The following is a 57671-nucleotide window of genomic DNA, read 5'->3' on the forward strand; positions in this document are numbered from 1 at the left end:
CGGCTACGACATCGCCGACGTGCACACGGCGGTGCTCTCCCACCTGCACCAGGACCACATCGGGGGGCTGCGCGAGCTCTCCCATGCCGAGATCGTGGTCAGCGGTGAGGAATGGCGGTCCTTCAAAAAGCCCCTGCCGGAGCCGCGCGGGTTCCTGCCGTCCCACATCGACCTCCCCGGGCTGCGCTGGCGATATGTCGACCCCGGCCCCATCGACGACCCCGGGCTCGCGCCCTTCACGACCGGCCACGACCTGTTCGGCGACGGCAGCCTTGTCCTGCTGCCCACCCCCGGCCACACTCCCGGGTCGATGTCGCTGCTGGTCCGGGGCGCCGGACATCCGCCGCTGCTCATGGTCGGCGACGTGACGTACGACGATCACCGGCTGAGGGAGGGTCTGGTCCCGGGGGTCGGGGAGAGGCGGCAGCTGGACGACACCACCAAGGCGATCAACACACTGCGGGAGCGGAACCCGGGGCTGGTGATACTGCCGGCGCACGATCCCGGAGCGGCCGCACGCCTGGCCGCCGTGAGCGGGGCCTTCACCGGGAAACGGGAGGTGCGTTCGTATGCGACGGGCTGAAGAACTCCGGTACCTGATCCTGGCCGCCCAGCGAGAAGGCAACCGGCTGCTCGGCCAAGCCCTGCGGCCGCTCGGCATCACCTCCTCCCAGGCCGAAGTGATCCGCATCCTGCAGGATCGCGGGTCGCTCACCCTCAACGGTCTCGGTGACCTGCTGGTCTGCGAGAGCGGCAACAGCCCCAGCCGTCTGGTCGATCGGCTCGCGTCCGCGGGCCTCGTCAACCGCCAGGTGTCGGCACACGACCGCCGCCACATCGAGCTGTCCCTCACGGAGGAGGGGCTGCGCCTCGCCCGGCTGATCATCGAGATCGAAGAGGACCTCTACCGGTCCATCGATGCCGCGGCCGAAGGCCATGACCTCGATGAGATCACCGGATTTCTCCGGACCTTCGTCGCCGACCTGCCGGCCGGCCAGGCGCTGGCCCGTCGCGTCGCCACCGAACAGGAAGCTTCCCCATGACCATCCAGAGAGCGAACTGGCTCCCGAAGAGCCCGATTCCCGAACGGCCCGGCTTCCGACAGGCCTGGCTTCTGACCGGTCCGGCTCCCGAACGGCCCGGCTTCTGACCGGCCCGATCCCCGACCAGTCCGATTTCCGACCAGTCCGGCTCCCGAACGGCCCGGTCCCCGAACGGCCCGGCTCCCGAACGGCCCGGTCTCCGATCGGTTCGGCTTCTGAGCGAGCCGGCTTCTGAGCGAACCGCCATCCCGCGCCCGGCACGTGGGCGAGGGTCCGACCCGTCGTTTCCTGTCCCGTCGGCTCCGGTGTCCTACGGCCGGCGGGACAGGTGTCATGTGCCCTAGCCGTCCGCAGCGCGGACGATTCGGTAGCCGAGTTCGGCAAGTCGCCGAGTCATGTAGTCGGCATACCACTGCGGCCACTCCTCGTCGCGCCGGCCGCCGAGATCTTCCTTCTCGTGGATGTCGTGCGCTGTAGCTGCCTGGTTGAGAAGATCGAGAATGATCTCGGTCGTGTTGATGGGCTCCATTTGCCTCTCCTCACTGTGTTGTGTTCAGCGGCCGGGGGCGCGGGTGACGATCTCCTGAAGGGTCCACTCATTGCCGTCTGGGTCGGCGAACGAGGCGAAGGAGCCATAGTCGGCACGGTCAGGGTGCGGCCCGGAAACACGGTTCTCCGTACCGGCGTGGTGGAAGACGCCGTCGGCGTCGTGCCAGACCTCGCTGACGTCGGCGCCGCGGGCGAGCAGTTCGGCGCGGGCGGCCTCGATGTCGGTGACGATCAGGTGCAGACCCTGCGCCGATCCGGGAGCGGCGGCGGAGACGCCGTTCCCGAAGATGATCGACGCCTCCGACCCGGGCGGGGTGACCTGCACGACGCGGAAGCTGTCGCCGACCGGGAAGTCGGCGTCCAGGCGGAAACCGAGCTGCTCGTAGAAGGCCTTGGCGCGGTCGACGTCGGAGACGGGAATGACCAGAACTTCGAGCTTCAGATCCACGATGCGGTTCTCCTTGATGCGGTGGCCGAGGAACGTGGTCAGAGGTGAACCTTGGTAGAGCTATCGTCTCAGCCGACGATGCGCGAGGGGCTCTCGGGCGCGAGGAGTCCACGGAAGCCGTAGCCACCCGACGACGGAAACCCCGCCGCATCCAGAAGGCGCGGCGGGGTTTCCGGGACTCGCTTGACGGGAGTCCCGCCGCATCCAGGGGGCACGGCGGGGTTCCCCGGATTCACTTGATCTCGTAGGCCCTGATGACGGTCTCGGTGAAGGCGTTGCCACCGGTGTCGGCGGCCTTGACGCGCAACGAGGCGAACCTGCCGCGCGTGCCGGCCGGATGCCGGGTCTCGGCGGACCAGTCACCCTTGCCCGACGGATGCACCAGCGTGGACAGCCAGGTACGGCCGTCGTCGTAGGAGATCTCCACGGTGAGCGTGGTCACCTTCAGGTCGGGTGAGCCGTCCTGGCGCTGGAGGTGCAGCGGGATGCGCATGTGGCCCACGGCGGCGCGGTTGCGGTCGTCCAGCTCCGGGTCGATCTTGACGGCCATCAGGGGCAGCGCCTGCTGCTTGCCCGACACGGGCGTCTTCGACCTGAATCGCCACTCGGCGCTGACCTTGGTGGAAACCTTGGTCATGACCGGGTCGCGGTCGGCGGTCATGGTGAGCCGGTACTGGCTCTCCTTCTTGTCGGCGGGCACCTCGACGTTGCCGGGCAGGTAGTCGGCGGCGTAGATCTCCTTGCCGTCGCGGTAAAGCTTGGCCTGCGAGTTGAGGTAGCTGCCGACGGAGAAGCGTTCGGACGTGCTGTCCTCGAACAGCCCGGAGGCGAACTGCAGCAGGTTCTCCTCGCGCCAGGAGAAGTCGCCGCCCGGGGTGAGCCCGGCCGCGAAGACGCCGGTGTTCCAGCGTTCGGAGGTCTTCTGGCCGGCACGGTAGACGATGGTCTTGTCGTTCCTGTGGAAGAAGAACTGGTCGATGTTGTCCCAGGCGTCGGCCTTGTACTGGATGAAGGACGGGTACCAGCCGGTGTCGCCGGGCGTGTAGTACTCGGTCCGGTGGAACGGGAGCGAGAACTGGGAGACGCCGCCGTACGGCATCCACGCCAGCTCCGTCCCGTACAGCGCGGGCAGGGCGAAGTGCTCGCCCTGCTTGCCGTCCTGCTGGGTGCCGTAGGTGGAGGTGACCTCGGCGAGGTCGCGGCGGCGCGGGCGGTAGCCGGGGTCGGCGGGGATGCGCGGCTCGGCCTTCATCAGGTGGTAGAAGTACGGGCTGTCGTCGTAGGTGCCGTCGCCCTTCGGCTTGGCCCACTGCGTCCAGCGGTAGAAGGCGAACTTCTTGCTCGCCGTGCGGGTCGTGGGGATGGCCTTGACGCCTTCGACGCGGTCCGCGCCCCACAGGCCGCCGAGGTCGACGTCCACACCGAGGGGCTGCTTGCTGTCGACGAGCTGGAGCATGCCGAGCAGGCCGATGGCCAGCCGGGCCGTCGGCTCCTCCGTGCGCACATCCACCGGCCGGGCCTTGCGGGCGTCGGCGGTGAAGGTGTGGTCGGCGTTGAGGGTGAACTCCGGATCCGCGGCCATCACCACGGCGCCGTCCTGGTCGGCCATGAGGGCGACGACCGTGTAGCGGTGGCCCTTCTCCAGCCTGAGGTCCAGCGTGCCGCCGGAGATGTCGTAGTTGACCTGATCCTCGGCCTCGAGGTCGATCACCCCGGCGAAAGCGACCTGGGCGGGCTTGCCGTCCGAGCCGGTGAAGCGCAGCTTGAGCCCGCGCTTCTCCGGCCCGACCCGCATGCCGATGCCGGTGCGTACGGAGACCTCGGCGTTGGCGGCGATGACCGTGCCGCTGTACGTGCCGATCGCGCCCGGCTCGGCGGTCACCTTGACCTGCGCGGTGCCGTGGGCGGGGACCTCCACCGTGGTGGCGCCGAGCTTGAACGGCGTCGCCGTCTCACCCCGGCCGTCCTTGGCCGTCACGCTCAGGTCCAGCCGTACGGCGGCGTCGCCGTCGTTGCGGTAGGTGAGGGTGCTCTCGCGAGGCGTGGAAACGGGCAGCTCGATGTCCCCCATGCTCAGCGAGGCGGGCTCGGCCGTGACCTGCTGGGTGACGGCGCGGGCGACGTCCACGCGGCCGGAGCCCTGGACGTAGGCGCCCAGCTCGTAGCCGGGCGCGGTGGAGGCCATCAGCGCCGCCTTGATCTGGTCGGCCTTCCAGTCGGGGTGCCGGCCGGCGACGATCGCCGCCGCTCCCGTCACGTGCGGGGTGGCCATGGACGTGCCGCTCATCGCCGTATAGGAGTCGTCCACCGGGAAACCGGCGGAGGTGCCCGCGGCCCTGGCCGCGATGATGTCCACGCCGGGCGCGATCAGGTCGGGCTTGACCGCGGCGTCGCCGGCGCGCGGGCCGGTGCTGCTGAACTCGGCGACCGTGTCGTCGTCGCGGTAGGAGGCGCCGACCGACAGCGCGCGGTCGGCGCTGCTCGGCGAGCCGAGCGTCTGGGGGCCCTCGTTGCCCGACGCGATGACGAACAGGGTGCCGTACTTCTCCGACAGCGTGTTGACGGCCTGCTCCAGCGGGTCGTCGCCGGGAACGTCGGGGCCGCCGAGGCTGAGGTTGGCGACGCGGGCGCCGTTCTCCGCCGCCCAGGTCATGCCCTCGATGATCGCCGAGTCCGGGCAGTTTCCGCTCTGCTCGCAGACCTTGCCGATCAGTAGCTTCGCCTCGGGGGCGACGCCCTTGTTCTTGCCGCCCGAGGCGGCGCCGGATCCGGCGATGGTGGAGGTGACATGGGTGCCGTGGCCGTTGAGGTCGCGGACGTCGGGCTCGGAGGTGAAGTTCTCGGACTTGGCGACCAGGCCCTGCAGGTCGGGGTGGCCGGGGTCGTAGCCGCTGTCGAGCACCGCGACGGTGACGTCCTTGCCGGTGTAGCCGGCCGCCCATGCCTGGGGGGCGCCGATGTGCGGGACGCTGACGTCGAGGGACAGCTTGGCCTTGCCGTCCAGCCAGATCTTCTCTGGCCCGGCCGCCGCTCTGGCGGCCGGCCCTGCCAGGGACTTCCAGAGCGTGCCCGCGCTGGCGTGCGGCTCGCTCCGGGCGATGCCGTTGATCGCGGGCAGCGGGCGCCCGCCTGCGGCGCGCAGCGTGGCGGTGCCGGCGGGGTACGTCACGATCAGCGGGAGCGCCTGGCTGGCGGCGTCGTCGTAGCCGAACGCGGCGAGCTGGGTGATGTTGAACAGCCGGGGGTCGAGCTTGCCCGCGGCCAGGAGCGGCATCGCGTCCACGGGGACGATGCTGAGCCCGTCCTTGGCCCGGCGATGTATGAAGTTGATCTTCTCCCTACCGGGGCCCGGTTCGACGTCGAGCTGGTCCTGCTTGGTGGGGAGCGGGCGAAGGGTGACCTTGTCCCCGGTGATGAGGGTGATCGTCTTGGGCGGTCCGGCCTCCACGGTGGCCTGCCCGGCCGGGGTGGGGGCCGGGGCCGTGGGGGTGGGGGTGGGTGTCGCCTGGGCCGGCGTGGCGGCCGCTACCAGGGCCGCTACCACAATGCCGATAAGGGGGGTTCTCTGAAGCACAACCCGATTTCTAACTGTATGTGAACTTTGGTGGCAAGGTTGTTCCTGTGGCCTATTGCGGCAACTGCCGAAAGTGGCCAAGATCCTAGGCATGCTTGATGACGGCCCCGCGCTGGAAGTGGTGGGGATCAGCGCGTTCGACGAGCGGATCTATCGCGAGGTGCTGGCCTGCCCCGGCATCGCGGTGCAGGAGCTCGTCATGAGGAGCGGGGAGAGCTCGGGGCGCATCCAGACGTCGCTGAGCAGGCTCCGCACCAAGGGCCTGGTCAGCCGCCTGTGGGGACGGTCGCCCCGCTGGACGGCGACGAACCCGGGGACCGCCATCCGCTCGCTGGTGCGCGGCCTGCAGAGCGACCTGGACCGGCTCACCGACACGGCCGACCAGCTGGAGGCGGCCTTCCGTACCGTCGGCCAGGACCTGGAGGAGGGCGGCCAGTTCGAGGTCCTGGCGGGCCCCGACGAGCAGGCCCGATGGTACGTCCGGCTGCAGCAGGAGGCCAAGGAGGAGGTGCTGACCTTCGACCGGCCCCCGTACGTGCTGGACTATCACAACCCGGTGCAGACCGGCCTGCTCCGCAAGGGTGTCCGCTACCGGACCATCTACGTGCCGGAGGCGTTCGATCACGCGGGGGCGCTCGACGAGGTGGGCAGCCTGGTCAAGGCGGGCGAGGAGGCGCGGGTCCTGCCCGCGCTGCCGTTCAAGATGGCCATCGTCGACCGGTGGCTGGCGGTCATGCCGCTGCACATGGACCCGCCGCTGACGCGCGGGGTGCTGATCAAGGGGTCCACCATGGTGGTGGCCCTGGTCGAGCTGTTCGAGCGCATGTGGCAGGAGGCGCTTCCGATATGGCCGCCCACGCCCGGTGACGACGCGCCGGAGCCGGTCGGCGACCCCGGCCGGGGCGAGGAACAGAAGTGGCCGGAACTCAGCCCGGAGCATCGCCAGTTGCTGGCGCTGCTCTCGGCCGGGCTCAAGGACGACGCCATCGCCCGCCAGTTCGGCACCAGCCCGCGCAGCCTCCGCCGCCGCCTGCGCGGTCTCCTGGACGAGCTGAACGCCGAGACCCGCTTCCAGGCGGGGGCCCAGGCCAGCCGCCGGGGTCTCGTCTGACCTTCTCGCGCGACGGTGGCACCGCGCCGTACGGGGTGTTCATGCCCGCCTCGCGGTGTGCGGGGCGGGCTCACACATATCCGCTCCGTCAGGAACGGGTCCACTTCTGGTTGGATGCGCCGGTGCAGTCCCAGAGTTGGAGCTGCGCGCCGTTGGCGGTGTTGCGGCCCACTATGTCCACGCATCGGTTGGCGGCCGTGTTGACGAGGTCGCCTGCCGGGGTGAGCGTGAAGCGCTGGGCGGCGGTGCCGTTGCAGGTGTAGAGCTGGATCGGCGTGCCGTTGGCCGTGCCGGCCGCCGCGGCGTCCATGCACTTGCCCATCGCGCGGACCGTGCCGTCGCTGTTGACGGACCATTGCTGGGCGGTGCTGCCGTTGCAGTCGTACATCTGCAGTCGGGCGGCGTCCGCGGGGTTGGCGGCGGGGATGTCGATGCAGCGACCGCTCAGGCTGGACCTCAGCACGTTGCCGGTCCCGGGTCCGTCGTTGGTCCATGCGGAGACGCGGACGTAGTCGATCAGCATCGTCTGCGGGAACGTGGTGCCGGCATTCGGGTTGCCCGGCCAGTTACCGCCGACCGCCACGTTCAGGATCATGAAGAACGGGTGGTCGTAAACCCACTGGTTGCCGCGGATGTTGGCCGGCGTGACGCGGAAGTACTCCGAGCCGTCCAGGTACCAGACGATGAGGTTGGGAGACCAGTCGATCGAGTATGTGTGGAAGGTGTCGCCGAGCGGCGCGCCGATCGTGCGACCACCGCCGATGCCGCTGCCGCCGGAGTAGCCGGGGCCGTGCACGGTGCCGTGGACGGTGTTCGGTTCGTAGCCGACGTTCTCCATGATGTCGATCTCGCCGGTGTTCGGCCAGTTGCCGCCGCCGAGCATCCAGAACGCCGGCCAGATGCCCTGACCTTTGGGGATCTTGATGCTGGCCTCGAAGCGGCCGTACGCCTGGCTGAACCTGTCGGCGGTCAGGATGCGACCGGAGGTGTACTGGCAGGTGCCGTAGCTGCACTGGAGATTGGACGGGTTCTCCCGGCGGGCGGTGATGGCGAGGTGGCCTTGCCCGTCGTGGGACACGTTGCGGGTCGAGTTGGTGTAGTACTGCAGCTCGTTGTTGCCCCAGCCGCTGCCACCGGTGTCGAATTTCCACTTGGAACCGTCGATGGACGTTCCTGCGGTGCCGTTGAACTCGTCGGACCAGGTGACAGGGCCGATGGCGGCTTCGGCCCGATCATTGCCCGTGATGGCGACCAGGCCACTGGTCAGAGTGATGAGCATGGCCGCGGCCATGAGGAGGAGCCGGGGTTTGCGCATGGAAGCCTCCGGTCTGTGGTCCTGCGGGGCACGGGCTTCCGGTCCACGCCCTCACGGTATGGAGGCGCGCGCCGACGTGCCCTGTGCTGTCGGAAGTACCTTTACTAGTTAAATTAAGAGGATGTAACACCCGAGTCACGTATATTGTCAATAAGAAGCTTTACTTATTATTTGTATGGGTCATCGGTCCGGAGCAGGCATGTATTGCGCCTGGGGCCACCTCATGGACGGGCATCGGCTTCCACCTCGCCTTCCAGACCGTCGCCCGGCTGTTCGGCGGCGCAGGGGCCGTCTTCAACGTGACCGGATCCGGCATCCTGGGAATCGTCACCTGTGCGGCTGCCGTTCTCGCTCGGCTGGACAGCCGTGGAACGTCCCCACCGAGAACGGCTGAACCGGCCGGACCCCTGAACCGTCTGGAGAGGCGTCTCTCGCGCCGGAAGACAGGGGTACCGGGACGCGCGTAGCCAGCCCGTATGGTTCTCGCATGACTCAGAGCCTCCGGCTGGCGCCTGTCACCCCTGCCAACGTCGAGGCGGCCATCGCCGTGAAAGTCCGTCCCGACCAGGAGCGCTTCGTCTCACCGGTGGTGAAGTCGCTGGCCGAGGCCTACGTCCACCCGGAGGTGGCCTGGCCGCGCCTCATCCTCGACGACGACCTTCCCGTGGGCTTCCTCATGGCCTTCCTTGACATCGACTGGAACGGCGAGGGGGCCGACTTCCGGTCCGGCCTGTGGCGCCTCAACGTGACACCCGATGCACAGGGGCGCGGTGTCGGCCGTTTCGCCGTCGAATCGGTGGCCGCCGAAATCAGGCGTCGCGGCGGCAAGCAGATGTACGTCACGTGGGAGCCGGGAGAGGACGGGCCCGAGGGCTTCTACCGGAGGCTCGGGTTCCAGCTCACCGGTGAGAAGAGCGGGGGTGAGACGGTCGGGGTGCTGGATCTGACGCACGGTTCGTAACGGCGGGCACCGCGGCCACAGGAGGATCAAGGCCGGAGCGGCTTCCACCGGGGATGGCGGGCCCGGAAGGCGTCCCGGTAGGGACACAGGTCATGGGCGTTGATGGGGAGCCTGCCGACGCGGAGCACGGCGGTGATGCCCCGAGCGGCCAAGTGGGCGCGTTCGAGGCTGTCGCGCAGGTTTGCGTAGATCGGGCGCATGTCGTCGTGGAGTTGACGGCCGAGCGGTGTCAGGCGTACCCGGCGGTGGTTGGAGCGGTCGAACAGCGCGCCGCCCAGGCGGCGTTCCTGCTGGTTGATCGCCTGGTTGACGCGGGCCTGGGAGGCGTGGAGCCGCTGGGCGGTTCGGCCGAAGTAGAGCTCCTCGGCCGGCGCCAGGAGGATCTCGATGTCCCGTAGATCCGCCTTTGATCCTTTCGTCCAATAATCCGCATGTTATCGATGCGCGCACGAATCCGGCGTTGATCCAGACCCCGGCTCCACAGCAGGGTGGACGTATCCGAAAAGCCCGAATGTGACCGAAGGACGCCCGTCACATTCGCCCGAGCCCCGGTGTCATTGAAGTGTCGGGCCGCTTCCGGCTGGGTCATGGCAGCGGCGAGTCCGGCCCTCGCACCAAAGGAGAATCTCTGATGTCCACCGCTTATGTCATCGTCACCATTCTGGCCGCGGCCTGGGTGGGGTTCTCGGCCGTCTCGATCTTCATCCGCGCAAAGTGGGTTGTGGAGCCGCTGGCCGAGTACGGCGTTCCTCGCTCGTGGTGGCCCTGGCTGGGTACCGCCAAGGCCGCGGGTGCCGCAGGTCTGGTCGTCGGGTTGTTCGTCCCGGCCATCGGCATCGCCGCCGGCATCGGCCTGGTGGTGTACTTCATCGGCGCGGTCATCACCGTGATCCGCGCGCGCTCCTACAAGCACATCCCCTTCCCTCTGCTGTACCTGGTGCCGGTCGTCGTCGCCATGGCGCTGGGATCCGCCGCGTAAGGACGACTGACATCGGGTGATCCCGGCAGGAAAAGCCGTGGCGACCGCCGCGCCAAGCTGTTACGAAGGGCGGCGTACAAGAGGCCGGGCGAAAGGTGGCGGGCAACGTGGGCGCGGTCGGGAAACGCGTGATCGGCGATGTGCCGATCGTGGCGGAAGACCATGGTGGGCAGGGTGGGGACGTGCTTCTCCTGCACGGTGGCGGCCGGACACGCAGGGATTGGGACGTCCTGGCGGGGCTTCTCATGAGCGCCGGCTTCCGGCCGGTGTCCATGGACCTCCGCGGCCATGGTGAGTCCGGCGAGGCGCCGTGGTCGTGGGAGGAAGCGCTGGCGGACGTCGCCGCCGTCGTGGAGGAGTTCGGACTTCACCGGCCGGTGATCGTCGGGCACTCTCTGGGGGGTATGGTCGCCGCGCTGTGGGCCGGGGAGCATCCGGAATGTCCGCTCGCGGTCAACCTCGACGGTCACGGCAACCCGACCAGACCCGACCAGTTCCTCGGTCTGGACGAGGTGCCGGCGGCGCGTGCGTGTCAGGAGATGACCTCGTTTCTGAGCGAGATGGGGCAGGGGCTCCCCGAGTCGTTTCTCCAGGTCATGCGAGAGATAGACGCTCTCGACCTTTTCGTCGCCTACCGCGCCGCGCGTTGCCCGCTCCTTGTTGTCAGCGGTGATGCGACGGCCTTCGCCGGCATGTTCCCCGAGCATCTCGTCCCTGCCTGGAATGCGTACTGCGCGTGGGTGGAGCGCGAACTGGAGGCGGCCGTGCGAGAGACGTCGCTGGTGCGGACGGTGTCCCTGCCCACCGGACATGATCCACACAGGGAGGACCCGGAGGGGCTGCTGCGCCTCCTGATCGGAGGCCTCGATGCGTCGATCATGGCTTGATGGGGGGCTGAGCTGGGCAGGGAACCGGTCGTGAGGGACCGTTCGTCACCCCTCTCAACGGCCCGACCGATCAAGGCGTGACCCGCGCGGAAACCTTGACCTCCTCCCCGAGGCCGAAATACGGGGGCACCAGGAGGAGCGACGTGAAGACAATCGACGACGACATGCGCCTGATCGTGGAGACCGCGCGGCTGTCCTTCGTGGCCACCGTGTGCCCCGACGGCTCGCCCAATCTCTCGCCCAAGGGATCGATGCGGGTATACGACGACGAGCACATCGCCTTCATGGACATCGCGTCCCCGAACACGGTCGGCAACCTCGAACGCGATCCGCGTATCGAGATCAACTCGATCGACTTCCTCCGCAGGCGGGGCTACCGGTTCAAGGGCACCGCGGAGTTCCGCGAGTCCGGCGACCCCGTGTACGAGTGGCTGCACGCCTGGCTGCTCGACCTGAACGGTCCCGGCTACCCCGCCAATCGCGTGATTCTGGTGCGCGTGGAGAGGGCGCTGCCGATCCTGTCTCCGGCCTACACCTTCGGCGACGCCGACGAGAGTGATCTCAGGCGGGCGTGGGCGCACACGTACCTCGCCGACCTGGAAGAGGGATGATGAGCGGCCGGGAGACCATGACCGCGGCGTACATCACGCGGCCCTGCCCGGCGGACGAGATACGGATCGGCCGGCTCCGGATGCCCGAGCCCGGCTCGTCGGAGGTCCTGGTGAAGGTACGGGTCCTCGCGGTCAACCACGTCGACACCTTCGTCCGCTCCGGCGCCTACCGGACGCGCCTGCCGTACCCGTTTGTCATCGGCCGCGACCTGGTGGGGGCCGTGGCCACGGCGGCGCCGGGATTCGCCCCCGGCGACACGGTGTGGTGCAACAGCCTGGGGCTCGACGGTCGCCAGGGGTCCTTCTCCGAGTACGCCGCAGTGCCCGCCGACCGGCTCTACCCCCTGCCCGACGGCGTCGATCCGGAGAACGCGGCCGCCTCCCTGCACACCGCCGCCACCGCGCACCTCGGCCTGTTCAAGGAGGCGGGCCTGCGGATCGGGGAGACGGTCGTCGTGATCGGCGCGGGCGGCGGGGTCGGCACGGCCACCGTTCAACTCGCCGCGGCCGCGGGGGCGCGGGTCGTCGCGACCGCACGCCCGGACGACTTCGACTGGTGCCGGCGGTGCGGCGCCGACGAGGTCGTCGACTACCACGACCCGGATGTGTACGCGGAGATCGCCAAACTCGCCCCCGACGGGGTGGACGTGTTCTGGGACAACGGCGGCCGGCACCCCCTGGAGCGGACCGTCCCCCTGCTCGCCCGCGGCGGCCGGATGATCATCATGGCCGGCCTCGGCGCCACCCCCGTGCTGCCGGTCGGGCAGCTCTACACGCGCGACGCCAGCCTCCGCGGTTTCGTGATCAGCAACGCCACCGTGGCCGAACTCGCCGCGGCGGCCACGGCGATCAACCACCTCCTGGCCCGCGGCACCCTGGTCTCCCGGATCGGGACGCGGCTGCCGCTCACCGAGGCCGCCCGGGCCCACCGCCTCCAGGAAGGCGCCGAGCCCCACCGCCCCCGCGGGCGCATCATCGTCCTCCCGTGACGCGGTCCGTTTCCTGCGGTACGCGAGACGGGTCCGGCAGTGGGGCACGGTCGCTGAGAGACAGCCCGTGACGGCACCGGTCACGATCGGTCGAACGCCGATGGCCCGTGAAGATCAAAAAGTCCGGGAAACAACCGGTGGGCCGCCGTCGGTCACCCGTTGAGCCTGAGCTCGCCCACGCGCAGCCCGGCCTGGAACCGAGAGCCGGCCTCCAGCTTCGCCATCAGCTCCGCGACCCGTCTCCGGTAGGTGCGCAGTGAGAGGCCGAGCTGCCTGGCCGCGGTCTCGTCGGTGTGTCCCGCACCGAGGGCGCGGAGGATCGTCAGGCTGTCCGCGTCGAGGTGGGGCACGTCTCCATCGAGATAGGCGGCGAGGTCGGTGGCGGTCTCCCAGGCCGCTTGGAAGAGGGCGTACACGCCGCCGACCAGCGTGGGCGAGGTGGTCACCGTGAACTCGCGGAAGCCCGGCGCGTCACGGCCGGCGAGGATCATCACCCGCCGGTCGATGATGATCGTCTCGTGAGGAAGCGGGGTCGAGCTGATCCGGACCCGGGCGCCCTTCTCCATGACCTGGCGAAGGTGCAGTCTTGTCGCCTCGTCGGCCAGGGCGGCCGGGCTGAGGAGCTTGTTCACCGCGAAGCCGGCCTCGCCGCCCGCGCGGATCCGATCGCTGATCGCCTGTCGTGCCGCCGGCTGGGACCACGTGTCGAGGTCACGCGCCACGCACACGAACTCCTGCTGAGCGCCGGCGAACAGATGACCGGCCCGGGCGACGAGTTCCGTGTCACCGCGGACGGTGAGGACCTGGTCAGCGGTCATCCGTTCGTCACCCCCGTCATCGTGCGGGCGATGGCAGCTTGCTGCCACCGCGTTGGGCCACTGTACATAAACGGGGAAGGCTGACCGGCATGACGATGGACAGCGCACACTCAGGTTCGGCCACCCCCGCGGCTCTCTCGGGAAGTTTCCTCCTCGGCGGAGATCTCCCCGTACACCGGCTCGGTTTCGGGGCCATGCGGCTCCCGACCGGCAGTTTCCAGGGGCCTGCCCGTGACCCGGAAACCGGCGTCGCGGTGCTTCGCCGTGCGGTCGAACTGGGCGTCAACCACATCGATACGGCGTGGTTCTACCAAAGGGGCGGGGTGGTGGCCAACGAGCTCATCCGAACGGCGCTTGCCCCGTACGGAAGCGACCTGGTGATCGCGACGAAGGTCGGGCCGTTGCTCGGCGGCGAGGGGGTTCCGAGCGGTCAGGCCGGGCCGGACCAGCTCCGGGGCCTGGTGGAGGACAACCTGCGCAACCTTGGCGTGGACCGGCTCGACCTCGTCTATCTGCGGGTGGGTGGCATGACCGGCCCCGGTGGAGAGTCGATCGCCGCCCGGTTCGCGGCCCTCGCCAGGCTGCGCGAGGAAGGGCTGATCCGGCATCTGGGCATCAGCAACGTCGATGCCGCCCAGCTGGCCGAGGCGCAGGAGATCGCCCCGGTGACGGCCGTGCAGAACAGTTTTCACGTGCAGGACCAGGGTGACGTCAAGCTTCTGGCGCAGTGCGAGAGGGATGGGATCGCCTTCGTGCCGTTCTTCCCGCTCGGCGGTGGTCGTCGTCCGATCGACGCGGCCCGGATGGCACAGGTCACCGCCCGTCATGAGGCGACCGTCGCGCAGACGGCACTCGCCTGGCTGCTGGCGAGATCACCCGTACTGCTCGCCATCCCCGGCACCGGTTCCCTCGACCACCTGGAGGAGAACATGGGCGCGAGCCGTATCCGCCTGACGCCTCAGGACCTCGCCGCGCTCGGGGACTGACCACGTGTCTCGGAGACGGATGGTCTTGGCGCCGGGGCTCATGGAAGGGGAACTGGCCGAAGGCACGCTTCCGACGGGGTAGCCCCGCTAGGGGCGGCGGAGTCCGACGCGCCGTTCGCCTCGGCACCGCGCGGCCCGAAGAAGGCAACGAAGATCGGACCGGCAGGCCCCAAGGGGCCTGCCGATTTGCTGATACCTCGGCCGGCCCGGAGGTCAGCGCTGGGCAGCGGCCAGCTTCGCGCGGAGCGCCGCGGCTTCGGTGGGCACTCCCGGCGACTCCCAGAAGTTCTCGATTCCCCCCGCATAAAGGAAGCCGTACGAGGGGGTCCCCGGCTGGAAACGCCACCCGTCCGCGAGTGATCCCGCGTCGACGGTGTCGTAGCCGATCCGGTCGAGGAACGCGGTCGTCTCACCCTTCGCGCCGGCGTCGTCGCCCGCGATCGCCAGGGCACTGCGGTCCGCCGCGCCGGCGGGCCGGGCCAGCGCCCGCAGATGCTCGAAGTAGATGTTGTTGAAGACCTTGACGATCTTGGACGTCGTCAGGTGCTGCTGCAGCAGCTCGCTGGACGTGGTGGACTCGGCGTCGAGCTCCGGGAAGGCCCCGTCCCGCTGGGTGTAGTAGTTGTTGGTGTCGAGGACGGTCTTGCCGGCCAGCGGCTCCACCGGAACGTCGCGATAAGCCTTGAGCGGTATGCTGACGACCACCAGGTCGCCGGCCGCGGCGGCCTCGGCGGAGGTCCCGGCACTGGCCTTCGGCCCGAGCTCGTCGACCAGTTCCTTCAAGGTCTGCGGGCCGCGCGAGTTGCTCAGCACCACGTCATAGCCGGCCGCGACGGCGAGCCGGGCGACCGTGCCACCAATATTTCCACTGCCGATGAATCCAATGGTTGTCATGACAACCATTAACCTCCGTGCCGCACCCGACATTCCCCGCCGCTTCCATGGTCCGCGGGCAAGTCTTGGAAGGGATTCGGTCAGGAGGGGTGCCGCCGCCACGATCACCTAGGCTGAACGACCGTGGAGTATTTCGTCTACGGTCGTGACCGCCCCGGCGCCTTCGAGCTCAAGGTGAGCCTGAACGAAGACCACTGGTCCTTCATGGACGGGTACGGCGAGCTGCTGGTCGCCCGCGGTCCGACAATGACCGGTGACGGCGACGACGCCGAGTCGACGGGCAGCCTGCACATCGTCGACCTACCGGACGCTGAGGCCGCCCGCACGTTCGCCTACGAAGAGCCGTACTACCGCGCCGGCGCCTTCGAGTCGGTGCTGCTGTGCCGCTTTCGCAACGTCCTGGGCCGCACCATGTGGGACTTCACCGAGGCCGTCGACGGCTACAGCCGGTTCCTGGTGATCGTCATGGGTGAGTCCGACCTCGCGCCGGTCACGTCGAAACACATGATCGTGTACGGCGAGCTGCTCGCCCCCGACGGCGAGGCGAGGCTCGGCTGGGCAGCCACAGTGGAGGCGCCGGACCGGGAAACCGCCGCGACGCTACTGCCGGTCGGCGGAGACGGCCACACGGAGGTCCATCTCTGGTTCTTCGGAGGCAGACCCGTCAAGCGTTGCTGAAGGGAGCCGAACCCGCGCTGTCAGCTTGGGGTCATCCACTGACCTTGGCGTCCTGATCTGGGGAAACGGGAGCGCAGGTCAGGATAGGGCGAGTGACCGTGAGCCTCCATGAGTGACCGTGGTCTCCTGCCTGTTCCGGCACGCATCTGGCACGTGGATCATGGCCACTCAACGCGGATGAGATACACCTCGCGTTGTTCCTCCAGAACCATGTACGTCGCAAGGCCGCGCTCGCCGAAGGCGTGAGTGAGCATGTTGGCCTTGGGGTTGGCCGAGTTGTACGGCCGGCCGCTCCACGGTGCGGTCTCCAGGAGGGTGAAAAGTTCGGCGAGTGGGCGTAGGGCCTCCTCCGGAACTGCGGTGATCTGGTCCTCGGCGACCGGGTCGAGTGTGAGCTGGTACACCTACGGCTCGACTCCGCGAGCGATGAGAACCTCACGCCATGGCCTACCCTGAGGGACCGGCTCGCCGGCAATGATCTGTTCGGCTCTGATGTGCATCCGGCGACGTCCTTCGGGATCTCTCACCGAGTCGCATGCGGAAATCCACCACCGGTGGACGAAGCCGTTCAGCGCGCCGAGATCCAGGCTCACCCGGACCTCGTCGAGCACTGCCTTGAGTCCCGCGTCGAACGCTTCACGGTCCTGCGGCACGACCAGAGCGGCGCGGATGGCCCGCAGGTTCTTCTCCGGCATGGGCGGACCGGACGGTGTGAAGTCCTGCGGTTGCGCTGTCATGCTGAGGTCCCCTCTCCCTGTCATAGAGCCTACAGAGCCCAGCCGACACAGTTCGGGAACCTCGGCATTCGGCCGATGCTTGCGGGCGTCGTCGTGGACCGGCTGCGCGTAGGACTTCCCGCCATGGTCGCCGAGTAACCGGAGTTCGTCACGTTGACCTGCATCGCGAACCGGAGTCGTGTGGCCGCGTTAGGCCTGTGGCGCGGTGACCTGGGGGCCGTGACCGGGGGCGACGGATCCCTGCAGCACGAGGGCCGCCCCGCCGATGGCCGCGGCGTCGCGGGGGTTGCTCGACAGGTCGACCTCCACCGCGTGCACCCCGCGTGAGAACGCCCGCTCCGCGAGGCGGCGGCGGATCTCGCTGACGTAGAGCGAACCGGCGACGGCGAAGCCCGGCCCCGCGAGCACGAGCGTGTCGAGGTCCCAGATGTTGGCGAGCATCAGGGCGCCGTCGGCGAGGAGCAGGGCCGACTCGTCGACCAGCGCGCGGGCCTGCCCGTCGCCGTAGATCGCCGCACGGGCGAGGACGTCGAACGCCCGCGCGTCCGGGTCGTCAGGGCGGATCCTCAGGCGGTCGGCCAGGCCCGGCGTGGCCCGGGCACGCTCGACGAGCACGGAGGGCGCGGCGTACAGCTCGAGGCAGCCCCGGCCGCCGCAGTGGCACCGCTCACCGTCGCGGACCACCGAGACATGACCGATCTCGCCCGCGTTGGAGCTGGCGCCGCGGTGGAGCGCGCCGTCGAGGACGACCCCGGAGCCGATTCCCGAGTTCATGTAGAGGCATCCGAAGGTCCGCTCCCGCGAGACCTGCCGCCCCCAGAACTCGCCCACGGCGGCCGCGGCGGCGTCGCTGTCGACGAGCACCGGCACGCCCAGCTCGGCGGTCAGGGCCTGGCCGAGGTCGAGTTCGGACCACCGCTCCAGCCCCGGGAGCGCGAGGAACCTGCCCCGTGCGACGTCGACCGGACCCGGGCCGACGACGGCCAGCCCCGCCACGCTCTGCGGCGACAGACCCAGGCCCTGCGTGACGTCGCTGTAGAGCGCGGCCAGCTGGGCCACGACGTCCTCCGGCTTCTCGGAGGGAGGCGCGGAGACGAGCTCGCGCCCGACCGTGCCGCCACGCGTATCCGTCACGACGCACGTGAGAGTGTCGGCACCGACGCGGATCCCGACGCCGTATGCTGAGCGGGAGTTGATCACGAGCAGGGTCCGTGGCTTGCCACCGGTCGCGACCGTGGCACCGGTCTCGCGGACGACGCCGTCGTCGATCAGGCGGCGGACGATGTTGGAGATCGTCGGCTGGGTCAGCCCGGTCGCCTCGACGAGCTCCACCCGGCTGATCGGCCCGGAGGACCGGATGAGGTCGACGATGAGCGCACGGCTCCCGGGCCCTGCGGCCGCGGACTCTCGTCGGGCCACGCTCAACCGCCTCTCGCCCCGGCCGTGCGTACGGCAGCACTACGTTACAGGGCACGAGGTTAGTTCACGCAGGCAGTGCACGAGGGAGGGGCACCGATGGTCGCGGCATGGACGGGCACGGAGACACGTCCGCGGACGGGCACGCCGGTGGGTCTCGCCCTCGTACGCGACGCCGAGGTCCTCGGCGCAGAGCCGTTCTTCCACGAGTTCATCGCGGGCATGGAGCGGGTCCTCGTCCCCCTGGGCGTGCCCGTGCTCCTCCAGGTGGTCGCCACGATTCAGCAGGCGAGCGACCGGATGCGCGCGTGGGCGGCCCAGGGGCAGGTGCAGGGGATGATCCTGATCGACCTGCTTCCCGGCGACGAGCGGGTCGCGCTCGTCGGCGAGCTGGGCATGCCGACCGTGGTCATCGGCGACCCGGTCACCGCCGGGGGGCTGCCCGCGGTGTGGACGCAGGACGAGGTGGCCATGCGCGACGTCGTCGCCGCGCTGGTCGCGGGCGGGCACACGCATCTCGGCCATGTCGCCGGGCCCGCGGAGATGGCGCACACGATCATCCGCCGCCGCACGTTCCACGCCGTCGCCTCGGAACACGGGGTACGGACGACGACGTTCGACGGCGACTACTCCGAGGCGGCCGGGGTGCGCGCCGTCACCGCCCTCACGGGGATCGACGACCGGCCGACGGCGCTGGTCTTCGACAACGACGTCATGGCGCTCGGTGCGCTCCACGAGGCGCGCCGTCTCGGGCTGGGGGTCCCCTCCGACCTGTCTTTGGTGGCGTGGGACGATTCGGCTCTCTGCCAGCTCGCTGAGCCGCCGCTCAGTGCCGTCAGCCATGACGTGCAGGCACTGGGTGAGCTGGTCGGCGACGCCGTGGCCGAGGTGCTGGCCGGGGTGACGCCGTGCATGATCACGGCCGCGCCGGCGACGCTGGTCGTTCGTGGCTCGAGCATTTAATAGATTACTAATCTTTCTTATTGACTTCAGGGCTTCCCGTCCTGCACGCTGTGGTGCGAACAGCCTCTGCAATGTCTGCGCAACCCACGAGTAACCCCCGGGACACACGCCTCCCGACCACCCCCCGGAACATGAGCAAAGGAAGCCCCATGCACCGCACCATGCCTCGGGCCGTACGCGGGGTGGCCGCGTTCGCCGCCGGAGCCCTGCTTCTCTCCCTCGCCGCCTGCGGCTCCGACGACTCGGCGGCGGACCCGGCGACCGCGGCGAGCGGCGGCTCCATCGACGTCGTCACCCGCTGGACGGCGGGCAACTCGGCCGCCGCGGCCCAGAAGCGCGTCTTCGACGCGTTCACCGCGGAGACGGGCATCAAGATCAACCTCACCGAAGGCCTCGAAGCCATCGACGACCAGGTGGAGACCGCCGTGGCGGCGGGCAAGTCTCCCGACCTGGTGATCGTCAACCTGTTCGACAAGACGGTGGGCTGGCTGGACGCGGGTGTCACGGTCCCCGTCGACCAGTACGTCAAGGACTGGGGCCTCGCCGCCACGATGAAGCCGGAGGCCCTCGACGAGTGGCGGGTCGGCGGCGTCGCCGGCGGCGAGCTCCAGGGCCTGCCGTTCTCCGGGTTCAGCTGGCCGTTCTGGTACAACACCGATCTGCTGACCAAGGCCGGTGTCACGGAGGTCCCGAAGTCCACCGACGATCTCATCGCCGCCGCCAAGAAGCTGCGCGCCGCGGGCGTCGGGCCCGTCGCCGTCGGCGGCAACGACTGGAGCGGTCAGAAGCTCTTCTACCAGATCGCGCAGTCGTTCACCGACGCCGCGACGATGCAGAAGATCATGAAGGAGGGCGGCTACTGCGCGACGCCGTCGGTCATGAACGGCATCAAGCTCTTCACCGACCTGCGCGACGCCAAGGTGTTCGTCGACAACGTGGCCGGCCTCAGCTCCGACGACATGTACGCCTCCTACTACTCCGGCAAGGCCGCGATCATGTCGGCGGGTTCGTGGGCGTACACGGAGTCGAAGGCCTCGGGCACCGGGATCGAGACGCGTACGGCCCTCGGCGGCTTCCCCGTCCCGAGCGGCTCTGTCTACCCGAAGCCGACGGCCTACCAGGGCTTCACCGGCGTCGGGTTCATGATCACGAAGCAGGGCGCCGAGCCCGGCAAGATCGACAAGATCCGCCAGCTTGTGACGGAGTTCTACGGCCAGCCGGCCGTCGGTGACTTCGTCAAGGATGCCGGCATCCTGCCCCCGGTCACCGGCGACTTCTCCTCGTCCGCGACCGACCCGCTGCTGAAGGCCTCGCTCGGCCTCGACGCCGACGTCGACTACGCGGTCCTGCCCGACGTCTGGATCGGCTCCGCGTCCGACCCGATCACCCAGGTCCTGACCGGGGCCTACGGAAAGGCGACCCCGCAGGAGATCTGCGGGGACCTCGACACCGCGACCAAGGGCTGAGACCCGATCGCTGAGTGGGGCCGCCGTGCCAGGCGGCCCCACCATGCCCGAAGGAAACGCACGATGTCCCTGACCAGTACCCGCGTGCATTCGCCCCGGGTCCTCTGGCTGACCGTCCCGTCCCTCGTGTGGTTCGCCGTCTTCTCGGTCGGCCCGCTCGCCGCCATGTTCGTCATCGCCACGCTGCGGTGGAAGGGGCTGCTGTACGAGCCCACGTACATCGGCCTGGAGAACATCGGACGCGTCTTCGCCGATCCGACGTTCCACGCCGCGGTGCGCAACAGCGTGATCCAGGTCGCCATCGCGATCCCGGTGATGATCCCGCTGGCCTTCATGCTCGGTTACCACCTCACCACCAAGCCGCGCGGTTACCGGATCCTGTCGGTGCTCTACTTCTCGCCGGGCCTCATCTCCATCTCCATGACCGGGATGATCTTCTACGGGGTGCTGTCCCCGAACGGCGGGGTCAACGGCCTGCTGCGCGGCATCGGCCTCGACTCCTGGGCCACCGCCTGGCTCGCAGACCCGAGCACCGCGCTGCCGAGCCTCATCGCGATCGACCTCTGGCGTGGCATCGGCTGGACCGCGGTGCTGTTCGCCGCCCGCCTGGCGAGCCTGCCGGCCGAGGTGATCGAGGCGGCCCAGATCGACGGCGCCGGGCGGATGCGCATCATGTGGCGGATCGCCTTCCCGATGGTGAAGGACTACGTCCGCACGCTGGCGATGCTGCAGTTCCTCTGGACGCTGTTCACCTCCGCCGCCCTGATCCTCCTGCTCACCAAGGGCGGGCCCGGCACCTCGTCGACCACGTTGTCGTACCTGGTCTACGCCAAGGCCTTCTCCCAGCGGGATCTCGGTTACAGCCAGGTGGTCGGCGTCGTGCTGCTCCTCCTCGGCGTCGCCGGGATGCTCCTCATCCGCGCGCTGCTGCGCGGTTCCGAGAAGGACTTCCGATGAACACACCACGCCGTACCCGCAGCCCTCTGGCGACGGTCCTGTCCTGGTTGTACGTGCTGATCCTGGGGATCCCGCTGTACTACCTCGTGGTCAGCGCCATGAAGTCCAACATCGAGATCTTCACCCGGCCGTTCGCGCTGCCGGCGAACTGGTTGTGGGAGAACTTCGGCACCGCCTGGCAGACCGCCGACCTGGGGCGCGCCCTGCTCAACTCCGTACTCGTCTCGCTCGTGGCCATCGCGCTGACGCTGGGCCTCGCGGTGCCCGCGGCGTACGCGCTGGCCCGGACGGACAACCGGCTCGCCCGCGTGATCACGGGCACGTTCTCCGCGGGATTCCTCATCCCGCCGTTCGCCGCGCTGATCCCCACGGTGGTCCTGGCGATCCAGATGGGGCTCTACGGCACCCGCGAGTTCCAGATGCTGTTCCTGCCCGCGAGCGCGCTTCCGCTGTCGGTGCTCCTCCTCACGCAGTTCATGCGCACGGTGCCGCAGGCACTGGTGGAGTCGGCCGCACTCGACGGCGCCGGGCACTGGCTGCTGCTGACCCGGGTCTTCGTGCCCATCGCGATGCCGGGCGTCGTCAGCGTGACGATCCTCCAACTCCTCACGTTCTGGAACGAATACCTGTTCTCACTGACCATCACCGGCACCGGCCCGGACGTGCGGACGGTCCAGGTCGCCCTGCCGATGCTCGTCTCCGACGCGACCAACCTCGGCGTTCTCGCCGCCGGCACCGTGCTCACCGTCCTGCCGGTGTACGTCGTGTACTCGCTCATGAACCGTCGCATGCAAGAAGCACTCACCGCAGGGGCAGTCAAGGGATGATAGAGATCACCACAGAGGCAACCACCTCCGCCGCCACCCGGCTCGACCTCGGTGGCGAGTGGGAGCTGACCTGGTCGGCGGGCCCGGACGACGTCCCCGAGGCCGCCCGCACGGCGGCCATCCCCGCGCGGGTGCCGGGCGAGGTGCACACGGCGCTCCTCGCCGCCGGTCTCCTCGCCGATCCCGACGTCGGGTGGGGCGAGCCGGCGCAGCGGTGGGTCGGCCACTCGCACTGGGTCTACCGGCGCCACGTCCAGTGGGCGCCGACGCCCGGGGCCTGCACCGACCTCGTGGCCGACGGCCTCGACACGATCGCCGACGTCTACGTCAACGGCCGGCGGGTCGGGGCCGCGCGTGACCAGCACCTGGCGTACCGGTGGCGCGTGGACGACGCGCTGCTGCCGGGCGACAACCTCGTCGAGGTGCGCTTCGCCTCGGCCTGGGACGCCGCCCGCGAGCACGAACGCGAGCACGGCCCGCTGCCGAGCCCGTACGACGAGCCCTACCCGCACGTGCGCAAGTCCGCGGCCAACTTCGGCTGGGACTGGGGACCGCACTACGTCACCGCCGGCATCTGGCGCGACATCCGGCTGGAGACCTACGTCGGCCGGATCGACCACGTCCGGCCGCTCGTCCACCTCGACCCCGACCACGCCGTCGCCCACGTGACGGCGCACGTGCGGGTGGACGCACCCGAAGGCTCGGACGTGCGCGTCGACCTGACCGACCCGGAAGGACGGCCCGCCGGGTCGGCCGTCGGCACCGTCGTCGGCGACGAGGCGGCCATCGTCCTGCGCGTCGACGACCCCGACCTGTGGTGGCCGGTCGGCCTCGGCGCGCAGCCGATGTACCGCCTCCGGGTGGAGCTTGAGCACGCCGGCACGGTGCTCGACTCCACCGCCGTCCGGGTGGGCCTGCGCAGCGTCGCGGTCGACGAGACCCCGGACGAGCTCGGGACGCGCTGGGCGCTCGTCGTCAACGGCCGGACCGTGCGGGTACGCGGCTACAACTGGATCCCCGACGACACCCTCGCCAGCCGCGCCACGCCCGAACGGGTGGCGCGGCGGATCGACCAGGCCGTCGCGGGCAACGCCAACCTCCTGCGCGTCTGGGGCGGCGGCCACTTCGCGACCGAGGAGTTCCTCGACGCCTGCGACGAGCGCGGTGTCCTGGTCTGGCACGACTTCCTCTTCGCCTGCGCCGCCTACAGCGAGGACGCCGAGATGGTCGAGCTGGTGACCGCTGAGGCGGAACAGGCCGTCGCGCGGATGTCGGCCCACCCGAGCCTGGTGCTCTGGTGCGGCGGCAACGAGACGGTCCTCGGCTGGCACCACTGGGGGTGGACCGACCAGGTCGGGCTGCGCGGATGGGGCGCGCGCTACTACCTCGACGTGCTGCCGGGCGTCCTGGCCCGCCTGGATCCGACGCGGCCCTACGTGCCCAACTCGCCCTGGTCGGGCGCGGTCGACCGCGATCCGCTCGTCGACACGCACGGCCTGAGCCACCTGTGGGACGCCTGGAACGAGCGCGACTACGCCCACTACCGCGACCACGACCCGGCGTTCGTCGCGGAGATGGGCTGGTGCGGTCCCGCCGCGTGGACCACGCTCGAACGCGTCGTCGTGGGCGAGACGCCCGGGCCCGACTCGCCGCAGACCCGCCACCACCTGCGCGCGATCGACGGCGTGCACAAGCTGACCCGCGGTCTCCAACCGCACGTTCCCACCCCTCGCAGCGACGCGGACTGGCACTTCGCGACCCAGGTGGTCCAGGCCCGCGCGGTCTCGGCCGGCGTCGAGTGGCTGCGCTCGCGCGAGCGCTGCGGCGGGGTCGTCGTATGGCAGCTCAACGACTGCTGGCCGGTGATCAGCTGGTCGGCCGTCGACAGCGAGGGCATCGAGAAGCCCCTCTGGCACGCCCTTCGCCGCTCGTTCGCCCCCCGGCTGGCCACGGTCCAGCCGGTCAGCCCCGGGCCGACCCACGACCCCACCGGCGACGAGGGTCTCGTGCTCGTGCTCGTGAACGACGCGGACGCCACCTGGCGTCCCGACGTCCTCATCCGGCGGGTCGGGCTGGACGGCCGGGAGCACGCGCGGACGCGGGTACGGCCCGACTGCCCGGCCGGCGGCCTCGTCCGGCTGGCCGTCGACCCCGAGGTCGCTCGGCCCGCCGACCCGCGGGCCGAACTGCTCGTCGTCGACGCCGACGGGGTGCGGACCACCTGGTCCTATCGCCCGGAACGGGAAACGACGGCCCCGCGGCCCGAGCGCACCGTCGACGTCTCCGTTGTCGACGGCGCGCTGCACGTCACGGTCACCGCCGTGACCGTGCTGCGCGACGTGTGCGTGTCCGCCGACCGGCTCGCCGAGCCGCTCGGTCTGGAGCCGCCCTCGCTCGCCGTGGACGACGCCCTCGTCACGCTCCTGCCGGGCGAGAGCCATGTGTTCCGAATCATCCGCCGAGACGGCCGCGCGATCCCTTCGGACCGTGCCGCCGCTCTCCCCACCGCACTGCTCGACGTCTTGATCCGGTCCTTCGGGGAGGTCACCGGCTCCGCTGGGAATTCGCTCAACAAAGGAACCCCATGAAACAACTCCGAAGGACCCTCAGGGTCGCGCTGGGCGCGATACTCAGCGCCGTCGTGGTCACGGCGGCGGCGGTGCCGTCGATCGCGGCGGTGCAGGCGGCCCCGGCCGGTCGCCAGATCCACGTGGCCAAGGACGGAAAGGACACCAACGCCGGTACGGCGGCCGCGCCGTACCTGACGATCAACCACGCGGCGCAGGAGGCGCAGCCCGGCGACACGGTGGTCGTCCACGCCGGGCTGTACCGCGAGACGGTCAAACCGGCACGCGGTGGCAACGATGAGACGAGCCGCATCACCTACACGAACGCCGGCGACGGCGAGGCGGTCATCAAGGGCTCGGAGGAGGTCGACACCTGGGTCAGGCAGAGCGGCGACGTCTGGAAGGTCACCCTGCCGGCCACCTTCTTCGGCGACTACAACCCCTACGCCACCGGGCAGCCCCAGGGGGGCGAAGGCGGCTCCTTCCCGGGCTACACCGCGGGTGACGTCTACCTGAACGAGCAGGCCTACTACGAGAAGGCCTCGCTGGACAAGGTGGCGGCCGCGCCCGACACCTGGTACTCGGAGGTGTCCGGCGGCGCCACCGTCATCTACGCCAACTTCGACGGCGCCGACCCGAACGCCAAGCTGGCGGAGATCAACGTGCGCCGGCAGGTGTTCGCGCCGGACGCGTGGGGCCTGGGCTACATCACCGTCCACGGGTTCACCGTCAAGCACGCGGCCGGCACCTACTCCGACTTCCCGAGCAGTCCCTCCCGGCGGCAGGCCGGCGCCATCAGCGTCAACGGCGGACTGAAGTGGATCATCGAGAACAACACCGTCGTCAACGCGCGCACGATCGCCATCGACATCGGCCTCGGCTGTGACGAATGGGCCGGCAACCGGCCCGGCCAGACACGGACGAACTTCCGCGACACCGACAAGTACGGCTCGCACATCGTCCGCAACAACTACATCGCGAAGTCCGGCCAGTCCGGCATCGCGGGTGTCTTCTCCTGGAATTCCGACATTCAGTACAACATGATCGAGGACACGAACTACCGCGGCGAGTTCAGCGGCGCGGAGACGGCCCCGATCAAGGTTCACTACATGAACGAGGGGCTCATCAAGGGTAACTACATCAAGAACTCAAAGGGCGGCAACTCCGCCGGCATCTGGACGGACTGGGGAAACCAGAACGTCCGCATCACCGGAAACATCGTGATGAACAGCCCGTGGGGCTACTACGCGGAGGCCGTCCACGGCCCCATCCTCGTGGACAACAACGTCTTCATCGGCAACAGCGACATCCGGATGCTGGACGCCACCGGCGTCGTGTACGCCAACAACCTGCTCGTCGACAACGGCCGCATCAACGTGGACGGCGGCGGCAGGGACGCCTACTACTTCCAGCCGGGCACGATGAACGAGACGACCGCGCCCACCTCCGTCCAGAAGTTCTTCTGGTACAACAACCTGGTCCAGGGGTCGACGCTGCCGGCCGACGCCCCCGGCAAGACGCAGGTCAAGGAGGGCAACTCCACCGGCGCCCTGTCCGACATCCAGGTCACGGCGACCAACCGTGAGGTGAAGCTCGACTTCGACCTCGACGCCTCCGGCATCAGCGGCCTGACGCCCGTGACGAAGGCCCGGGTCGGCGTCATCCCGAACGCCGGCGAGAGCATCGCCGCCGACGTGACCACCGACTTCTTCGGCAACCCGATCAACGCCGGAAACGTCATGGCCGGACCGTTCGCCGGCGCGAAGGACGGCGCCAACTCCTTCACGCTGTGGCCGCCTGCGGGACAGACCGTGCCGACGCCGCCGGCCCCGCCGGTCGACGTGCCGGTCAACCTGTCGCGGAACCCCGACGCGAAAGCCGTCGCCTCCTACCAGGACGGCAACCTGCTCGCCGCGAACGCGATCGACGGCAACGGCTCGTCGCGCTGGTCCACCGACCACAGCAACGACCCGAACGCCTGGATCTACGTCGACCTCGGTGACAAGTACGACGTGTCCAGGGCCGTCCTGTCGTGGGAGGCGGCCTACGCGAAGTCGTACAAGATCCAGGTCTCGGACGACGCGGAGAAGTGGTCGGACGTCTACACGACCACGACCGGCGGTGGCGGCGTCGAGACCGTGCCGATCCGCAAGACCGCACGCTACGTCCGCATGCAGGGCGTCCTGCCGAACACGCCGTACGGATACTCCCTGTACGAGTTCGAGGTGTACGGCATCCCCACCGTGCCGGAAGCCCCGGTCAACGTCGCGCTGAACCTGCCGCCGTCCGCGTACACGGCGTCGTCGCAGTCCAACGACGGGAGCGGTGAGCACGACAGCCAGCCGCAGAACGACCGCTCCGCGTTCCGCGCGTTCGACGGCAACCCCGCCACGCGCTGGGGCTCAGGCGGCGGGGACGCCAACTGGATCCAGGTGGACCTGGGCAGGACGCACGTCCTCGACAAGGTCGTGCTCACCTGGGAGTCCGCCTACTCCTCCACGTACAAGATCCAGACATCGGAGGACGGTGGCAACTGGAAGGATGTCCGTTCCCACGACGACTCCTCGCCCACCGGCGACCACACGGACGAGATCGCGCTCGACCCGCCGGCGGAGGGCCGCTACGTCCGCATGCAGGGCACCAAGGCGGCGACGCAGTGGGGCCTGTCGCTGTACGAGTTCGAGGTGTACGGCACGGTGAAGCCGGCCGACACCGCCCCGGACTGGCCGATGTCGGCGCAGCTCCAGGTGAGCGCGGTGACGGGCACCTCGGCGACCGCCACCTGGCCCGCCGCGGCCGACAGCCAGGCGGTGACCGGCTACAAGGTCTACCTCGGCCAGGCACTGAAGACCACGCTGGGAGCGGACGCGCGCAGCTACGCCGTGACAGGTCTGGCCGCCGGCCGGACCTACACCGTGAAGGTGACGGCGCTCGACGCGAACGGCAACGAGAGCGGCGGCCTGACGAAGACGTTCACGACGTCCGGCAACCCGGCGACGAGGGCGCTGTCCACCTCCTACCCGCGCACCTACGCGGACTGGGAGGACGGCCTGCTCGCCGGCGACGGCAAGCAGGGCATCATCGTCTTCGGCGACCCGAACGACGAGACGGTCGTCTTCAACGACCGGGACTTCTTCATGGCACGGTCGGAGGCCCGTCCGCATCGGACGTTCAACGCCGTCAGCCAGGCGAACATCAAGAGGATCCGGGACCTGGTGATCGCCGGCAGGTACCAGGAGGCCAACCAGCTCGCGGCCGACGTGCAGGGATACCAGGGCGGCGGCGAGGGCAGCAAGCACCCGGGCTTCAAGATGACCCTCCAGTCGCCGGCCACCGGTGAGGTCGTCAACTACGTCCGGTCCACCGACTACTCCTCTGGCGTCGTCTCGGTGAACTGGAGCGACGACAAGGGCGACTGGAAGCGCGACTCCTTCGTGTCGCAGACGGACGGCGCCACCGTCCAGTATCTGCCGGCCCCGGCAGGGCAGAAGCTCGACGTCAAGCTCGGCCTGTCCATCGACCCGGGCATGAACCTGCTCAACAAGGGCCTGACGGCCGTCGACAACTCCACCGTCGACTTCCTCAACCTGCGGGTGAAGTACCCGAACGGCAGCTACAACGCCGGGTACGAGGGCGTCACGCGGATCGTGACGGACGGCGTCAAGACGATGTCCGGCACCGACGTGCAGGTCACGGGCGCGACCTACGTGACGCTGCTGTCGCTGACCCAGCGCTACGACGGCACGTACGAGGGCGGCGTCCCCGCCGAGCAGGAGTGGAACAAGCGGCTCCTGCAGACGAAGCTCGCGGCGCTCTCCGGCGACTACCAGACGCTGCTGAGCCGCCACGTGGCCAAGCACAGCGAGATCTTCAACCGCGTCTCCGTCGACTTCGGGGCGAGCCCCGAGGACCGCTCGAAGTCCAACGAGGAGCTGCTCGCCGCGCAGAAGACCGCGACGACGCCGAACCTGGCGCTGTTCGAGCGGATGTTCAACTCCGGCCGCTACCACCTGCTCGCGTCGAGCAGCCCGACGGCCGCGCCCGACCTGCTCGGCAACTGGACCGGCGACAGCAACGTCGGCTGGGACGGCTACTACCACCTGGACGCCAACCTCAACCTGCAGATCTCCGGCGGCAACATCGGCAACATGCCGGAGGCGATGCAGGGCTACTGGTGGCTCAACAAGCAGTGGCAGGAGGACTTCCGGACCAACGCCCAGAAGCTGCTCGGCACGCGGGGCATGCTGACGGGCGGCAACACGCCCAACGGAGAAGGCCTCATCTCCAACATCAACTTCGACTACCCGTACCAGTACGTCACGGGCGGCGAGTCGTGGCTGCTCTACCCCTTCTGGGAGCACTACCAGGTGACGGGGGACAGGAAGTTCCTCGAGGAGCAGTACTACCCGCTGATCCGGGACATGGGTGACTTCTACGAGGACTTCCTCGTCGAGAAGGACGCAGGCGGCAAGTACATCTTCGCCGGGTCCATCTCGCCGGAGAACCGGCCGGCCGGCGGCGTGCCGCTCTCCGTCAACTCGGTCTACGACATCTCCGGCGCCCGGTTCGCGCTGTCGACGCTGATCGAGACGAGCAAGCTGCTCGGCAAGGACCAGGACAAGATCGCGGTCTGGCAGGAGAAGCTCGACAACCTGCCTCCGTACCTGGTCAACAACGACGGCGCGCTGGCCGAGTGGGCCTCGCCGGACCTGGCGAACAAGAACAACTACCAGCACCGGCACTCCAGCGGACTGATGCCCGTCTGGCCCTACCAGGAGATCACGCCGGAGAAGAACAAGACGCTGTTCGACGCGGCCAAGGTGTTCCTGCAGAAGAAGGACGGCGGCAACTACGAGAACGCCGGCCACGGCCTGTTGCACGGTGCGCTGATCGCCGCCGACCTGAACAACGCCGAGTCCGTCAACGCGAAGCTGATGCGGTTCGCCAAGGACGACTACTACTACAGCAGCCTGTCGACGTCGCACTACAACAACCACGGTGTGTTCGCCACCGACGTCGTCAACTCCGTACCGACGATCATGATGGAGATGCTGGCCAAGACCGATCCCGGCACGCTGGAACTGCTTCCCGCGCTGCCCAAGGGCCTGAAGAAGGGCTCCATCTCCGGCATGCTGGGCAAGAGCCGGTTCAGCATCGACGACCTCGACTGGGACATGGACACCCGCAAGGTGAAGGTGACGTTGACCTCCGACGTCGACCAGAACCTCACGCTGATCCAGCGCGCCGGCATCGAGGCGATCACCAGCGCCGAGGTCCAGGTCCAGAACTCGCCGCTCGGCGGCATCGCCCGCGTCCTTCCGCTGAAGAAGGACCAGACGGTGACGCTGGAGCTGACGCTGAAGGACACGACGCGGGTCAACCTGGCCCAGGGCAAGACCGCGCGCGCCTCCTCGGAGTCCAGCGGCGATCTCGCCGCCGCCAAGGCGTTCGACGGCGACCCGGCCACGCGCTGGAGCGCCGATGAGAGCGCGGACAGCTGGCTCCAGGTGGACCTGGGCGGCATCTACGCCCTCAACGAGGTCGACCTGAACTGGGAGGCCTCCTACGCCAAGGGCTACAAACTGCAGGTGTCGATGGACGGAGCCAGTTGGAAGGACGTCCACACCCAGTCCGACTCACGCGGCGGCACGGAGAAGATCCCGGTGAGCGCGCTGGGCCGTTACGTGCGGATGCAGGGCGTGCAGAAGTCCGGCGAGTGGGGCTACTCGCTCTACGAGATGGAGGTGTACGGCCAGGAGGCGCCGAACATCGCCCTCGGCAAGACGGCGACCGCGTCCTCGGCGTCGAACGCCCAGCAGACCGCCGTCGCCGCCTTCGACGGTGACGGCACGACCCGCTGGGGTGCGAGCGAGAGCGCGGACAACTGGCTGCAGGTGGACCTGGGCGACACGTACACCGTCTACCAGGTCGCCATCAACTGGGAGGACTCCTACGCCAAGGGATACAAGCTGCAGACCTCTCCCGACGGCCAGAAATGGGCGGACGCGTTCACCGAAACCGCGGGTAACGGCGGCACGGACCTCATCGACCTGAACGCCGACACCCGGTACATCCGGATGCAGGGCACCGCGAAGGCCGGCCAGTGGGGCTATTCGATATACGAGATGAAGGTCTACGGCGCCCTCCCGGACACCGGGACCACCGTCCTCATCTCCGGGGTCGCGGACGGTGTCGAGTACGGCGACAGCCAGGACGTGACCATCGCCTGGGAGGTCGCCGGCGCCGGCGTCAAGACCGTGACCGGCACCCTGGACGGCCGGCCGTTCACGTCCGGGACCGTCCAGCCGCTCCACAGGCTGGCCCTGGGCGACCACACGCTCACCGTCACCGTCGAGGCCCAGCCCGGCGGCACGTACGAGCAGTCGGTGGCGTTCACCACCGTCACCTCGACCGACGAGATCTCCGCCCTGATCGAGCGGCTCCAGGCCGCCGGCCAGCTGTCGCCCACCGGTGCCGCGAAGCTCCAGGACAAGATCTCCAAGGTCATGGTCTCCGAGGACAAGGAACGCGAGCGCGACAAGAAGAAGATCGTCAAAAAGCTTGACCGCTTCATCGAGGCGGCCAACGACCCGAAGACCATCTCCGACTCGGCGGTGAAGGCGACGCTCATCCGCGACGCCAACGCACTGATCGTGGACAACGGCGGTACGCCCGTCGTCTGAGCCCGACCAGGCTTTCGCCCTGGTGCTCCTCCCGAAGGGGGTGCCCCGCAACCCGCGGGGCACCCCTCTCGTATTTCCCGCCGGGCCTCTGTCCAGCCGTTCGCGGACGCGGAGGCTGAGGCAGCGCTCAAGACCCTGATCATCGTGGACACCCCCGACGGGTGCCTCGGGTACGGCGGTGGTGCAGGTCTGTGGGCGGGTAAGTCCTGGTGAAGATGCTCTTTTTTATGGCGGGGTCGAGGTGCCATGGTGGCCTCATGGCAGATGAGCTTCGGGTGGAGATTCGTCGTTACGAGAAGGCCGATCATGACGCGGTGATGGCTCTGGCTCCGCGGCTCACGGAAGGGGTGGCCGCCTGGCGTGACTCCATCGCGGTAGCGGACGCCGCGTGTGGCTGGGTCAGGGATTCGGTGAGGAGAGCCGAGGACGACAGGACGACGGTGTTCGTCGCGGAAGACGCCGGCGGAGTCGTCGGATTCGTCAGCGTCACCGAACGATCTCACTTCACCGGCGAGACGGACGGTTACATCGGAGAACTCGTCGTCGCACACGGCAGGGAGCGGCTTGGTGTCGGCCGGGCGTTGATCGAGGCCGCCGAATCCTGGGCGAAGGATCGGGGGCATGCTCGGATCACGCTCGAAACAGGGGCGGCCAACACGAACGCTCGACGCTTCTACGCCGCTCTGGGCTACAGCGAGGAAGAGGTACGGCTGAGCAGGGCGCTCTGAATCGGAGACGGGGCGTCGTTCACCCGTGGCCGTACGGCCACCTCGCCCCGCAGCTCCTTCCCGGAGTCCGCTACCGCCGACACCTGCTCTGGCGCTACTCGCTCATTTGGACCAAGCCGGCCAACGTCGAGACTTCCGTGCCCGCGGAGGGGTTCTGCGCCACGCCACCGGCACGGCGGTCAGCGGGCATGGATTCCAGACGCGATCACTACGCCGGCAGCGTCGATTTTGACGCATTTATTACTAAAGGGTGTTGGGGAGGCCCTTGGTCGGGTCCCATGATCTTCGCCATACGGGCAACCTGCTCGCCGCCGAGCCCGGTGCGGGACTCAAGGACCTGATGACCCGGATGAGTCACGACACCGTACGCACCGCGATGATCTGCCGGCACGCCGTGCGGGGCGCCGGCAGAACGATCACGGACGCGATCGACCGGCAGGTCGTCGGGCGCGACGTCGAGCCGGCCACCGGGGAGTGGGGCGCACGGTTCAACACCACCCGCCCGCACCCGGCGATCGGGCACCTCCCACCCGAGGAGTACGAGGCCGTCTACTACGCTCGACACCACCCCAGCCAACTCACCGGAATCGGCCATTGAGGTCTCCGTCGAGCTCGGGGCGGTTCGGGTGGGATGCCGTACACACGTAGGCGTCTTTCGGAAGGTTGTCATGAACGCTCGATCGTTCCGGTTCGGGGTCAGTCTTCTCAATGTCGGTTCTTCCCGCTCGGGCTGGCGTGCCCGAGTCCAGGAGGCCGGGGATCTGGGGTACGACGTCCTGCAGGTGCCCGACCACCTCGGCGCACCGGCGCCATTCCCCGCGCTGGTGGCCGCGGCCGATGTGACCGGCATCCGGCTGGGGACGTACGTGCTCAACGTCGGCGTGGTGAGCCCGGCCTACCTCGCCCGGGACGTGGCCGACACATACCGGCTCACCGATGGCCGGCTCGAACTCGGTCTGGGCGCCGGCTACGTGCCGGAGGAGTTCGCGGCGGCGGGCCTGTCGTTCGGCACGCCGGGATCGCGTCTGCGCAAGCTCGAGGAGGTCCTCACGAGGGTTCGGGAGCTGCTGGCGGCCGAGGCCGACACGCCGCGACCGCCGATCATGCTGGCCGGTGCGGGCGACCGTACTCTCACGCTGGCGGCGCGTAGCGCCGACATCATCAGTTTTTCAATCGCGGCCGGCTTCGGCGCGGGCACCCCGGAGCAGGCTCTGGGCGCCCGCGTCCAGCGTGTCCGGGAGGCGGCCGGCGAGCGGATCGCCGACATCGAACTCAATCTCTTCGTGGCCGGCGTCGGCCACCAGGTGGCCGACATCGATCTCTCGGTGATCAGCTCGGCCACGGGCATGTCGGCTGGGCAACTGGCCGAGTTGCCCGGCGTCCTGGTCGGCTCGCCGAGGCAGATCGCTGACACCCTGCTGCGTTACCGCGAGGAGTTCGGCATCAGCTACATCAGTGTCCTGGAGGGTCACATGAGGACGTTCGCCGAGGTCATTCCGCTGCTGCGGTGACCGCGGATGTCCGTTCGGGTGTGGTGGACATCAATGCCGCGGATGTCCGTTCAGGCGTGATGGGCATCGATGCCGCGCCTGTCTCCGCGCCACCGGCGAAGCTGCGAACTCCAACAAGTGCGGCTGTTGTCGAACGGACCATTGTCCGTATCGTCGCCTGAGGTCGCACCCCGGGAATCCCCGATCCGCCGTCGCGGGCCGGGGATTTCGTCGTTCTCGGAGCGCGACCGGCAACGTGCCGACGCGAATCTCACCGATCACTCGGAGCGGGCCGGCTCTGAGGGGGCCGGAGACCGGCGGTCGTTTCCACCGCTGTCCGGGCGGCCGAGAGCCAGGCCGAGCGCGGCGAAGGCGAGCATCCAGGCCATGAGCGTCAGCCGGCCGACGGTGAAGGTGTCATCGCCGGACAGGAAGACACCGGGGAGGACCAGCAGGAAGACCGCCAGGCCGCAGGCGAGCGGGGTGTACGTGGCCCATCCCGTCCACTGTCTGGTCTTGACGGTGGCGATTCCGGCCAGGACGAACCCGATTCCGATGACGATGCTGGAGATGCCGTAGCCCGCGTCGAGGGTGTCGCTCTGGGACGTGGGATACGCGGAGTCCGCCAGCGCGATCGCGCCGGCCTCGCACAGGCTCAGCGCCACGAGACCCACCATCGCCGTCCACGAACCGGCGCGTCCCAGACCACCGCCCGCCGCGCCGGAGCGGATGAGCCCGAGCACACCGGCGAGCAGCAGCAGATGGTTGACGATGAGCAGACTTTCCGAGACGACGAAGGCCCCCGGGGTGTGGGGATAGCTGTACCGGTCGACGGCGACGGCGGGCGAGATCAGGAGGCCCACCAGCGCGACGAGCACGCCGATGACCGCGCCGGCCAGGCAGAGCCGCCCGGAGATGCGTACGAAGCCGGGCCGCGTCCCGGTTGCGGAGGTGATGTTCATATGCCGGACGGTAGGGAACGGCAGGCGCGGCGCCATCCGGGAAACCACTCAGCGGAGTACTCAGACCCACAACGCCCCGAGATCGCGGTTTACGATCACTCAATGGAGGACGGTGTCTTCGTCGGCCGGGCCCGGGAACTGGCGGACCTGGAAAGGCGCGTGGCCGCGGCCCGCGAGGGCGGTGGCGCACTGGTCCTGGTGGAGGGCGAGGCCGGTGCCGGGAAGACGGCACTGGCCCATTCGGTCGTGCGTCGCGCGCGGCGTGCCGGTGTGCGGGCGGCGTGGGGTTCCTGCCGCGAGGGCGAAGGCGCCCCGGCCTACCAGCCGTGGGTTCAGATCCTGCGCGGGCTGGGGCAGTCCTCCACGATGTTGCTCGATCCGGCTGTCACCGAGACGGGCAGCCGCTTCCACGTCTTCGAGGACGTGGTGGCAATGCTCCACGGCGCCGCTGGAGACGCGGGCCTGCTGCTGATCCTCGATGACCTGCACTGGGCGGACGTGCCGTCGATACGGCTGCTGGAGGCGGTCGCGTCGACGGTCGCCGATTCCAAGCTGCTGGTCATCGGGCTCTGTCGCACCCGCGACACGTCCCCGCACACCGAGCCGGCCGAGGCGCTGCGGCCGTTGACCAGGGAGAGGGCCACCACCCGTCTGAGCCTGGGAGGACTCGCCCCGGCCGAGGTCGCCGAGCTGGCCGCGCGTGTGCTCGGGCGCCGCCCGGAGCCTGCTCTGCTGAGCACGGTGAACGAGCGCGCCGAGGGCAATCCGCTGTTCGTGCTGGAACTGCTGCGGCTGGTTGAAACGGTCGGGAGCCTCGATCCCGGACTGCCCGGCGGCGTGCGCCACGTCGTCGGACGCCGCCTGGACGGCCTGCCGGCGACGACCCGCCGACTGCTGAGGCACGCCGCGGTTCTGGGGCGCGAGTTCACCGGCGAGGCGGTCGGCGCGCTTGTCGGCGAGGAGATCGAGGAGGTGCTCGACCTCCTCGACCCCGCACTCGCGGCGAACGTGATCCGCGCCGACGGGCATTCCCTGCGCTTCACCCATGTGCTGACGCAGGAGGTGCTGTACGCCGAGCTGCCCACCGTCGCGCGCCGTCGGCTGCACGCGAGGGCGGCCGACGTCGTCGGGTCGACGAGTACGGGGGAGATCCCGGTCGACGCCTTGGCGTATCACCTGCGCCAGTCCGCTCCGCTCGGCAACGCGGAGGAGGCGCTGCGGGTCACGCGTGCGGCCGCGACGAGGGCACGTGCCCAACTGGCCTACGAGCACGCGGCCTTCCAGTACCGCGCGGCGCTCGACCTGCTGGCGCTGGTGCCGTACGGCGCCGCCCAACGGCCGGAGCTGCTGCTGGAGCTGGCGCGATGCGAGTTCCGTTCCGGCGCGGTGGAGGAGGCGTGGCGGTCGTGCCAGGCGGCGGCCGACCTGGGGCGGGCGACGGGTGAGGGAGCGGTCGTCGCGGATGCCGCGACCGTGTTGCGGGGCATCTCCAACTCGCCGGTGACGGCTGCGATCCACGTGCTGTGCCGGGAGGCGCTGACCATGCTGGGCGGCTCCGACGAGGTACGCGAGGCGAAGGCGCTGGCTCAGCTCGTCATCACGGCGGATCCCTTCGCCGAACGCGGCGAGAGCGACCTGAGCCTGCGCGCCCTGCGCATGGCCGAGGCGACCGGTGACCCCGACGCCCGGTTCCTGGCCATGCAGGCGCGCTACACCGAGCTGGGCAACGGCCGGCACGTGCTGGAGCGACTGTCGATCGGTGAGCGCGCGATCCGGCTCGCGGGCGAGACCGGGTACTACGAATACGCGGCGTGGGGACACATCTGGCGGCTGGACGCGTTCTGGGAGCTGGGCCGTCGGATCCAGCTCGACGCCGAGCTGAAGGCGTTCGGCGCGGTCGTGGCGCAGCTGCGAGAGCCGCTGTGGCGGTGGAGGCTCATCGCGATACAGGCGGCGACGGCCCTGCTGGAGGGCCGCTTCGAGCAGGCGCGCCTGCTGGCCGACGAGGCGTTGGCGATCGGGTTGCACGGTGGACACGAGGGCGCGGAGTTCGTCCACCTGGTCTTCCGCTCGCATCTGGGCCTGCAGGACGGGACGGGGCTGGATCAGGTCGAGGCCGCTGTGCGCGGGTTCGTGGAGACCGGACCCTACCTGGCGCGGAGCTGGCATGCGCTCGTGCTCGCCGGCATGGGACGGCGTGACGACGCCAAGGCGCTCTGGGAGGCCATCACCCCCCATCTGGCCGCCTTCCCCCGCGACGCACCGGAGTGGATCGTCTCCGGGGCCGGGAACGCCCAGCTCTGCGTCGCGTTCGACGACCGCGTCACGGCCGCCGCCGTCTACGAGGCACTGCTGCCGTACGCGGACCGGCAGGTCGCCCCCGAGTCGCACACCCCCAGCTCCGGCCCGGTGTCGCTGTATCTCGGCATGCTCGCGACGCTCCTGCGGCGATGGGAGGCGGCAGAGGCGCATCTGCACGCCGCGCTGGCATCCTGCCAGGCGATGGGCTCGGCGCCGTACGAGGCGTACACCCGGCTGGAACTGGCCCGGATGCTTCGGCTGCACCCGCCGTCCGGCGCGGGCGCGGCCGCCGACGAGCACCTTGACGGCGCGGTGCGGATCGCCCGCCGCGTGGGCATGCCGTCACTGCTGGCCGACGCCGAGACGCTGCACGAGGCCCGGGGACGCGCGGGCGTGCTCACCCCACGCGAGGAACAGGTCGCCGAACTGGTCGCCGAGGGGCTCAGCAACCGGCAGATCGCCCACCGCCTGCGCATGGCGGAACGCACGGCGGAAAACCACGTCACGCACATCCTGACCAAGCTCGGCTTCGACTCCCGCGCCCGCGTCGCCGCCTGGTACACCGCGCGCCGGCACACGGGCTGAGTACCGGCCTGAGTGATCCCCCGGATGGCCACCGCCACCGCAGCGCCTAGCGTGACCGAGGGCGTCGGTCGATCGGCCGAGGGAGGAAGCGGCGTGATGCATGCGGTGATCGGCATTTGGACCGTGGACCCGGCCTGGCACGACGAGCAACGCCGCCTGCTGCGGGAGGAGGTCATCCCGCTGGTCACGCGCCAGCCCGGGTTCCTGGCCGGTTACTGGATGCACGATCCGGAGAGCGGCAGGAGCCACACGACGGCCATATTCGGCGACCAGGAGTCGGCTGACGTTTTCAAGGCACTCGTCGAGAGCGGCACCCGGCAGGCCGCCCGGGTCGGCCTCATCAGCACCGTTCTGACCAGCGTCGAGATCGTCGCCCACGCGGGCCGGCAGTGTGATGACGACGATGGGGATACCGGTGCCGGTGGGCTGATCAAAGGCCGACGGCCCGGCGGTCAGGAACGCGACCTGCGGTGGTAGGCCATGTGCGCGGCCCGGCCGGGACACTCAAGCAGCAAGGAGGACGAAGGGCCATCGGATGATGAGTGGACTGCTCACCGCCAGAACATTGCAGCAGCGGTTGTGAACGAAGTTTTAGCAGCGATCATTCATCGGTCCGTGATCCGACGCCGATCCAAAATTGCAGGGCCTGCGGCCAATGAAACGCGTGGCTTATGCAGGGCAAGGAATGGTGTGCCAATTAAGTTGATAGCGCTTGTGAGAGGTGTGTCGTTAGGCTCACACAGTGACCTACGAGCACCCCTTGGCATACCTGCTTGGTCTTGAAGGCGTCGCCTTGTTGCGTTCCTTCACCGGGCAGTTCGACCGCGCCTTTGTGGACTCACGCATCGCCGAGATCCGCAGGCTTCTCGAAGATGAGGCACTGGCGGAGGCGGCTGTGGAGGTCGCGCGCATAAACGCAGCGGAGGGATACCGCATTTGGTCTGGCACCTATGACGGTCCCAACGGTCTGTTCGACATCGACGAACCCATCATGGGGCGGATCATCGAGGCGTTGCCCGTGGGCGTCGCCTTGGACGCCGCCTGTGGGACCGGCCGGGTCGCGGCATTCCTGGCCGAGCGCGGCCATCGGGTTACGGGCGTGGACAGCTCGCCCGACATGCTGGCACGGGCACATGCCCGGGTGCCGCTCGGTGAGTTCCTGCTTGGGGATCTGCACCACCTGCCGGTGCCGGACGGCGCCATGGATCTGGTGGTGTGCTCTCTGGCACTGACGCACGTCCCCACACTGCAGCAGGTGATGGCCGAGTCCGCCAGGGTCCTCAGCCCTGGCGGACACCTGCTGATCTCGGACATGCACCCTGAAGGGGTCAGACGAGGCTTTGTTCCGTCAGTGCGGGGATCAGACGGGAAGCCGGGGCGGATCGCCACCTACCATCACTCGATCGGCGATTACCTGCGTGCCGCGCTATCGGCGGGCCTGCAGGTGCGCCGGTGCGAGGAGCCCAGAGCGGAGCGCCTTCAGCCACGTGAGGTGCTGTCCACGTCGGCGGCGGTAGCCGCTTGGGATGTCTGGCCCTGGTGCCTGACGGACCTGGTGCCCGAGGCGGCGGAAGCCGCCAACGGCGACGTGCCGACGATGGTCATTTGGCATTTCCAGCTGAGCGCCGGCTGAGCGCTGACGAAGCGCGGTTCGGCGCAGGGCTGCGATCCTCAGACCGTCCTCGCGCTCGGGGCGGGGGCGGCCCAGGGGGCGCTCCAATCGACGTCCTGGCCGTTGTAGCGGACTGTCGGGGTGCCCTGGACTCCCTGGGCGAGGGCCGCCATGGACAGCCGTTCGGCCTTGTCGGAGGTCTCCTTCGAGGAGAGGCAGGCGGCGAAGTCGGCCTGGCGGACTCCGGCCTTCTCGGCCAGAACCATCAGCTCCTGGACGGCGAAGCCGCCGTCCTGCGTCTCGCTGGGTTGCGCGGCGTACAGGGCGTCGTGGTAGGCGAGCCACTGCTTGGGGTCGGTGACGCACAGGGACGCCGTAAGGGCCCGATGCGAGTTCTCATGCATCGGAGGGTCCTGGAAGATCGTCATGGGGTGGATCAGCAGCGCGAACTCGCCGCGGAGGGCGGCCTCACGGGCCACTTTTCCGTTCCCCCGCTCGAACTCCTGGCAGACCGGGCACTGGTAATCCTCGTACACCTCAAGGAGCGGGTGTTCCACGCCTGGCTGGGCGATCATGACGCTGCCGTCGGGACGTACGGTGACCAGCGCCGCGAGGGACGAATGCGCCGAAGAGATGCCGGTCGCGTCCTGGACGTCGAGCAGGGAGTAGGCCACGAGGGCGCCGAACAGCCCCAGAGCCATGATCGCGGCGACGAGCCGGCGGGTTCTCATTGGCTTCGAGGGCACATCAAGGAGGCTCACGTCCTGCCATCTTTCCCTGGGCAATCGGCCGAAATGGCACTCTAGCGGTGATTTCGACCCACTCCTTTCCGAGGGGCTGCCGTCCCGCCGTCCGGTCGAGGGCCGGGCGTTCTTGTAGGGGCTGCCAGGCCTGGTCAAACGCTGTGACCGGAGTCGGCGAAAGGGCCTGATTGCCATGGGAGGCCTTGAGTCGCATGAGTAAGGAGGCGGGGTATGAGCGTTCTGGACGCATCCTGGCGGGTGTCCGCGAAGATGCCGAGCGGCGCAAGAGCGAGACGCCGTTGACGGAGTTTGCTCCATGGCTCGACAGGCGTTGAGCGGAGACTTTCGTCCGCGAGCTCCTGGCCGGCTCAGGTCCTTGTGTCAGACGGTGGCTGAGTCGGCCTGCCGGTTGTATGCGCTGACGATGGTGTCCAGGAGGCCTGGGAAGCGGTCCTCGAGATCTTCAAAGCGAAGTGCGGTCCAGCGACGGTTGCCGTCCTCGCGCTGGCGGATGATGCCGGCCTCTCGGAGCACCCGGAAGTGGTGAGTGAGTGTGGAAGGTGCGACGTCGACCGGGAAGGTGCCGCAGGCTCGTTCGGGATCGGCGCGCAGGGTCCGCACGATGGTCATGCGGGTGGGGTCGGCGAGGGCGTGTAGCACGTCCAGCACGTCGAACTCGTCGGCGTCCGGGTGGATCAGCGTCGCGCGACGGCCGTGTGATCGGGGCATCTCGCACCTCTCTTTCGACAATCATCGTACAGGGTGGTAAGACTTTCGTAGTACTACGAACGTCGAAATAGGAGTTCGGGATGCGCGCTTTGGTGATGACAGCACCGTCACAGGGATCGGACCGCACACAGATCCAGGAGATCGGCACACCCCGTCCGGGCCCAGGAGAAGTGACCATCGACGTCGCCTACGCAGGGGTGAACTTCCTCGACGTGATGGCGCGCCGCGGCGACGTTGGATACGTGCCTGCCTGGCCGTATGTGCCGGGGCTGGAGGTAGCCGGCACCGTACGCGAGGTTGGCGCGGGCGTCGGCGATCTCACCGTCGGACAGCGGGTGGCCGCGTTCACTCCAGGAGGCGGCCTGGCCGAGGTCGCACTCGCGCGTGCGGTGCTCACCGTGCCGATACCGGATCGGATCTCGATGCTCGCGGCAGCGGGCACCCCGATGATGTTCTCAACCGCCCTGCTACTGCTGACCGACTCCGCAAGGCTCGGCCCCGGTGAGAACGTGCTGGTGCATTCGGCCGGCGGTGGTGTGGGCAGCGCTCTCGCGCAGTTGGTGCCCGCGATAGGCGGGGGACTGCTCATCGGCACCGTCGGCCGCCCTGACAAGGTCGCCTCGGCGCAGAAGAGCGGCTACGACGTCGTGATCGCTCGTGGCGACGGTCTGATCGAGGCGGTGCGCGCGGCCACCGGAGGGAGCGGCGTCGACGTCGTCCTGGACCCGCTGGGCACCAGCATGCTCGATGTCGATCTGGCGGTCACGGCGCCCGGCGGACGGATCGTGCTGTTCGGCAACGCCGGCGGCGGACAGCCCGCTCCGCTTCCGCCCGCGGGCAGGCTCATCGGTGGCAACGTCGCGATCGGCGGGTTCAGCATCAGCAGTCTGAGCGCTTCCGCTCCCGAGCGTGTCGCCGCAGCCCTGCGCCGCATCCTGGACATGATCGCTACCGGCCGGCTCGACGTTGCCGTCACCGAGGTCGACTCACTCGCCGACGTGCCCGCCGTGCACCAGTTGCTCGCCGACGGCCATGGCAACGGCAAGTACGTGACACGAGTGACCTCCACGGAATCGTGACACGAGTGATCTTCACGGAATAGAGAATCCTCGCGGCACCGCCGCTGCCCGCGCTCGAGTTTCGGACGTCCACGCGGTGCAGGCCGATCCCATCCGGGATCACCGATCGGAGTCGGGAGACGGGGCGTCCAACGAAGATCTCATCGGGTCATCCCTGCGAGCGTCGCTACCCGTGCGCCGCCAGTCCGTACATCGCCGTGGAGAGCAGGCGTTCGATCAGGTCGGATGACCCGCCCGGCTGTTGCGCCGCCCAGGCCAGGCCGATGGCGAGCGCGATCACCTCGTGGACCGTGACGTCGGCGCGTACCTGCCCGGCTTCCTGCGCGCGCTCCAGCAGCCGTGCGCCGGAGGACTGCATGGCGGCGCAGGAGGCGTGCAGTTCGGAGCTCTCGTCGGCCGGCGCCGCCATGATCGACTGGGGTAGTCCCTGGTAGGTGCGCGTGCCGGCGGCCAGGTCGTTCAGCCATGTCAGCAGGGCGTCGTGCGGCGCGTGCGCGGGCTTCCTGGGAAACGACGGGCGGAGTGGCAACCGACATTGAGTTGCCGCACCCCGGCTGCCGCAATCCACGACGACTTCACCTCGGTACCTTCATGACACAGGGATACTCCGCAGTTGAGGTTGTCCAGGCCGACGCTGGTGACTGCAGAGAATCGGGGATTTGAACCACGTATGAGCGGTAAATCGGGAAAGACCTGATGGCCACCCCCCCACATCGGTGCACGCCACCCTCATGATCACTGACTGGTGGCGCTGACGAGTAGGGGCCCGTCGAGGATGCTCGGAGTGAACACTACGTCAGTGATCTTGGCTGCCAGCGAGAACACGCGCGAAATCCTGTCGGTGTACATGTCGTCCCACGTCGCCTCCCATGCCTCCTCATCCAAGGTCTCCGGAGGCAAGCCGGTTTCACGCATGAGCTCGTTGATCCGGTCCGGGTCGCTGCCCCACCGAGTGTCGGGCAGATGCGGCGTGAAACTGGTGACGACCTCGCCATCCACCGCGTACACGAACCTGTCCTCCGCATGATCGTGCCGCATGATGGCCACCACCTCACATCCCCGAGACAGCCCGCTCAGTGGCTCGGCCAGGGTCGCCCGCTGACCCCGCAGCTCGACGGCCACGCTCCACTCACCGACCTGGACGACCCCGACATAGTCGTCATCGGTCATCCCTATGGACTCCCAGACCTTCCCAGCGAGTTCGTGGAAGGTCATCTCCCGCCCTGGACGTCCGGCGGTCCCGAAGCGGTGCAGCACCTCGACAGGTTCGAGCCGGTGAAAGAAGGACACGCAGAAGATCTCGCCAAGCAGATCGTCGCGGTCTCCCGGGAAGGCTCCCAACCAACGGAACGGGGCGAGGGGATCGGCCACCGTACTCTCCTTCGATGGTTTACAGCTCGTGGCTGTTCAAGCCGCGACACCGTCTCCGACCCGGTGTGCGGCATGCTCGCGCCACCGTCACCATCATGATCATTACACGTGTAACGCACGTCACGGAAGCTGTGGCCAGAGGTCGAGCCGGCGATCGATCCGCGCTCTCACCCGTCCCTCCGTCAGCTGATCAGCGATCATCTTCATGGGCATGAGGAAGGTCTTGCAGATACGTAACGCGCACCTTTCGTACTGCTCCTCGCCTTGCGGCTACCGTTTCTCGGCCCTATGGAACTTGAGGAGCGCCGTGATTCTGTCGTAGTCACGCGCACCGTTCAGCTCGTTCAACAGATCATCAGGGCATAACTCGTAGGGGTCTCCCCACCAGCGGCGAGCCTTGCTGTCCCAGATCCGATAGCCGCCGGAAACGCCTCTGGCGACATAGCGTCTCCTACCCATAATTCGTCACCGTGCCATCCGCCAGTTCAAAGGGCAAGCGCGGCGATCAGCCACATTGTTCGATGGGCCGCGGCTGAGGAACGAGGCCCTGGACCTTCGATCGCCCCCAACCACGTGCGATGGTCGGCCATGCCGTGGCGATCGTAAAGAACTCCGGCCGAGGATCGTGCTCCGACTGGCGAAAGGAATGACGGCGTCAGGGGCCTCGGATATCCATCGATGATGGGTGAAATCTCGCTTGCCGGGATTCAGGGGGCAGGGGACACTGCGGTATGTATTCCTACGGGCGGTCCGATGAGCTCAACCAGGCCGTCGACGAGTTGAGCGTCCGCATCTACACGGCGTTGCGCGACGGTGGTCTCGACGCCGGACCCCTCGTTGAGCTGGCCTGCCTGATGGAGGAGTGGGGCGTGTCCACTGCTGTCACGCGGGAACTCCTCCAACGCCCCGCCACCGAGTTGACGGCCGCCGACCTGGCCCGGCTGGGCGAGGCCCTTCTCGATGGGATCGGCTTCGGGCCGACATTCGCTCTGGAACCGGGCCTGTTGGTGCCGCTGGAGGAGGCGCTGAAGGTCGTGGAGCGTGACGTCCGCGCTGCGGGGATCGCCGGGACTCTTCGGATGATCGTCCCCGACTGGGACGCCATGGGCATGGCATGGGTGGAGTTCGAGGGCATTTGCCAGGGCAACGGCCTCAGGCCCGGGACCGGGACATTCTGGTCTGTGGCCGACGCCACCCAGGAAGTGGTCATGGAGGTGATCTGGAGGACGTGGCCCGTCTGCCCGGTGCACGATCGGGGCCTGCACGCCGAACCGGAAGAGGGGATCGCCGTGTGGCGCTGCGCAGGCGGCGGAACGCACAACGTCGCGCCGGTGGGTGAACTACCGTCTGAACGCCGTTAACGGTTTGCTGATCATGTCGATAAGGTCAGGCGACCGGCGGCCCGTCCGGGCAGGCCGGCCCCGTGTCCTCACCTCCGGAGACAGGGTGTCGATGCATCTACATCCAGGCGAGACCGAGGCCGTCGGCTGGCGGGTGATGACCGTGCTCGACGCCGTCCGGCAACTGCGCGATGCATCACCCGACGTCACCGGACGTCCGCGGGTGATTGCGATCGACGGCCGGGGCGGCGCCGGCAAGACGACCCTGGCCGAACGGCTACGCAAGGTGGTGTCCAACTCCGCCATCGTGCACACCGACGACATCGCCTGGAACCACGCCTACTTCGACTGGGGCGACGTGCTCGTCGAGAACATCCTGCAACCCCTGCACCGGGGTGAGGCGGTGGACTTCCGCCCCGATGCCTGGACCACCCACGACCGGCCAGGATCGATCACCGTCCCCGCCGGTGCCGACTTCATCTGGGTCGAGGGCACCGGCATCATCCGCGAGGAGCTTGCCCCGTGGTTGGACGCCTCGGTGTGGATGCAGGGTGACCTCGATGAACAAGAGCGCTTGTTGGCCGTCCGCGACGGTAACTCCCCCGAGCAGTTGGAGCACGTGGCGAACTGGCTGCTGGAGGAACTGCCGTTCATGGTGCGAGAACAGCCATGGGCCCGAGCCACCATGGTCGTCGCCGGCCCCCCGCAGATCGACCACGACCCGGACACCGAGTTGGTCGTCGCCCCACCGACCAGCCTTTAGGTCGACCGACTCACCCTGCAGAAGGCGGGCGAGCGGTTCGAGATCAAGAACGCCGGGGTGGAGCGTCCCGAGTCATGCCCCGTGCTGATCGTCTCGGAGGTTTTCGCGCCGGCCGATGTCATACCTCGCCGGGGAGAGGGCTGAGTCCCCTTGTTCACCCTCCTGAAGGGCATGCAACGGGTACGGACACATGCGACCTGCCCTTGACCGTCGGGCGGCAGCCTAGGCCTTCGAGTCCGGCTTCCAGTCCTGGACGAGGAGCCCGAGCAGCACCTCGTCCAGGAACTCGCCCATAACCCAGGTCGAGCGGCGCAGCACGCCCTCGCGGACGAAGCCGTTGCGCTCGGCGGAGTGCAGCATCGCAGCGTTGTCCGACAGCGTCTCGATCTGCAGCCGCTGCAGGCCGCGCACGACGAAACCGTAGTGGCACAGCACCGCGACCACGTCGGTGCCGTAGCCCTTGCCGCGGGCGGACGGCAGCAGCCCCAGCCCGATGTGCGCGGACCGGTGATGGGTATCGATGCCCCACAGCGTCGCGGCGCCGACCAGCGTGCCGCCGTCCAGCTCCACCACGGAGAACGGAACGTGCCCTTGCTCCTTGTCGTCCACCACGAACTGCGAGTCCTTCGAGCCGGGCATGATCGGCCGCCACGGCCGGCTTTGGGCCCGCGAGGCGTTGACCACGTCGTCGGCGAGCTCGGTCTGCAGGATCGGGATGTCGTCCTCGTGCCGGGCCCTGAGCCCGACTTTGCTGCCTTTTAGCATTCAGGCTTTGTATCCGACCGGGCCGGCCGGCGGCAAACCGATAAGCGGTCGTCGTAGTTACCTACGGGGAGGAGGCCGAGTACCAGTGGTTGCCTCATGAGTCCTTAGTGCCCCTGGTTGACCGTGGTTCCCCGTCTGTTCTGGCACGTATCTGGCACGAAATCTCGATGTCGAGGGATTTCCTGACACTTCAAAAGGTGGCGGACCGGTCGGCTCGTGGCCGTTGGTGTACGTGCTGCTGCCGCAGGCGGAACCGCTTGCGTAGACTTGGGTCTATGACCGCTGGACATGCGCATGAGGAGCTTCACCATCTGGTGGACCGGCTTTCGCCGAACCAGGCGCGTCGTCTGCTGCGCCTGGTGAAGACGGATCCGGAACTGGCCGAGGCCGCGGAGGACCAGCCGGATGAGCCCGTTCAGCGTCGTCGGTTGTCGATTGCCGGGATTGGTGCGTCTGGGCAGGGCGATCTGTCGGAACGGGTCGAAGATCTGCTGGCGGAGCGGTTCAATCAGTCAATGTGAACGCCACGCTCTTGGACACCGGGCCTTTGGTCGCCGTCGTCGATCGAGATGACAAGCACCACGCCTCCTGGAGGAGCTAGAGGGACCACTGCTGCTGCCCTCGACGATCCTTATCGAAGCTGGTTGGATCATCAACAGGCATATGGGTTCCTCGGTACACGCGCAGTTCCTTGATCACGTGGTTGAAGAGTTTGAGTTGGTCGATCTGCTTCCTGCCGACGTACGACGCATGGCCGAACTTGTCCGGCTATATAAGGATGCTCGCCTCGACCCCGCTGATGTATCCGTGGTCGCCATCGCAGAACGTCTCGGCGTTACCCAGATCGCCACGATCGATCGCCGTGACTTCACCCTGATTCGGCCTCAACATGTGTCGGCGTTCACATTGCTGCCCGAAGTACTTGTCTGAGCGGGTTCAAAGTTTGGAGCGGGTGACGGGAATCGAACCCGCGCTGTCAGCTTGGGAAGTGCAGCGAGTACGGCAGGGTATGGCGGCTGACCTGCGGCTCGGGCTGGTCGTGAGTGACCGAGGTTGTCCTCTCGTCACCCTGGTTAATGGCCCGCTAATGTCCCAGTGATCAGCTCGTGACCTGTTTCGATGTCGGAAGGTCGAGGATGGTTGAAATGATCAACCGGATCCCGGTGATGAGTACAGCAGGTCCAAAGATGAACATCCACAACCCCGGTTCTTCCTCAATGAGCAGGTTGCCGAGCGTCGCCAACAAGACGTAGACGCCGATGGAGGCCGCAAGGTAGAGAACCTTGCGCCATGGTCGTGAGGATGTGACCAGCAGAGAGAAGACACTCATGATCACCGGGAGAGAGTAGACGATCAGCATGGAGCCGAGCATGAGATCTCCTTGCTAGCGAGTCAGCGCATCGTACCCACCTGTGATCATGTCACGCGCTCTGGAGAGCGGGGATACCGACCTGTGCGAACTGCCGGAGCATCGTGCTGAGAGCGGGTGACGGGAATCGAACCCGCGCTGTCAGCTTGGGAAGCCTCTATCGCACCGGGTCGTTGAGCTGGGAAACGCTGACCTGCAGGGGAGCGCTTCGAGTATCCGGCATTCCCCGTCAGTCCCCCTTGGTCACCCTCCTGACGGGCACGCAACGGGCACGCCGTCTGGGCCGGGGCCGCTTTAGCGTTCAACGTGGGCGATCGTGCCGTCACCTCCGCTCATGCAATCGTCGGCGAACCGGCACAGGCGATCGATCCAGCGTTTCGGCTCGGCAGGGTCGACGTTGAGCTCCTTCAGCCATGACTGTTCCCAAAGACCGCCCGAGACGAAGAACCGGGCAGCATGGTCGGTTCCTAAGCGCTCGTCCAGATGCAGGAGCGCGCCCATCGCCCAGGACTGCTCATAGCGGCACTCCGGACGAGGAAGGTAGCGATCGAGGTAGTCGATGAGAGGCCCCGTGTCCTCCGCCCTCCCAAAGCGGGCGAACGCGAAGCAGTACCCCTTGCCTGCATAAGGGCCGCCGCTTTCCAAAAGCAGTTCGCCAAGCTTGTGATGAAAGCGAGTGCGACGGTCAAGACCTATCAGGTAGGCGGCGACGAGACGGGGGCGCCAGTCCCCGCCCAGCAGTGCGCCAAGCTCGTCATCGGTGATCTCCTGCGCGTCACTCGCGATTGACCGAGCGAACACGGCAAGTTCAGGTCTAGACAGGCGGAGAAAATTACCGCCGAGCAGCTTCATGTACCGTCGCGATGATTTCCCCTCCGGAGTGACGCTTCCTTTTGTGGCGACGAAGCGGTGGATGAGGGGAGGCACCTCGGCGTTCCCGGCCTCGTAGCGCATGGGGGTATCTTCCCGTCTCCACACATCCCGTGGTTCTTTTTGGTCGCCGGCCTGTACCGGCATGCGAGGGGTGTGGCCTGGGCCTAATCCGTAGGTCCCCAAACGTTGTCCGAGGGCGTTCTGGCTCGTTTGCCGTGCGGCTCCTCAGCGGTCCGGCCGTTCATATCAGCCCAACCAGGTTCGTGACTGTCCATCGGGTTGGCTCCCAGGATGGCTTTCCCAGACAACCCATAGATCGCCTGCTCCAAAAGCGACACGCCAACCAATTCGATTGTCAAGCCAGCTTTGGAAATGTGCCTTCGGGGCTTTCGTAGTAGCGAGCGATGGAGGCGCGGTGAGGCAAGGCGCCGGGCTGGAGGTGGCGGGGTTCCAGTCGGACGCCGGTGTGTCGTTCAGCGAGCGCCAGAGCGCCCTCGATGTACGGCGGGAAGACCTCGCGTTCCGGGTCGAAATCCCAGATCATCCCCAGTTCTTCGAGGTCCTCCTTCAGTCGTTCAGGGGAGGTGCTGTCGCTCCAGTGGGCGTACATCGGGTCCAGCCGCGCGATGATGTGGCCGTCTACGGCATGGACGAAGTGGGAGTGGTGGTTGACATTCCGCGAGACGCTGGCGATCGACGTACCTTGCGACAGGGTGTGCACCACGTCGCGCAAAATTCCAGCATGGCCGTCCCACTCCGCCATGATCGATCCACCGGCGGCGCGGCCGACTTCGATAGTGGCGAAACCCTGCTGTTCGGGGTCCTCGGTCAGTCCCAGCCGGCGTAGCACCTCTTCAGGCGCGAGGTCGGCGATGAAGGTGAAGCAGAACGCCGCCGGTGCCCATCGAGACTGACCCCACCATGCGTAAACGTCCGTGGTCGCTCTACGGTCGCCGGCGACGATCACCGACTCCTCGGAAGGACGGATCATTCCATCGATGACCGGGTCGACGGGAATTCGGTGACTGCAGCCCTCTTCCGTCTCGTCGTACAAGGCCAGGTGCGTGGGACACGGCCACATACGACAGGTCGGACACGTCCTTACGCTATCGAATGTGCAGTCATCGCAGCCGCGGGGATATCGCCTGCGCGTGACATGGCGAGAGCAAGGGCGCCACTGGGCGATGGCGCCCAATTGGTGGAGGGCATCGACCCGAGCGACCGCTTGCACGGCCTTCTCTGATAATTCCGGCACAGAAACCTCTCGATAGTTCTGAAGGGGCGCAAGACGGCCTTCCTGATTATCCAGGGGCAGGAATGTCTGCGCCATCGGCCATGACTGGGGCCAGGCCACACGTGAGAACCGCAAATGATTCAGCTACTCGTGCGCTTACGAACCCGTGAGGCTCGGCCCGTCCTCGGCCACGAACTTCATCGCGCAAAATGCGACGCTGACAAGCCCCGATGCCCGGTGAGCCAGGGTGAGGAACGAACCCTGGATCTTCGATCGCCCCCGACCACGACAGACATCGGCCACCCCGTGGCGATCGTCGTGCCGCATCGGGGCGGCGGCGCGACCAGAGGCCGGCGGATGGCGTAGGTACGGCGCGGTGCGCGCGCAGCGCCGCCGCCCCTTGACCAATCCCATGGTCGGGGTGCCCGTCTGGTTGGCGGCAATCGGTCTGCTGCACCAGATCATGGACTGAGGTCCCAGAGCGGGGAGTCGTCGCGATCTGTAGACCTGATGGTCGGCGGCCCCCATGCCAAGATCAGCCAATCTGGCACGAATCTGGCACGCGAGTGAAAGGCAGTCGTGAAAACAACAAGGCCCAAGTCGGAACTGATGTCCTGACCTGGGCCTTCTAGCGTGGAGCGGGTGACGGGAATCGAACCCGCGCTGTCAGCTTGGGAATTGCAGCGCTCACGGGGAGCGCACCTCGGGTTGCCTGGTCGGCGGGGCTGCCGGGATGGCCGCGAGTGACCGTGGTTGACCCCTCGTTGCCGGGGTTAATGGCACGCTAATGGCACGACGATCAGGGGGCTGACATGGCGTCCCTCCCCGGACTCACCAGGTGGCTTGCAGATGATCAGTTGAACCGGTTAGGGCTGGTCTGGCGTAGTGAGCGCGAGATAGGTGTACGCCGGTAGCGCGGGAGACGAGAGCCAGAGCGCTGGCGATGGGGTCCTCGCTGTATCCGTCGCCGTCGTCATACAGGCCCAGGTCACGGACATCCGCAAGGAGCCGATCGGGATCGTCGCCCTCCCGGTAGCGGTAGCTGTACAAGCCGAACGTGGTAATCAGCCGCTCGTTCAGCCTGAAGGTGAAGTCCGAGTTCTCGACATCGGCGAACACCGTGGCCACGGCCGTACTCAATGACAACGGCTCGGCCACGTTGCTGACGTACTTGGTCGTCCATCCGGTGTCGGCCAGGACGGTTCCGCCCTGAGTGGCGTATGCGGCGACACTGAACTCGCCGAGAGTACCCGGGGTGACCTTGATCCGCCGCAGAGCGTCCGCAGGGGATAGATCACGGACGAAGTTGATGCACAAGACGGTGGTACCGACACCATCGGTCCACCGTTCGCTCAACCAGGCGTAGTCTGCCGCTGTCGCCCCACCCATGCGCGCCCCCTGAGTCGTCCAGATCGCCGCCAGCCTAGACAATCACGCGCGACGCGCATAAGCCGCCTGCCTGATCATCCCGGAGCCGGAGTGCCCCCGCCGGAGGCGTGGGTTTTCAGGAATAGAAGCCCTCCCAGTACTCCTCATGACTCTCGGTGAAGTCGTCGGGACGCATCTGGCGCAGCTCGCGATACCGGTCTACGTAGAAGTCGAGGGCTTCGTGAGGGTGCATTCGAAGGTGTCCTTGATGAGCTTGATGCCTCTGATCGTTTGGCCCTGGATAACGAGGTCGTCTAATCCGGCCAGTTCATCGCTCATGCGGTGATCCTGGAACCGGAACCACTGCTCCGGCAAACCGTTTCTCGGTCGGGCAGTCGGGCCTGACGCAGAGTGCTGGTGCTCAGCGTGAGTCGTGGGCGGCGGCGCGGCAATCTCGGCCGGGCCGTTAGATCAGTACGGCGCGGCAGGTGTGCGGCGGCCGGCCCGGTGTCCCGCGGCCGTCCGGGACCGGCCCCCAGGCCGCACGCCCGGACGGCGGGCGGTTCGCGGCTACGACCGTCATCAGGTCGACAGGGCGCTCCTCGACTGCGTCTAGCGGCTACGCGGACGCTGGCCTGTCAGGTTCGCCTCGATGTCCTTGCGGTGGGGAGCCCACGTTCACGACGTACAACCCGCAGGCTGGGAGAGCGGGTGACGGGACCGGTGTCCGTCAGAGCGGAGCCAGCTCAGACCGCCATGGGTAGACGCCGACCCCCCGTACAGAGGACCGGATCCGAATCCCAACCTGTGGGTGAGCGGTCCAGCGCAGTAGAGCTAAACGATCCACAACAGCGCGAAGACACATGCACCAAGGAAGGTCGCGAGCAGACCAGCCGCGAACAGGGTGACATGCGGCCTCCTCCTGGCCGCTAGCGCCACGAGCAGTCCGATGACCGGGATGCCTACACCCACAGCCAATGTACTCAGCCTCAGCACTACTTCAACGGCGTCGGGGCCCGGCGAGTGGCCGGCCCTGACCCTGCCGATAAACAGCGCCGAGGTCAGCCACGCCAAGATCGGTGTACTAAGCAGCCAGATGGCCGTCATGAGGAAAAGGGGTCTATCACTACGCCGCCTCGTACCCTTCGCCTTCATGATTCGCATTTTCCCGGCATATGCCGACACTAGATAGTGGCAAAGCACCTATCGCACCCGGACAGTCCGTCGGCTCCGCGTCTTCCGTTCACCTTTCTCGGTGCGAACGGGTGTGATGCTGCGTCGGCCGGCCTTCGGCCGGATCTGGGCCAGGGCTCCGAAGAAAACGAACCTCTCGGGAGTCCACGTCCACGGTCCACGACCTTCGCCATACGGGCAACACATTCGCCTCGCCGTCGGGTACGACGTTGCGGGAGTTGATGAACCGAATGGGGCACTCGACCACGCAGACCGCACTGATCTATCCGCACGTTGAGAACGGGCGGAACCAGATGATCCCCGACGGGATGGGGAAGCTCGCCGAAGCGGCCCTCAAGAAAGAAGATCCACCGGGATCGGGCACGTCACGTGCGCGGAAGACCAACCAGCCCGGCAAACAATCAAGGCCCGGGGCGGGAATCCATCCCTGACCTGGGCCTTTTCGTTTGGAGCGGGTGACGGGAATCGAACCCGCGCTGTCAGCTTGGGAATCATCTACTGACCTTGCTGCCCTGAACTGGAAAACAGGGGTACTGGTCAGAGCGGGTCGGGTGACCGTGAGTCCCCGTGAGTGACCGCGGTTCCCCGCCTGTTCTGGCACGCATCTGGCACGCGATCATGCTTGTGACCTTTTCCTTATCCTGAATTGTCGGTGGAACTCTGTAGCATCCAACGTCACCTGCGAAGGGATCATCATGGCGACGGCAACGTCACGCGACGGTACGCGGATCGGATTCGAGCAGACGGGAACGGGACCAACGCTCGTACTGGTCGACGCGGCAGGTGGATTCCGTGAGTTCGGCCCCATGAAGTCGCTCGCCGAACACCTTGCCGGCAGATTTACGGTCGTGATCTACGACAGACGCGGACGCGGCGAGAGCGGAGACACGCAGCCGTACGCGGTGGAAAGGGAGGTGGAGGACCTTGCGGCTGTGATCGAGGGGGCCGGAGGGCCGGCGTTTGTCCACGGGTTTTCCTCCGGTGCGGCTCTTGCCCTGCTCGGAGCGGTGGCTGGGCTGCCGATTTCGATGCTTTCACTCCTTGAGCCGCCGATCACCCTCGATAAGCCGTCGCAGGAAGGTGAGCTCGCGGCCGAGATCGACGCACTGGTCGCTGCTGGTCGCCGAGCCGATGCGGTCGAGCACTTCCACACAAGCATCGGCGTTCCCCCCGAGATGACCGCGGGTATACGGCAGGCTCCTTTCTTCCCGATGCTGGAGGGCATCGCGCACACCCTCGCTTACGACAGTCGCATGACTGAAGCCGTCTCTCCCGCCACACTTCGATCCGTTGTTGTGCCGACCTTGGTAATCAGCAGCGAATCCAGTGACGAACGCCTGCGCGGCTGGGCTCAGGGGACGGCGGCGGCTCTTCCTCAAGGTCGTCATCTGACCCTAAAGGGCGAGTGGCACGGCGTCTCCGATGACGTGCTGGTCCCCGCGCTGGCCGAGTTCTTCCTCCGTGGAGTCGCCTGAGAGGCGTGTGGGCGACATGAACCTCGCATGCGAGCGAGTGGCGCCCCTAGGAAGAATCAAGCCCAGGGTCCGGGGATTCCGTCCGATCTGGGCCTTGAAGTGTGGAGCGGGTGACGGGAATCGAACCCGCGCTGTCAGCTTGGGAAGCTGATGTTCTGCCATTGAACTACACCCGCAGCGAGCATGTCGCGAGACTACTGTAGCGGAAAGTGTGACCATCGTCGTCCACGGGGCTGAAGGTCGGCGGCCTGGTCGAGGCGGCGGCGTTGATGGGTGTTTGAAGGCGTGGCGTTGGTAGGTTGCTCCACGTGCTGCTTTCCGATCGTGACATCGTTGCTGAGATCGAATCCGGAAGGGTCGGAATCGACCCCTTTCAACCGGAGATGGTCCAACCGTCCAGCATCGATATCCGTCTGGACCGTTACTTCAGGGTCTTCGAGAACCATCGGTACCCGCACATCGATCCGGCGATCGAGCAGCCTGATCTCACGCGGTTGGTCGAGCCGGAGGAGGACGAGCCGTTCATCCTGCATCCGGGGGAGTTCGTCCTGGCCAGCACCTACGAGATCATCAGCCTCCCCGATGACATCGCCTCGCGGCTGGAGGGGAAGAGCTCGCTGGGCAGGCTCGGTCTGCTCACCCACTCCACGGCCGGCTTCATCGACCCGGGGTTCAACGGGCATGTGACGCTGGAGCTCTCCAACGCGGCGACGCTGCCGATCAAGCTCTGGCCCGGTATGAAGATCGGGCAGCTCTGCATGTTCAGGCTCAGCTCGCCCGCCGAGCATCCGTACGGTTCCGAGAAGTACGGCTCGCGCTACCAGGGGCAGCGGGGGCCGACGCCGAGCCGTTCCTACCTGAACTTCCACCGGACGCAGATCTGAAGCAGGCCGCTTCCCCCCGAACGCCCCGGACCAGCCGGGGCGGACGGAATCTTCAGGCTGCTCCGAGATGGCCGCAGGACAGGCAGGATCACCTCGGGGGCGGGCGGGATCCCCAGGACAGGCGGGCCGCCTCAGGGCGGGATTGCCTCAGGGCGAGCGGTCTCCCCACAGCGAACGGGATCCCGAGGTGGACGGGACCCCCGAGACGGGACCCCCGAGACGGACAGGATCGCCTCGGGATGGGATCAATGGCCGGTATGCGGGTTTGGAAGATCGTCGTGATGGAAATCACCGTGACCACCCGCGGATGACAGGCCCGTCCTTGATCACGACCCTGTGGATTTCAGGCGGAACGCGCGGCTGAAGCGGGGTTTGCGAGCGCCGCTAGGGCTCCGAGCTGGACCTCACCCCGGGGGAGAGTCCTATACGTGACCTGGCTTCGGCATAATGTGGCCGAAAACGAGCAAAACGGTCATCGGAAAGATGCCCTCAAGACTCCCTCAAGCCGAGTGTCGCTAGGTATACGCCAGGTAGCGACTAATGGAAGAGTAGGTGTCAAGCGGGTGAAGTTCGTATTTCCGCTGGTAACCCGTACCCTTCTCTGCGGACCATCCCCGCACATCTGGAGAACGACGTGCGCCTGCGTCTCACGCCTCGTGAGGACAGCTACTACGACTTGTTCGCCGACTCGGCGAACAACCTCGTCACAGCGTCCCGTCTGCTGGTCGAGATCCTCAGCGACGGGTCGGACAGGGAAGCCCTGGCCGAGAAGATGCGCGCTTGTGAGCACACCGGTGATGAGCGCACTCACGCGATCATGAACCGGCTCAACGAGAGCTTCATCACGCCCTTCGACCGCGAGGACATCTACCGTCTCGCATCGAACCTCGACGACGTGATGGACTACATGGAGGCCGCCGCCGACCTCATCGTCCTGTACCAGATCGACCACCTTCCCAAGGAGGTCATCCGCCAGGTCGAGGTGCTGGAACGTGCGGCCGAGCTGACCGCCGAGGCCATGCCCCGGCTGCGCTCGATGAAGAACCTCAACGAGTACTGGATCGAGATCAACCGGCTGGAGAACCAGGCCGACCAGGTCTACCGACGCCTTCTCGCCAAGCTTTTCGGCGGGGAGTACGACGCGTTGACCGTTCTCAAGATGAAGGAGGTCATCGATCAGCTCGAGATGGCCGCCGACGCCTTCGAGCATGTGGCCAACACGATCGAGTCGATCGCGGTCAAGGAAAGCTAAGTGGATCTCTCGCTAGCACTTGTCATCGGCGTAGTGGTCGTGGCGCTGGTCTTCGACTACACCAACGGTTTCCATGACGCCGCGAACGCGATCGCGACCTCCGTCTCGACGCGCGCGCTGACGCCGAGGGCCGCCCTCTTCATGGCCGCCGCGATGAACTTTCTGGGTGCCCACCTGGGCACGCAGGTGGCGGCGACCGTCGGTAAGGGCATCATCGACGCTCCCCAGGGAAGCCACGGTCTGGTGATCGTGGGGGCCAGCCTCATCGGCGCGATCGCCTGGAATCTCGTCACCTGGTACTTCGGTCTTCCCTCCTCAAGCAGTCACGCCCTGATCGGCGGCCTGGTCGGCGCGGCGCTGGCCTCGTCAAGCACCGTCCACTGGGACGGCGTGCTGGACAAGGTCGTCATTCCGATGATCCTGTCCCCGCTGATCGGCTTCACCCTGGCGGCGATCATCATGATCGGCATCCTGTGGGGCTTCCGCCGTTCCCAGCCCTCGAAGACCAACCGCGGCTTCCGCCACGCACAGACGATCTCCGCCGCGGCCATGGCTCTCGGCCACGGCCTGCAGGACGCGCAGAAGACCATGGGCGTGATCTTCCTGGCTCTTGTCGTCGGGGGCTACCAGAACGACGGCGACCCGATCCCGCAGTGGGTCATCCTCTCGGCCGCGACGGCGATCTCGCTGGGCACCTACGCGGGTGGCTGGCGGATCATGCGGACCCTCGGCCGCCGGATCATCGCGCTCACGCCCCCGCAGGGGTTCGCCGCGGAGGCCGCAGCAGCGACCGTGCTCTACACCGCGGCCATCGGCTTCGGCGCTCCCATCTCCACCACGCACACGATCACCAGCGCGATCATGGGCGTGGGCGCCACCAAGCGCCTGTCAGCCGTGCGCTGGGGTGTCGCGGGCAACATCGTGACCGCATGGGTCCTCACGATTCCGGCCGCCGCGCTGGTCGCCGCCCTGTCCTACTACGCGCTCCACTGGATGATCGAGTAATCCCCGGGGGGACTCGCGCGTTCCGTTGAGTGATCGAGGAGCCGTCAAGAAACTCCTGTGTTCCGTCGGGCGATCAAACATTCGTCGAGGAGCGTGCGCGCTCCATGCGGGGAACGGCGGAGGGACGTGCGCACTCCGCGGGGTGATCAGGGGGGCTGCGCGCTCCGCTGGATCATCGGGTAACCGTCGGGAACGCCGGTCGGCACCACGCCGACCGGCGTTCTCTCATTTCCGGCACATCTCTTATTTGCGATACATGACGTCGACGTCCCATTGGGTGAAGCCGAGCCCCTCGTAGAGGCGGATCGCTGCGGCATTGCTCTCGTCCACGTACAGCATCACCTGGGCCAGGCCCCGTGAACGCAGGTGGGTCAGGCCGGCGAGGGTGAGCGATTTGCCCAGCCCGCCTCCCTGCTCCGCGGGATCCACACCGACCACGTAGACCTCGCCGATCGGCTCGTGCCCGTGGCCGCCGTCCCCGTGAACCTTGGTCCAGTGGAAACCGGCCAGCCGGCCCCCAGCCGCCGTGCCGCCGTCCGCACTCGCCTCGGTTCCTCGTGCGTCGTCGCCGTCCGCGCCCCCCTCGGGTCCTCGCGTGCCGTCGCCGTCGGATCCGGTCAGTCGCTCCGCGAGGAAGAACCCCGCCGGGTCGAACCACGACTCCTGCTCACGCCGCTTCAGGTCCTCCAGCGTCAACGCCCCCTGCTCCGGGTGGTGGGCGAAGGCCTTGGCGTTGAGCGCCACCCAGGCCTCCTCGTCGGAGGATCCGGGCTCGAACGTGCGCAGCCGTACGCCCTCGGGGAGCATGAAGCCGGGAATCGGGGAGGACAGCGAGCGGCGCATCTGCCAGAGCGACCTGATCTTGGTGAACCCGTCCGACGTGGCGAGGGCCTCGGCCCCGGGGTGCCCGCCGTGCGCCCACAGGCGCAGGTGCCCGCCCGTCCGATCCAGTACGGCCCGCAGCAGGTGGCGCCCGTGACCCTGCCTCCGGAAGGCGGGATGGATCACCAACTCCCCGCTCGGGCCCTCGACCGGGTCGGTCGGGTCCACGTGCGCGTAACCCACGAGGTCGTCTCCGGAGTACAGGAGT

52 protein-coding genes and 1 tRNA gene (2 of these 53 running past the window's edge) are annotated in these 57671 nt (G+C 67.8%); 31 read left to right on the plus strand and 22 right to left on the minus strand.

The genetic code is table 11. The annotated features are described in order from the left end of the window. A protein-coding gene (locus DKM19_RS02170) for an N-acyl homoserine lactonase family protein (RefSeq protein ID WP_110694256.1) crosses the window boundary here: on the plus strand, positions 1-583 show its 3' portion. The gene continues 335 nt to the left of window position 1, outside the view; only the last 583 of its 918 coding nucleotides appear in the window; its start codon lies off the left edge, out of view; the stop codon is at positions 581-583. Continuing rightward, positions 570-1043, plus strand: a complete 474-nt coding sequence (locus tag DKM19_RS02175) for a MarR family winged helix-turn-helix transcriptional regulator (protein WP_110694257.1) — start codon at positions 570-572, stop codon at positions 1041-1043. Before DKM19_RS02170 ends, DKM19_RS02175 begins: the two co-directional genes overlap by 14 nt. A 340-nt stretch (positions 1044-1383) precedes the next feature. On the opposite strand, the gene DKM19_RS02180 is transcribed toward DKM19_RS02175, so the two are convergent. The 3 genes from DKM19_RS02180 to DKM19_RS02190 all read right to left on the minus strand — a co-directional run bounded on the left by DKM19_RS02180 (position 1384) and on the right by DKM19_RS02190 (position 5614). Then, positions 1384-1572, minus strand: a complete 189-nt coding sequence (locus DKM19_RS02180; RefSeq protein WP_110694258.1) for a hypothetical protein — start codon at positions 1570-1572, stop codon at positions 1384-1386. Between the two features lie 24 nt (positions 1573-1596). After that, positions 1597-2040, minus strand: coding sequence for a VOC family protein (locus DKM19_RS02185; RefSeq protein WP_110694259.1), 444 nt, complete (start codon positions 2038-2040; stop codon positions 1597-1599). A 232-nt stretch (positions 2041-2272) separates the two neighbouring features. Next, on the minus strand, positions 2273-5614 hold the full coding sequence (locus tag DKM19_RS02190; protein ID WP_162641222.1) for a S8 family peptidase: 3342 nt from the start codon (positions 5612-5614) through the stop codon (positions 2273-2275). A 91-nt stretch (positions 5615-5705) separates the two neighbouring features. Between DKM19_RS02190 and DKM19_RS02195 the strand changes: the two genes are divergently transcribed. After that, the gene (locus tag DKM19_RS02195) at positions 5706-6725 is read left to right on the plus strand and encodes a TrmB family transcriptional regulator (RefSeq protein WP_110694261.1); all 1020 of its coding nucleotides are present in this window, start codon (positions 5706-5708) and stop codon (positions 6723-6725) included. Positions 6726-6813: 88 nt separating this feature from the next. Here DKM19_RS02195 and DKM19_RS02200 read toward each other — a convergent pair whose 3' ends face one another. Continuing rightward, positions 6814-8040, minus strand: a complete 1227-nt coding sequence (locus DKM19_RS02200) for a glycoside hydrolase family 16 protein (RefSeq protein ID WP_110694262.1) — start codon at positions 8038-8040, stop codon at positions 6814-6816. A gap of 487 nt (positions 8041-8527) precedes the next feature. On the opposite strand from DKM19_RS02200, the gene DKM19_RS02205 reads away from it, so the two are divergent. Beyond that, positions 8528-9001 carry a GNAT family N-acetyltransferase gene (locus DKM19_RS02205; protein WP_110694263.1) on the plus strand — a complete coding sequence of 158 codons (474 nt, stop codon included), beginning with the start codon at positions 8528-8530 and terminating at the stop codon, positions 8999-9001. 26 nt (positions 9002-9027) lie between these two features. On the opposite strand, the gene DKM19_RS02210 is transcribed toward DKM19_RS02205, so the two are convergent. Then, entirely contained in the window at positions 9028-9390 is a 363-nt protein-coding gene (locus DKM19_RS02210) for a LysR family transcriptional regulator (RefSeq protein ID WP_110694264.1), read from the minus strand. A gap of 242 nt (positions 9391-9632) precedes the next feature. On the opposite strand from DKM19_RS02210, the gene DKM19_RS02215 reads away from it, so the two are divergent. The 4 genes from DKM19_RS02215 to DKM19_RS02230 all read left to right on the plus strand — a co-directional run bounded on the left by DKM19_RS02215 (position 9633) and on the right by DKM19_RS02230 (position 12467). Then, the gene (locus DKM19_RS02215; protein ID WP_110694265.1) at positions 9633-9980 is read left to right on the plus strand and encodes a DoxX family protein; all 348 of its coding nucleotides are present in this window, start codon (positions 9633-9635) and stop codon (positions 9978-9980) included. 107 nt (positions 9981-10087) lie between these two features. Further along, positions 10088-10867: an alpha/beta fold hydrolase gene (locus DKM19_RS02220; RefSeq protein WP_162641223.1), complete on the plus strand. Its 780-nt coding sequence runs from the start codon at positions 10088-10090 to the stop codon at positions 10865-10867. 143 nt (positions 10868-11010) lie between these two features. Continuing rightward, positions 11011-11478: a pyridoxamine 5'-phosphate oxidase family protein gene (locus DKM19_RS02225; RefSeq protein WP_110694267.1), complete on the plus strand. Its 468-nt coding sequence runs from the start codon at positions 11011-11013 to the stop codon at positions 11476-11478. After that, positions 11478-12467 carry a zinc-binding dehydrogenase gene (locus DKM19_RS02230; protein ID WP_239514047.1) on the plus strand — a complete coding sequence of 330 codons (990 nt, stop codon included), beginning with the start codon at positions 11478-11480 and terminating at the stop codon, positions 12465-12467. Before DKM19_RS02225 ends, DKM19_RS02230 begins: the two co-directional genes overlap by 1 nt. 152 nt (positions 12468-12619) lie before the next feature. Here the strand turns inward: DKM19_RS02230 and DKM19_RS02235 are convergent, their stop codons facing one another. Continuing rightward, entirely contained in the window at positions 12620-13285 is a 666-nt protein-coding gene (locus DKM19_RS02235) for a DNA-binding response regulator (RefSeq protein ID WP_110694268.1), read from the minus strand. An 89-nt stretch (positions 13286-13374) separates the two neighbouring features. Between DKM19_RS02235 and DKM19_RS02240 the strand changes: the two genes are divergently transcribed. Then, positions 13375-14271 (plus strand): oxidoreductase, encoded by an 897-nt coding sequence (locus DKM19_RS02240; protein ID WP_239514048.1) that lies wholly within the window; start codon positions 13375-13377, stop codon positions 14269-14271. Positions 14272-14484: 213 nt separating this feature from the next. Here DKM19_RS02240 and DKM19_RS02245 read toward each other — a convergent pair whose 3' ends face one another. Then, on the minus strand, positions 14485-15165 hold the full coding sequence (locus DKM19_RS02245; RefSeq protein ID WP_110705432.1) for an NADPH-dependent F420 reductase: 681 nt from the start codon (positions 15163-15165) through the stop codon (positions 14485-14487). Positions 15166-15288: 123 nt separating this feature from the next. On the opposite strand from DKM19_RS02245, the gene DKM19_RS02250 reads away from it, so the two are divergent. Then, on the plus strand, positions 15289-15843 hold the full coding sequence (locus DKM19_RS02250) for a YciI family protein (RefSeq protein ID WP_110694269.1): 555 nt from the start codon (positions 15289-15291) through the stop codon (positions 15841-15843). Positions 15844-16001: 158 nt separating this feature from the next. On the opposite strand, the gene DKM19_RS02255 is transcribed toward DKM19_RS02250, so the two are convergent. The 3 genes from DKM19_RS02255 to DKM19_RS02265 form a co-directional block, all read right to left on the minus strand. Beyond that, on the minus strand, positions 16002-16247 hold the full coding sequence (locus tag DKM19_RS02255; protein ID WP_204358623.1) for a hypothetical protein: 246 nt from the start codon (positions 16245-16247) through the stop codon (positions 16002-16004). Continuing rightward, positions 16248-16580: a DUF6247 family protein gene (locus tag DKM19_RS02260; RefSeq protein ID WP_110694270.1), complete on the minus strand. Its 333-nt coding sequence runs from the start codon at positions 16578-16580 to the stop codon at positions 16248-16250. Between the two features lie 189 nt (positions 16581-16769). Beyond that, complete coding sequence (locus tag DKM19_RS02265; protein WP_204358624.1) at positions 16770-17999, minus strand: ROK family transcriptional regulator; 1230 nt, start codon at positions 17997-17999, stop codon at positions 16770-16772. 96 nt (positions 18000-18095) lie between these two features. Between DKM19_RS02265 and DKM19_RS02270 the strand changes: the two genes are divergently transcribed. From DKM19_RS02270 to DKM19_RS02315, 9 genes are all read left to right on the plus strand, one after another. Next, positions 18096-18959, plus strand: a complete 864-nt coding sequence (locus tag DKM19_RS02270) for a LacI family DNA-binding transcriptional regulator (protein ID WP_204358625.1) — start codon at positions 18096-18098, stop codon at positions 18957-18959. Positions 18960-19108: 149 nt separating this feature from the next. Continuing rightward, complete coding sequence (locus tag DKM19_RS02275) at positions 19109-20425, plus strand: ABC transporter substrate-binding protein (protein WP_110694271.1); 1317 nt, start codon at positions 19109-19111, stop codon at positions 20423-20425. A gap of 63 nt (positions 20426-20488) precedes the next feature. Further along, on the plus strand, positions 20489-21382 hold the full coding sequence (locus DKM19_RS02280; protein WP_110694272.1) for a carbohydrate ABC transporter permease: 894 nt from the start codon (positions 20489-20491) through the stop codon (positions 21380-21382). Beyond that, positions 21379-22209 carry a carbohydrate ABC transporter permease gene (locus DKM19_RS02285; protein ID WP_110694273.1) on the plus strand — a complete coding sequence of 277 codons (831 nt, stop codon included), beginning with the start codon at positions 21379-21381 and terminating at the stop codon, positions 22207-22209. The genes DKM19_RS02280 and DKM19_RS02285 overlap by 4 nt, the downstream gene beginning before the upstream one ends. Continuing rightward, positions 22206-24797, plus strand: a complete 2592-nt coding sequence (locus DKM19_RS02290; RefSeq protein WP_110694274.1) for a glycoside hydrolase family 2 protein — start codon at positions 22206-22208, stop codon at positions 24795-24797. The genes DKM19_RS02285 and DKM19_RS02290 overlap by 4 nt, the downstream gene beginning before the upstream one ends. After that, entirely contained in the window at positions 24794-31459 is a 6666-nt protein-coding gene (locus DKM19_RS02295) for a discoidin domain-containing protein (protein WP_110694275.1), read from the plus strand. Before DKM19_RS02290 ends, DKM19_RS02295 begins: the two co-directional genes overlap by 4 nt. 257 nt (positions 31460-31716) lie before the next feature. Next, the gene (locus DKM19_RS02300; RefSeq protein ID WP_162641225.1) at positions 31717-32187 is read left to right on the plus strand and encodes a GNAT family N-acetyltransferase; all 471 of its coding nucleotides are present in this window, start codon (positions 31717-31719) and stop codon (positions 32185-32187) included. 265 nt (positions 32188-32452) lie between these two features. Continuing rightward, positions 32453-32785: a hypothetical protein gene (locus DKM19_RS02310; RefSeq protein ID WP_110694277.1), complete on the plus strand. Its 333-nt coding sequence runs from the start codon at positions 32453-32455 to the stop codon at positions 32783-32785. Positions 32786-32855: 70 nt separating this feature from the next. Then, a complete protein-coding gene (locus tag DKM19_RS02315; protein WP_110694278.1) occupies positions 32856-33698 on the plus strand; it encodes a TIGR03621 family F420-dependent LLM class oxidoreductase in 843 nt (280 codons plus the stop codon). A gap of 257 nt (positions 33699-33955) precedes the next feature. Here DKM19_RS02315 and DKM19_RS49235 read toward each other — a convergent pair whose 3' ends face one another. Next, entirely contained in the window at positions 33956-34639 is a 684-nt protein-coding gene (locus DKM19_RS49235) for a hypothetical protein (protein WP_162641226.1), read from the minus strand. Positions 34640-34741: 102 nt separating this feature from the next. Between DKM19_RS49235 and DKM19_RS02325 the strand changes: the two genes are divergently transcribed. From DKM19_RS02325 to DKM19_RS02335, 3 genes are all read left to right on the plus strand, one after another. After that, on the plus strand, positions 34742-37525 hold the full coding sequence (locus tag DKM19_RS02325; RefSeq protein ID WP_162641227.1) for an AAA family ATPase: 2784 nt from the start codon (positions 34742-34744) through the stop codon (positions 37523-37525). Positions 37526-37621: 96 nt separating this feature from the next. Further along, positions 37622-38002 (plus strand): hypothetical protein, encoded by a 381-nt coding sequence (locus tag DKM19_RS02330; protein WP_110694281.1) that lies wholly within the window; start codon positions 37622-37624, stop codon positions 38000-38002. Positions 38003-38267: 265 nt separating this feature from the next. Continuing rightward, entirely contained in the window at positions 38268-39158 is an 891-nt protein-coding gene (locus tag DKM19_RS02335) for a class I SAM-dependent methyltransferase (RefSeq protein WP_110694282.1), read from the plus strand. A gap of 38 nt (positions 39159-39196) precedes the next feature. Here the strand turns inward: DKM19_RS02335 and DKM19_RS02340 are convergent, their stop codons facing one another. Next, positions 39197-39898, minus strand: a complete 702-nt coding sequence (locus DKM19_RS02340; RefSeq protein WP_162641228.1) for a thioredoxin domain-containing protein — start codon at positions 39896-39898, stop codon at positions 39197-39199. 363 nt (positions 39899-40261) lie between these two features. Beyond that, complete coding sequence (locus DKM19_RS02345) at positions 40262-40609, minus strand: helix-turn-helix transcriptional regulator (RefSeq protein WP_110694284.1); 348 nt, start codon at positions 40607-40609, stop codon at positions 40262-40264. A 170-nt stretch (positions 40610-40779) separates the two neighbouring features. On the opposite strand from DKM19_RS02345, the gene DKM19_RS02350 reads away from it, so the two are divergent. Further along, on the plus strand, positions 40780-41688 hold the full coding sequence (locus DKM19_RS02350; protein WP_204358626.1) for a zinc-binding dehydrogenase: 909 nt from the start codon (positions 40780-40782) through the stop codon (positions 41686-41688). 166 nt (positions 41689-41854) lie between these two features. On the opposite strand, the gene DKM19_RS02355 is transcribed toward DKM19_RS02350, so the two are convergent. Both DKM19_RS02355 and DKM19_RS02360 read right to left on the minus strand, forming a co-directional pair. Beyond that, positions 41855-42217, minus strand: a complete 363-nt coding sequence (locus tag DKM19_RS02355; protein WP_110694286.1) for a hypothetical protein — start codon at positions 42215-42217, stop codon at positions 41855-41857. Between the two features lie 206 nt (positions 42218-42423). Further along, positions 42424-43059, minus strand: a complete 636-nt coding sequence (locus DKM19_RS02360; protein ID WP_110694287.1) for a DUF6461 domain-containing protein — start codon at positions 43057-43059, stop codon at positions 42424-42426. 731 nt (positions 43060-43790) lie between these two features. Between DKM19_RS02360 and DKM19_RS02370 the strand changes: the two genes are divergently transcribed. Next, positions 43791-44420, plus strand: a complete 630-nt coding sequence (locus DKM19_RS02370) for a hypothetical protein (RefSeq protein ID WP_110694289.1) — start codon at positions 43791-43793, stop codon at positions 44418-44420. Between the two features lie 91 nt (positions 44421-44511). Continuing rightward, a complete protein-coding gene (locus DKM19_RS02375; protein WP_110705436.1) occupies positions 44512-45162 on the plus strand; it encodes a uridine kinase in 651 nt (216 codons plus the stop codon). A gap of 222 nt (positions 45163-45384) precedes the next feature. Here the strand turns inward: DKM19_RS02375 and DKM19_RS02380 are convergent, their stop codons facing one another. Then, positions 45385-45927 (minus strand): GNAT family N-acetyltransferase, encoded by a 543-nt coding sequence (locus DKM19_RS02380; protein ID WP_110694290.1) that lies wholly within the window; start codon positions 45925-45927, stop codon positions 45385-45387. Between the two features lie 275 nt (positions 45928-46202). On the opposite strand from DKM19_RS02380, the gene DKM19_RS02385 reads away from it, so the two are divergent. Continuing rightward, on the plus strand, positions 46203-46448 hold the full coding sequence (locus DKM19_RS02385) for a hypothetical protein (RefSeq protein WP_110694291.1): 246 nt from the start codon (positions 46203-46205) through the stop codon (positions 46446-46448). 67 nt (positions 46449-46515) lie between these two features. Next, positions 46516-46857 carry a PIN domain-containing protein gene (locus DKM19_RS02390; protein WP_204359018.1) on the plus strand — a complete coding sequence of 114 codons (342 nt, stop codon included), beginning with the start codon at positions 46516-46518 and terminating at the stop codon, positions 46855-46857. A gap of 169 nt (positions 46858-47026) precedes the next feature. Here the strand turns inward: DKM19_RS02390 and DKM19_RS02395 are convergent, their stop codons facing one another. From DKM19_RS02395 to DKM19_RS02410, 4 genes are all read right to left on the minus strand, one after another. After that, positions 47027-47299, minus strand: coding sequence for a hypothetical protein (locus DKM19_RS02395; RefSeq protein ID WP_110694292.1), 273 nt, complete (start codon positions 47297-47299; stop codon positions 47027-47029). Positions 47300-47590: 291 nt separating this feature from the next. After that, positions 47591-48250, minus strand: a complete 660-nt coding sequence (locus DKM19_RS02400; RefSeq protein WP_162641230.1) for a DUF6000 family protein — start codon at positions 48248-48250, stop codon at positions 47591-47593. A 274-nt stretch (positions 48251-48524) separates the two neighbouring features. Beyond that, entirely contained in the window at positions 48525-49223 is a 699-nt protein-coding gene (locus DKM19_RS02405) for a DUF6461 domain-containing protein (RefSeq protein ID WP_162641231.1), read from the minus strand. Between the two features lie 1011 nt (positions 49224-50234). After that, entirely contained in the window at positions 50235-50792 is a 558-nt protein-coding gene (locus DKM19_RS02410) for a DUF6461 domain-containing protein (protein WP_162641232.1), read from the minus strand. A gap of 1868 nt (positions 50793-52660) precedes the next feature. Here DKM19_RS02410 and DKM19_RS02430 point away from each other — a divergent pair. Further along, positions 52661-53440: an alpha/beta fold hydrolase gene (locus tag DKM19_RS02430; RefSeq protein WP_110694298.1), complete on the plus strand. Its 780-nt coding sequence runs from the start codon at positions 52661-52663 to the stop codon at positions 53438-53440. Positions 53441-53542: 102 nt separating this feature from the next. Here DKM19_RS02430 and DKM19_RS02435 read toward each other — a convergent pair. Further along, positions 53543-53616, minus strand: a tRNA-Gly gene (locus DKM19_RS02435). A 132-nt stretch (positions 53617-53748) separates the two neighbouring features. Here DKM19_RS02435 and dcd point away from each other — a divergent pair. The 3 genes from dcd to DKM19_RS02450 all read left to right on the plus strand — a co-directional run bounded on the left by dcd (position 53749) and on the right by DKM19_RS02450 (position 56581). Beyond that, positions 53749-54324 (plus strand): dCTP deaminase, encoded by a 576-nt coding sequence (gene dcd / locus DKM19_RS02440; protein WP_110694299.1) that lies wholly within the window; start codon positions 53749-53751, stop codon positions 54322-54324. A 634-nt stretch (positions 54325-54958) separates the two neighbouring features. Next, on the plus strand, positions 54959-55576 hold the full coding sequence (locus tag DKM19_RS02445; RefSeq protein WP_110694300.1) for a DUF47 domain-containing protein: 618 nt from the start codon (positions 54959-54961) through the stop codon (positions 55574-55576). Beyond that, positions 55577-56581 (plus strand): inorganic phosphate transporter, encoded by a 1005-nt coding sequence (locus DKM19_RS02450; RefSeq protein ID WP_089212651.1) that lies wholly within the window; start codon positions 55577-55579, stop codon positions 56579-56581. A 243-nt stretch (positions 56582-56824) separates the two neighbouring features. Here DKM19_RS02450 and mshD read toward each other — a convergent pair whose 3' ends face one another. Further along, positions 56825-57671, minus strand: the 3' portion of a protein-coding gene (gene mshD, locus DKM19_RS02455) for a mycothiol synthase (RefSeq protein WP_110694301.1). 161 nt of this gene lie beyond the right edge of the window; the window shows 847 of its 1008 coding nt (coding positions 162-1008); its start codon lies off the right edge, out of view; the stop codon is at positions 56825-56827.

Origin of the sequence: Streptosporangium sp. 'caverna', assembly GCF_003203775.1 — a bacterium.
GTDB lineage: Bacteria > Actinomycetota > Actinomycetes > Streptosporangiales > Streptosporangiaceae > Streptosporangium > Streptosporangium subroseum.

Excerpts from the sequence above, each read along its gene's own strand:
- DKM19_RS02175 (WP_110694257.1), top strand. The coding sequence starts at position 570 with ATGCGACGGGCTGAAGAACTCCGGTACCTGATCCTGGCCGCCCAGCGA.
- DKM19_RS02180 (WP_110694258.1), bottom strand. The coding sequence starts at position 1,572 with ATGGAGCCCATCAACACGACCGAGATCATTCTCGATCTTCTCAACCAG.
- DKM19_RS02195 (WP_110694261.1), top strand. The coding sequence starts at position 5,706 with ATGCTTGATGACGGCCCCGCGCTGGAAGTGGTGGGGATCAGCGCGTTC.
- DKM19_RS02200 (WP_110694262.1), bottom strand. The coding sequence starts at position 8,040 with ATGCGCAAACCCCGGCTCCTCCTCATGGCCGCGGCCATGCTCATCACT.
- DKM19_RS02205 (WP_110694263.1), top strand. The coding sequence starts at position 8,528 with ATGACTCAGAGCCTCCGGCTGGCGCCTGTCACCCCTGCCAACGTCGAG.
- DKM19_RS02215 (WP_110694265.1), top strand. The coding sequence starts at position 9,633 with ATGTCCACCGCTTATGTCATCGTCACCATTCTGGCCGCGGCCTGGGTG.
- DKM19_RS02230 (WP_239514047.1), top strand. The coding sequence starts at position 11,478 with ATGAGCGGCCGGGAGACCATGACCGCGGCGTACATCACGCGGCCCTGC.
- DKM19_RS02235 (WP_110694268.1), bottom strand. The coding sequence starts at position 13,285 with ATGACCGCTGACCAGGTCCTCACCGTCCGCGGTGACACGGAACTCGTC.
- DKM19_RS02240 (WP_239514048.1), top strand. The coding sequence starts at position 13,375 with ATGACGATGGACAGCGCACACTCAGGTTCGGCCACCCCCGCGGCTCTC.
- DKM19_RS02245 (WP_110705432.1), bottom strand. The coding sequence starts at position 15,165 with ATGACAACCATTGGATTCATCGGCAGTGGAAATATTGGTGGCACGGTC.
- DKM19_RS02260 (WP_110694270.1), bottom strand. The coding sequence starts at position 16,580 with ATGACAGCGCAACCGCAGGACTTCACACCGTCCGGTCCGCCCATGCCG.
- DKM19_RS02270 (WP_204358625.1), top strand. The coding sequence starts at position 18,096 with ATGGTCGCGGCATGGACGGGCACGGAGACACGTCCGCGGACGGGCACG.
- DKM19_RS02275 (WP_110694271.1), top strand. The coding sequence starts at position 19,109 with ATGCACCGCACCATGCCTCGGGCCGTACGCGGGGTGGCCGCGTTCGCC.
- DKM19_RS02280 (WP_110694272.1), top strand. The coding sequence starts at position 20,489 with ATGTCCCTGACCAGTACCCGCGTGCATTCGCCCCGGGTCCTCTGGCTG.
- DKM19_RS02285 (WP_110694273.1), top strand. The coding sequence starts at position 21,379 with ATGAACACACCACGCCGTACCCGCAGCCCTCTGGCGACGGTCCTGTCC.
- DKM19_RS02290 (WP_110694274.1), top strand. The coding sequence starts at position 22,206 with ATGATAGAGATCACCACAGAGGCAACCACCTCCGCCGCCACCCGGCTC.
- DKM19_RS02295 (WP_110694275.1), top strand. The coding sequence starts at position 24,794 with ATGAAACAACTCCGAAGGACCCTCAGGGTCGCGCTGGGCGCGATACTC.
- DKM19_RS02300 (WP_162641225.1), top strand. The coding sequence starts at position 31,717 with ATGGCAGATGAGCTTCGGGTGGAGATTCGTCGTTACGAGAAGGCCGAT.
- DKM19_RS02315 (WP_110694278.1), top strand. The coding sequence starts at position 32,856 with ATGAACGCTCGATCGTTCCGGTTCGGGGTCAGTCTTCTCAATGTCGGT.
- DKM19_RS49235 (WP_162641226.1), bottom strand. The coding sequence starts at position 34,639 with ATGAACATCACCTCCGCAACCGGGACGCGGCCCGGCTTCGTACGCATC.
- DKM19_RS02325 (WP_162641227.1), top strand. The coding sequence starts at position 34,742 with ATGGAGGACGGTGTCTTCGTCGGCCGGGCCCGGGAACTGGCGGACCTG.
- DKM19_RS02330 (WP_110694281.1), top strand. The coding sequence starts at position 37,622 with ATGCATGCGGTGATCGGCATTTGGACCGTGGACCCGGCCTGGCACGAC.
- DKM19_RS02345 (WP_110694284.1), bottom strand. The coding sequence starts at position 40,609 with ATGCCCCGATCACACGGCCGTCGCGCGACGCTGATCCACCCGGACGCC.
- DKM19_RS02370 (WP_110694289.1), top strand. The coding sequence starts at position 43,791 with ATGTATTCCTACGGGCGGTCCGATGAGCTCAACCAGGCCGTCGACGAG.
- DKM19_RS02375 (WP_110705436.1), top strand. The coding sequence starts at position 44,512 with ATGCATCTACATCCAGGCGAGACCGAGGCCGTCGGCTGGCGGGTGATG.
- DKM19_RS02380 (WP_110694290.1), bottom strand. The coding sequence starts at position 45,927 with ATGCTAAAAGGCAGCAAAGTCGGGCTCAGGGCCCGGCACGAGGACGAC.
- DKM19_RS02385 (WP_110694291.1), top strand. The coding sequence starts at position 46,203 with ATGACCGCTGGACATGCGCATGAGGAGCTTCACCATCTGGTGGACCGG.
- DKM19_RS02395 (WP_110694292.1), bottom strand. The coding sequence starts at position 47,299 with ATGCTCGGCTCCATGCTGATCGTCTACTCTCTCCCGGTGATCATGAGT.
- DKM19_RS02400 (WP_162641230.1), bottom strand. The coding sequence starts at position 48,250 with ATGCGCTACGAGGCCGGGAACGCCGAGGTGCCTCCCCTCATCCACCGC.
- DKM19_RS02410 (WP_162641232.1), bottom strand. The coding sequence starts at position 50,792 with ATGGGTGGGGCGACAGCGGCAGACTACGCCTGGTTGAGCGAACGGTGG.
- DKM19_RS02430 (WP_110694298.1), top strand. The coding sequence starts at position 52,661 with ATGGCGACGGCAACGTCACGCGACGGTACGCGGATCGGATTCGAGCAG.